The sequence below is a fragment of the Neoroseomonas lacus genome, assembly GCF_014644535.1.
Classification (GTDB): Bacteria; Pseudomonadota; Alphaproteobacteria; order Acetobacterales; family Acetobacteraceae; genus Neoroseomonas; species Neoroseomonas lacus.
This window is the reverse complement of the sequence record NZ_BMKW01000001.1, coordinates 553,011-609,856: the sequence shown is the minus strand read 5'-3', so window position 1 is coordinate 609,856 and position 56,846 is coordinate 553,011. Positions and strand designations below refer to the sequence as shown.

48 protein-coding genes (2 of these 48 cut by a window edge) are annotated in these 56,846 nt (G+C 68.6%); 24 read left to right on the top strand and 24 right to left on the bottom strand.

All coding sequences use genetic code 11. The annotated features are described in order from the left end of the window. On the bottom strand, positions 1–688 hold the 5' portion of the coding sequence (gene pdeM, locus IEY36_RS03015; RefSeq protein ID WP_188965412.1) for a ligase-associated DNA damage response endonuclease PdeM. It extends 32 nt beyond the left edge of the window; the window shows 688 of its 720 coding nt (coding positions 1–688); it begins with the start codon at positions 686–688; its stop codon lies off the left edge, out of view. Then, positions 688–3,228 (bottom strand): ligase-associated DNA damage response DEXH box helicase, encoded by a 2,541-nt coding sequence (locus IEY36_RS03010; protein ID WP_188965411.1) that lies wholly within the window; start codon positions 3,226–3,228, stop codon positions 688–690. The genes pdeM and IEY36_RS03010 overlap by 1 nt, the downstream gene beginning before the upstream one ends. 119 nt (positions 3,229–3,347) lie before the next feature. Here IEY36_RS03010 and IEY36_RS03005 point away from each other — a divergent pair, with 119 nt between their 5' ends. The 7 genes from IEY36_RS03005 (at position 3,348) to bfr (ending at position 9,228) form a co-directional block, all read left to right on the top strand. Continuing rightward, the gene (locus IEY36_RS03005; protein WP_188965410.1) at positions 3,348–3,767 is read left to right on the top strand and encodes a DoxX family protein; all 420 of its coding nucleotides are present in this window, start codon (positions 3,348–3,350) and stop codon (positions 3,765–3,767) included. A 42-nt stretch (positions 3,768–3,809) separates the two neighbouring features. Continuing rightward, entirely contained in the window at positions 3,810–4,853 is a 1,044-nt protein-coding gene (locus IEY36_RS03000) for a ligase-associated DNA damage response exonuclease (protein ID WP_188965409.1), read from the top strand. Continuing rightward, positions 4,850–6,445: a cisplatin damage response ATP-dependent DNA ligase gene (locus tag IEY36_RS02995; RefSeq protein ID WP_188965408.1), complete on the top strand. Its 1,596-nt coding sequence runs from the start codon at positions 4,850–4,852 to the stop codon at positions 6,443–6,445. The genes IEY36_RS03000 and IEY36_RS02995 overlap by 4 nt, the downstream gene beginning before the upstream one ends. Before the next feature lie 56 nt (positions 6,446–6,501). Beyond that, positions 6,502–7,287 carry an HpcH/HpaI aldolase family protein gene (locus IEY36_RS02990; RefSeq protein WP_188965407.1) on the top strand — a complete coding sequence of 262 codons (786 nt, stop codon included), beginning with the start codon at positions 6,502–6,504 and terminating at the stop codon, positions 7,285–7,287. Between the two features lie 54 nt (positions 7,288–7,341). Beyond that, positions 7,342–8,430 (top strand): extracellular solute-binding protein, encoded by a 1,089-nt coding sequence (locus tag IEY36_RS02985; protein WP_229681058.1) that lies wholly within the window; start codon positions 7,342–7,344, stop codon positions 8,428–8,430. Positions 8,431–8,443: 13 nt separating this feature from the next. Further along, the gene (locus IEY36_RS02980) at positions 8,444–8,623 is read left to right on the top strand and encodes a (2Fe-2S)-binding protein (protein WP_188965405.1); all 180 of its coding nucleotides are present in this window, start codon (positions 8,444–8,446) and stop codon (positions 8,621–8,623) included. A gap of 116 nt (positions 8,624–8,739) precedes the next feature. Continuing rightward, the gene (gene bfr, locus IEY36_RS02975; protein ID WP_188965404.1) at positions 8,740–9,228 is read left to right on the top strand and encodes a bacterioferritin; all 489 of its coding nucleotides are present in this window, start codon (positions 8,740–8,742) and stop codon (positions 9,226–9,228) included. 85 nt (positions 9,229–9,313) lie between these two features. Here bfr and IEY36_RS02970 read toward each other — a convergent pair whose 3' ends face one another. The 3 genes from IEY36_RS02970 to IEY36_RS02960 form a co-directional block, all read right to left on the bottom strand. After that, positions 9,314–10,750: a GH3 family domain-containing protein gene (locus IEY36_RS02970; RefSeq protein WP_229681057.1), complete on the bottom strand. Its 1,437-nt coding sequence runs from the start codon at positions 10,748–10,750 to the stop codon at positions 9,314–9,316. 148 nt (positions 10,751–10,898) lie between these two features. Continuing rightward, positions 10,899–12,566, bottom strand: a complete 1,668-nt coding sequence (locus tag IEY36_RS02965) for an ABC transporter permease (protein ID WP_188965402.1) — start codon at positions 12,564–12,566, stop codon at positions 10,899–10,901. Between the two features lie 46 nt (positions 12,567–12,612). After that, positions 12,613–13,431, bottom strand: coding sequence for a bestrophin-like domain (locus IEY36_RS02960; RefSeq protein ID WP_188965401.1), 819 nt, complete (start codon positions 13,429–13,431; stop codon positions 12,613–12,615). A gap of 104 nt (positions 13,432–13,535) precedes the next feature. Here IEY36_RS02960 and glcF point away from each other — a divergent pair, with 104 nt between their 5' ends. From glcF to IEY36_RS02940, 4 genes are all read left to right on the top strand, one after another. Then, entirely contained in the window at positions 13,536–14,852 is a 1,317-nt protein-coding gene (gene glcF / locus IEY36_RS02955) for a glycolate oxidase subunit GlcF (RefSeq protein ID WP_188965400.1), read from the top strand. A gap of 11 nt (positions 14,853–14,863) precedes the next feature. After that, positions 14,864–15,469 carry a tetratricopeptide repeat protein gene (locus tag IEY36_RS02950; RefSeq protein WP_188965399.1) on the top strand — a complete coding sequence of 202 codons (606 nt, stop codon included), beginning with the start codon at positions 14,864–14,866 and terminating at the stop codon, positions 15,467–15,469. A gap of 239 nt (positions 15,470–15,708) precedes the next feature. Next, positions 15,709–16,788, top strand: coding sequence for a bifunctional DNA-binding transcriptional regulator/O6-methylguanine-DNA methyltransferase Ada (ada, locus tag IEY36_RS02945; protein ID WP_188965398.1), 1,080 nt, complete (start codon positions 15,709–15,711; stop codon positions 16,786–16,788). Positions 16,789–16,945: 157 nt separating this feature from the next. Continuing rightward, positions 16,946–17,899, top strand: a complete 954-nt coding sequence (locus IEY36_RS02940) for a 2-hydroxyacid dehydrogenase (RefSeq protein WP_188965397.1) — start codon at positions 16,946–16,948, stop codon at positions 17,897–17,899. Between the two features lie 13 nt (positions 17,900–17,912). Here the strand turns inward: IEY36_RS02940 and IEY36_RS02935 are convergent, their stop codons facing one another. From IEY36_RS02935 to IEY36_RS02910, 6 genes are all read right to left on the bottom strand, one after another. After that, a complete protein-coding gene (locus tag IEY36_RS02935; RefSeq protein ID WP_188965396.1) occupies positions 17,913–18,479 on the bottom strand; it encodes a transposase in 567 nt (188 codons plus the stop codon). A 174-nt stretch (positions 18,480–18,653) separates the two neighbouring features. Continuing rightward, positions 18,654–21,164 (bottom strand): DEAD/DEAH box helicase, encoded by a 2,511-nt coding sequence (locus IEY36_RS02930; RefSeq protein WP_229681055.1) that lies wholly within the window; start codon positions 21,162–21,164, stop codon positions 18,654–18,656. A gap of 253 nt (positions 21,165–21,417) precedes the next feature. After that, entirely contained in the window at positions 21,418–22,779 is a 1,362-nt protein-coding gene (locus IEY36_RS02925; protein ID WP_188965395.1) for a L,D-transpeptidase scaffold domain-containing protein, read from the bottom strand. A 517-nt stretch (positions 22,780–23,296) separates the two neighbouring features. Next, positions 23,297–24,730, bottom strand: coding sequence for a pyruvate kinase (pyk, locus tag IEY36_RS02920; RefSeq protein WP_188965522.1), 1,434 nt, complete (start codon positions 24,728–24,730; stop codon positions 23,297–23,299). A gap of 286 nt (positions 24,731–25,016) precedes the next feature. Further along, positions 25,017–26,297: a glycerate kinase type-2 family protein gene (locus IEY36_RS02915; protein ID WP_188965394.1), complete on the bottom strand. Its 1,281-nt coding sequence runs from the start codon at positions 26,295–26,297 to the stop codon at positions 25,017–25,019. A gap of 90 nt (positions 26,298–26,387) precedes the next feature. Continuing rightward, the gene (locus tag IEY36_RS02910) at positions 26,388–26,771 is read right to left on the bottom strand and encodes a nuclear transport factor 2 family protein (protein WP_188965393.1); all 384 of its coding nucleotides are present in this window, start codon (positions 26,769–26,771) and stop codon (positions 26,388–26,390) included. A 154-nt stretch (positions 26,772–26,925) separates the two neighbouring features. Between IEY36_RS02910 and IEY36_RS02905 the strand changes: the two genes are divergently transcribed. The 3 genes from IEY36_RS02905 (at position 26,926) to IEY36_RS02895 (ending at position 27,934) form a co-directional block, all read left to right on the top strand. Further along, a complete protein-coding gene (locus tag IEY36_RS02905) occupies positions 26,926–27,237 on the top strand; it encodes a DUF1244 domain-containing protein (protein ID WP_188965521.1) in 312 nt (103 codons plus the stop codon). A 68-nt stretch (positions 27,238–27,305) separates the two neighbouring features. Continuing rightward, positions 27,306–27,575, top strand: coding sequence for a DUF2312 domain-containing protein (locus tag IEY36_RS02900; protein WP_188965392.1), 270 nt, complete (start codon positions 27,306–27,308; stop codon positions 27,573–27,575). Between the two features lie 11 nt (positions 27,576–27,586). Next, on the top strand, positions 27,587–27,934 hold the full coding sequence (locus IEY36_RS02895; RefSeq protein ID WP_188965391.1) for a DOPA 4,5-dioxygenase family protein: 348 nt from the start codon (positions 27,587–27,589) through the stop codon (positions 27,932–27,934). Between the two features lie 215 nt (positions 27,935–28,149). Here the strand turns inward: IEY36_RS02895 and IEY36_RS02890 are convergent, their stop codons facing one another. The 6 genes from IEY36_RS02890 to IEY36_RS02865 form a co-directional block, all read right to left on the bottom strand. Further along, on the bottom strand, positions 28,150–28,938 hold the full coding sequence (locus IEY36_RS02890) for a Crp/Fnr family transcriptional regulator (RefSeq protein WP_229681053.1): 789 nt from the start codon (positions 28,936–28,938) through the stop codon (positions 28,150–28,152). Between the two features lie 658 nt (positions 28,939–29,596). After that, positions 29,597–29,983 (bottom strand): hypothetical protein, encoded by a 387-nt coding sequence (locus IEY36_RS02885; protein WP_188965390.1) that lies wholly within the window; start codon positions 29,981–29,983, stop codon positions 29,597–29,599. A gap of 342 nt (positions 29,984–30,325) precedes the next feature. After that, positions 30,326–31,702, bottom strand: coding sequence for a CoA transferase (locus IEY36_RS02880; RefSeq protein WP_188965389.1), 1,377 nt, complete (start codon positions 31,700–31,702; stop codon positions 30,326–30,328). 111 nt (positions 31,703–31,813) lie between these two features. Continuing rightward, positions 31,814–32,590, bottom strand: coding sequence for a type I methionyl aminopeptidase (map, locus tag IEY36_RS02875; protein ID WP_188965388.1), 777 nt, complete (start codon positions 32,588–32,590; stop codon positions 31,814–31,816). Continuing rightward, the gene (locus IEY36_RS02870) at positions 32,587–32,799 is read right to left on the bottom strand and encodes a ParD-like family protein (protein WP_188965387.1); all 213 of its coding nucleotides are present in this window, start codon (positions 32,797–32,799) and stop codon (positions 32,587–32,589) included. The genes map and IEY36_RS02870 overlap by 4 nt, the downstream gene beginning before the upstream one ends. 159 nt (positions 32,800–32,958) lie before the next feature. After that, positions 32,959–34,683 (bottom strand): AMP-dependent synthetase/ligase, encoded by a 1,725-nt coding sequence (locus IEY36_RS02865; RefSeq protein ID WP_188965386.1) that lies wholly within the window; start codon positions 34,681–34,683, stop codon positions 32,959–32,961. A gap of 94 nt (positions 34,684–34,777) precedes the next feature. On the opposite strand from IEY36_RS02865, the gene IEY36_RS02860 reads away from it, so the two are divergent. Both IEY36_RS02860 and IEY36_RS02855 read left to right on the top strand, forming a co-directional pair. Beyond that, complete coding sequence (locus IEY36_RS02860) at positions 34,778–36,604, top strand: M3 family oligoendopeptidase (RefSeq protein ID WP_373290287.1); 1,827 nt, start codon at positions 34,778–34,780, stop codon at positions 36,602–36,604. Then, the gene (locus IEY36_RS02855; protein WP_188965384.1) at positions 36,597–37,982 is read left to right on the top strand and encodes an ABC1 kinase family protein; all 1,386 of its coding nucleotides are present in this window, start codon (positions 36,597–36,599) and stop codon (positions 37,980–37,982) included. Before IEY36_RS02860 ends, IEY36_RS02855 begins: the two co-directional genes overlap by 8 nt. Positions 37,983–38,243: 261 nt before the next feature. Here the strand turns inward: IEY36_RS02855 and IEY36_RS02850 are convergent, their stop codons facing one another. Beyond that, the gene (locus IEY36_RS02850; RefSeq protein ID WP_188965383.1) at positions 38,244–39,626 is read right to left on the bottom strand and encodes a hypothetical protein; all 1,383 of its coding nucleotides are present in this window, start codon (positions 39,624–39,626) and stop codon (positions 38,244–38,246) included. 117 nt (positions 39,627–39,743) lie between these two features. On the opposite strand from IEY36_RS02850, the gene IEY36_RS02845 reads away from it, so the two are divergent. From IEY36_RS02845 to IEY36_RS02830, 4 genes are all read left to right on the top strand, one after another. Further along, positions 39,744–40,895: an NAD(P) transhydrogenase subunit alpha gene (locus IEY36_RS02845; RefSeq protein WP_188965382.1), complete on the top strand. Its 1,152-nt coding sequence runs from the start codon at positions 39,744–39,746 to the stop codon at positions 40,893–40,895. Between the two features lie 11 nt (positions 40,896–40,906). Further along, on the top strand, positions 40,907–41,302 hold the full coding sequence (locus IEY36_RS02840; RefSeq protein ID WP_188965381.1) for a proton-translocating transhydrogenase family protein: 396 nt from the start codon (positions 40,907–40,909) through the stop codon (positions 41,300–41,302). Positions 41,303–41,306: 4 nt separating this feature from the next. Then, a complete protein-coding gene (locus IEY36_RS02835; protein ID WP_188965380.1) occupies positions 41,307–42,713 on the top strand; it encodes an NAD(P)(+) transhydrogenase (Re/Si-specific) subunit beta in 1,407 nt (468 codons plus the stop codon). A 63-nt stretch (positions 42,714–42,776) separates the two neighbouring features. Then, complete coding sequence (locus tag IEY36_RS02830; protein ID WP_308423109.1) at positions 42,777–43,601, top strand: sulfite exporter TauE/SafE family protein; 825 nt, start codon at positions 42,777–42,779, stop codon at positions 43,599–43,601. 84 nt (positions 43,602–43,685) lie between these two features. Here IEY36_RS02830 and IEY36_RS02825 read toward each other — a convergent pair whose 3' ends face one another. Next, on the bottom strand, positions 43,686–45,254 hold the full coding sequence (locus tag IEY36_RS02825; protein ID WP_308423105.1) for an ABC transporter substrate-binding protein: 1,569 nt from the start codon (positions 45,252–45,254) through the stop codon (positions 43,686–43,688). Positions 45,255–45,374: 120 nt separating this feature from the next. Between IEY36_RS02825 and IEY36_RS02820 the strand changes: the two genes are divergently transcribed. The 3 genes from IEY36_RS02820 (at position 45,375) to IEY36_RS02810 (ending at position 48,302) form a co-directional block, all read left to right on the top strand. After that, complete coding sequence (locus IEY36_RS02820) at positions 45,375–46,478, top strand: Kelch repeat-containing protein (RefSeq protein WP_188965378.1); 1,104 nt, start codon at positions 45,375–45,377, stop codon at positions 46,476–46,478. Positions 46,479–46,663: 185 nt separating this feature from the next. Next, positions 46,664–47,173 (top strand): DUF302 domain-containing protein, encoded by a 510-nt coding sequence (locus tag IEY36_RS02815; RefSeq protein WP_188965377.1) that lies wholly within the window; start codon positions 46,664–46,666, stop codon positions 47,171–47,173. Between the two features lies 1 nt (position 47,174). Beyond that, positions 47,175–48,302: a YeeE/YedE thiosulfate transporter family protein gene (locus tag IEY36_RS02810; protein ID WP_188965376.1), complete on the top strand. Its 1,128-nt coding sequence runs from the start codon at positions 47,175–47,177 to the stop codon at positions 48,300–48,302. Here the strand turns inward: IEY36_RS02810 and IEY36_RS02805 are convergent. Further along, complete coding sequence (locus IEY36_RS02805; RefSeq protein WP_188965375.1) at positions 48,263–49,060, bottom strand: DUF547 domain-containing protein; 798 nt, start codon at positions 49,058–49,060, stop codon at positions 48,263–48,265. The two genes, IEY36_RS02810 and IEY36_RS02805, sit on opposite strands and share 40 nt — an antisense overlap. Positions 49,061–49,196: 136 nt before the next feature. Here IEY36_RS02805 and IEY36_RS02800 point away from each other — a divergent pair, with 136 nt between their 5' ends. Then, positions 49,197–50,795: an ABC transporter substrate-binding protein gene (locus IEY36_RS02800; protein WP_188965374.1), complete on the top strand. Its 1,599-nt coding sequence runs from the start codon at positions 49,197–49,199 to the stop codon at positions 50,793–50,795. Positions 50,796–51,074: 279 nt separating this feature from the next. On the opposite strand, the gene chrA is transcribed toward IEY36_RS02800, so the two are convergent. From chrA to IEY36_RS02780, 4 genes are all read right to left on the bottom strand, one after another. Further along, on the bottom strand, positions 51,075–52,397 hold the full coding sequence (chrA, locus tag IEY36_RS02795) for a chromate efflux transporter (RefSeq protein WP_188965373.1): 1,323 nt from the start codon (positions 52,395–52,397) through the stop codon (positions 51,075–51,077). Beyond that, positions 52,394–53,212 (bottom strand): chromate resistance protein ChrB domain-containing protein, encoded by an 819-nt coding sequence (locus tag IEY36_RS02790; RefSeq protein WP_188965372.1) that lies wholly within the window; start codon positions 53,210–53,212, stop codon positions 52,394–52,396. Before IEY36_RS02790 ends, chrA begins: the two co-directional genes overlap by 4 nt. A gap of 132 nt (positions 53,213–53,344) precedes the next feature. Next, on the bottom strand, positions 53,345–55,309 hold the full coding sequence (locus IEY36_RS02785) for a methyl-accepting chemotaxis protein (protein ID WP_188965371.1): 1,965 nt from the start codon (positions 55,307–55,309) through the stop codon (positions 53,345–53,347). Positions 55,310–55,373: 64 nt separating this feature from the next. After that, on the bottom strand, positions 55,374–56,846 hold the 3' portion of the coding sequence (locus tag IEY36_RS02780; RefSeq protein WP_229681051.1) for an L-aspartate oxidase. It continues 255 nt past the right edge of the window; 1,473 of the gene's 1,728 nt are visible here — the last part of the coding sequence; its start codon lies beyond the right edge, outside the window — the gene reads right to left on this strand; the stop codon is at positions 55,374–55,376.

Sequence of the window (56,846 nt, the reverse complement as noted above, 5' to 3'; positions counted from 1 at the left end):
TCACGCTGCGCGCCGCCGTCCGGCGCGCAGCGAGCGGGAAGCTGTACAGCCGCTCCGGCCCGAGCAGGAAGGCGCGCGACCCGCGCGGGAACAGCCCGGCGATCGCCATGTCGCCGACATCGAGCCCCCCGGTGAAGGCGCCGAAGGCCGGCATCAGCACGCGCCGCGCATCGGTGACGAAACAGGCACGGGTGACGCCACCAGCCCGCGTCGGCGCCGTCGCCTTCGGATGCAGATGGCCCGCCACCTCGCCCATCGCGCCCGCCGTCGGCACATGGCGGAAGGTGAAGGGGCCGTCGCGCAATTCCGCCACCACCACGCCGGGCAATCCGGCCGGCGGGGAGGGGTCGTGATTGCCGGCGACCCAGACCACCTCGGCGCCCTCCAGCGCCTGCACCAGCGCCACCCGGTCCTGCGCCTGCAAGCGCGCGACACCGTCATCGTCGTGGAACGAATCGCCAAGGAACACCACGCGCCGAGGCCCGTAGCGGCGCAGCAGCGGCACGAAGCGCGCCAGCGTCTCCCGCGTGTCAAAGGGCGGCAGCAACTGCCCACGCGCGGCGAAGGCGCTGCCCTTTTCCAGATGCAGGTCGGCGACCACCAGCGTCCGCCGCGCCGGCCAGTGCAGCACGCCGGCCGGGTCGAGCATCAGCCTTTCGCCAGCGATGTGAATCGGAGCCGCGATCATCAGCCTGTCACCATCTTCGGAGCGCCGCGGATATAGCGCGACCGCCGCTTGTCGCGCGACCTCGCCCGCGCGACGGAGGTACCGCGCACCGGCAGGGGGTCGGTCACCTCGGCCAGCGTCTCGGCGAAATGCTCGGCGCCATCGGTCGCCTCCTCCACCAGTGCGGCGGCCTCGGCGAGCAGCGCATCCTCCGCCCCGCCGGCCACCCATTCGCGGCCTTCCTCGATCAGCGCGGGTACTGCCAGCGGCGAGACCTGCTCCAGCACCCGATGCCGGATGCGCCCCTTCACGCGTGCCAGCAGCGTCGCGATGCGCGCGACATCGGTCAGCCCCTGCGCCGCCTCAGCACGCGTCGCACGCAGCAGGATGTGGTCCGGCTGGTGCCGGCGCAGCACGTCGTAGATCAAATCCGAATTCATCGTCATCTGGCGGCCTGATTTCTCCTGGCCAGGGTGGTTCTTCTCGATCAGCCCGGCGATCGTCGCGATGTTGCGGAAGGTCCGCCGCAGCATGGAGGATTCGGCGAGCCACTCCTCCATCTCGTCGCCGAGAATGTCTTCGGTGAACAGGGCCTCGACGTTGGCCGGCTCGAAGGCGGACCAGATCGCCAGCACGTAGTCCGTGCCGACATAGCCGAGCGGCGCCATGCCGAGCTTTTCCATCCGCTTGGTCACCAGCATGCCGAGCGTCTGATGCGCCAGCTTGCCCTCGAAGGTATAGGCGACCAGGAACCATTTGCCGCCGCGCGGGAAGGTCTCGATGAGCAACCCGTCCCCGGGCGGCAATTCGGATTTCAATCGTTGCAGCCGCAGCCATTCCTTCACCGGTTCGGGCAGTTGCCGCCAGCGGCGCGGGTCGGACAGGATGGCGCGCACCCGGGCGGCGAGATAGGTCGTCAGCGGCATGCGGCTGCCGGCATAGACCGGCACGCGCGGTTCACCCTCCCCGCCGCGCCCGACAATGACCGCGCCGGGATCGAGCCGTTCATACCGCAGCACCTGCCCGCCAAACAGGAAGCAGTCGCCCGGCTCCAGCGTGGAGACGAACCACTCCTCCACCTCGCCCACCACGCCGCCGCCGCGCAACCGCACCTTGAGCATCGGCGTCTCGACGATGGTGCCGAGATTCATGCGGAACTGCCGCTCGACCTGCTTGCCGCGGACATGCAGCCGCCCTTCGGAATCCCGGAACAGCCGGCGGAAGCGGTCATAGGCGGCGAGCGCATAGCCGCCATCCTCGACAAAGCCCACCACATCGTCGAAGTCGCGCCGCGTCAGCGTGGCATAGGCGCCGGCGTGGATGACCTCGGCGTACAGCTCATCCGGGTGGAACGGCGCCGAGCACGCCACCGCCAGCACATGCTGGGCGAGCACATCGAGTCCGCCGGGCCGCGGTGCCTCGCCATCCAGATCGCCGGCCTCGACGGCCTCGGTCGCAGCGACGCATTCCACCACCTCGAAACGGTTGGCTGGTACCAGCACGGCGCGGGAGGGTTCATCCATCCGATGATTGGCCCGCCCGACCCGCTGCAACAGCCGCGACACGCCCTTGGGCGCGCCAACCTGGATCACCTGGTCGACATTTCCCCAGTCGATGCCGAGGTCGAGCGAGGCCGTCGCCACGACCGCGCGCAGCCGCCCTTCGGCCATCGCGGCCTCCACCTTGCGGCGCAGGCCGATCTCCAGGCTGCCATGATGCATGGCGATGGGCAGCGCCGCCTCGTTCAGCCGCCACAGCGCGGCGAAGATCAGCTCTGCCTGGGCACGCGTGTTGACGAAGACGATGGTCACCCGCGCGGCCTCGATGCGCCGATAGATTTCGGGCGCCGACGCCAGCCCCATATGCCCGCCCCAGGGCAGGCGGCCTTCGGGCAATTGCAGATCGAAGACAGGCAGCGCGCCGCCGCGCGTCTCCACCAGCCGGACATCCTCGGCTCGCGCGGTCGGGGACAGCCAGGCGCGCAACGCCTCGGGATGCGCCACGGTCGCCGAAAGCCCAACCCGGCGGGCCCCCGGCGCGAGCGCCGCCAGCCGGGAGATGCACAGAGCCAGCTGGTCCCCGCGCTTGGTCCCGGCCAGCGCATGCGCCTCATCCACCACGATCGCCGCCAGTCCGCCGAACAGCGCCGGCGCCTCAGGCAGCGAGAGCAGCAGCGTCAGGCTCTCCGGCGTGGTCAACAGCAGGTTGGGTGGGTTCTCCCGCTGCCTCGCGCGGCGATTGACCGGGGTGTCGCCGGTGCGGGTCTCGATGGTGATGGGCAGGCCCATCTCCTCGACCGGCGCGGTCAGGTTGCGCGCGATGTCCACCGCCAGGGCCTTGAGCGGCGAGATGTAGATGGTGTGCAGCCCGTCGCGCGGATTACCCGCCAGATCCACCAGGGAGGGCAGGAACCCCGCCAGCGTCTTGCCACCACCGGTCGGCGCGAGCAGCAGCACATGCTCGCCCTGCTTCGCGGCGTCCAACAGGGCCAATTGGTGCCTGCGCGGGGTCCAGCCGCGCGCGGCGAACCAGCCGGCGAATGGTTCTGGCAATGTTCTCATTCGCACTGACTATGACGGCCATTCACGGCCGGCGAAAGCCGTTTGCGCTGCAACAAATCCGTGCGCGCGGGGCGGGCCTACGCAGGCCCCACATCCATCGAGGATGGGAGATCCGTGTGATGCGCAAATCCGATTTCGACCTCTCCGACCCGTCCGTCGTGCTTCGCCTGATGTGCGGCCTGTTCTATGCCCCGCACATCCTGTTCAAGCTCGGCAACATGGCGGGTTCGGCCGCCTTCTTCGGGCGCGTGCTGCCCTATGGGGAGGTGATGCTCTACCTGGCCCTCGTCGCCGAGACCGCCTGCCTGGTCGGGCTGACCCTGAACATCCTGGTGAAGTGGCTGGGCCTGGTCTCGGCCGGCATCATGGGGATCGCGGTCTATGCGACCCTGATGACCAAGGGCATGGGCTGGCTGTGGAACCTCGGCGGCATCGAGTACCTGGTGTTCTGGGGCGTGAGCTCCGTGGCACTCGCCGCGCAGGCCTGGAAGCGGGAGTGGGCAGCCCATGGCCGCTTCTTCCTGCTCATGCCGGCCTGACCGGGGCTTGATCCGGGGCGGCGGAGGCGCACCTCTGCCGGGATGGCCGGCATCGCCCCACACCCCCAGGATTGGTTGCGCGTGACCCCCGCCGGGCTGCTCTGCGAGCCCGGCGGGTTCTTCATCGACCCCACCCGCGCCGTGGACCGTGCCGTCATCAGCCACGGCCACTCCGACCACGCCCGCCCTGGCCACCGGCACGTCCTGGCCACCCGCGATACGCTCGCCATCATGACCGCGCGGATGGGCGAGGGCCGGGCCGGCGCCACCCAGCAGGCGCTGCCATTCGGCGACCCGGTCACGATCAATGGCGTGCGCGTCTGGTTGCGCCCAGCCGGGCATGTGCTCGGTTCCGCGCAAATCTGCATGGAATGGCAAGGGTCGCGCGCCGTCGTCTCCGGGGACTACAAGCGCAGCCCCGACCCAACCGCCGCCGGCTTCGAGGTCGAGCCCTGCGACGTCTTCGTCACCGAGGCAACCTTCGCCCTGCCGGTGTTCCGCCACCCACCGGCCGAGGCCGAGATCGCCCGGCTGCTCCGCTCCGTCGCCCTGTTCCCCGAGCGCACCCATGTCGTCGGCTGCTATTCGCTCGGCAAATGCCAGCGGCTGATCGCCATGCTGCGCCAGGCCGGCTGGGACCGGCCGATCCATCTGCATGGCGCGCATGTCGCGCTGTGCCGGGTGTACGAGGAGCTCGGCATCAGGCTCGGCGAGCTGCGCACCGCGACCGTCGCGAAGAAGGAGGAGTTGCAGGGTGCCATCGTGCTCGCCCCACCCGCGGCGGTGGCGGATCGCTGGGCGCGGCGGCTCGCGGAACCCGTCGTCGCCGTCGCCTCGGGCTGGATGCGCGTGCGCCAGCGCGCCAGGCAGGGCGGGGTGGAATTGCCGCTGGTCATCTCCGACCACGCCGATTGGGACGAATTGCTCGCCACCGCCGAGCAGGTCGAGGCCCCCGAGATCTGGGTCACCCATGGCCGCGAGGACGCGCTGATCCATGCCTTGTCTCTGCGTGGCATCCGTGGCCGCGCCCTGCATCTGGTCGGCCGCGGCGAGGAAGACGAGGCCGAGGAGCCGGCCGCCACATGAGCCTACCCGCCTTCGCCGAACTCCTCGAACGCCTGGTCTTCACGCCCGGCCGCAACGCGAAGCTTGCCCTGCTGGGCCAATGGTTCGCGCAACAGCCGGACCCTGACCGCGGCATAGGCCTCGCCGCGCTGACCGGCGAGCTGACCTTCACCGCCGCCAAGCCCGCCATGATCCGCGAGTTGGTCGCCAGCCGCACCGATCCCGAATTGTGGCGCCTGTCCTACGACTACGTCGGTGACCTGGCCGAGACCGTCGCGCTGATCTGGCAGCCGCGTGCGGGTGTGAACGCCCCGCCACCGACGCTTGCCGAGGTGGTCGAGGCGCTGGAGACGACGCCCAAGGCCGAGATCCCCGCGCTGATCGCCGGCTGGCTCGACACGCTCGACGCCGGCGCGCGGTTGGCGCTCATCAAGCTGGTCACCGGCGGGCTGCGCGTCGGCGTCTCGGCGCGTCTGGCGCGGGTCGCACTGGCCGAATGGTCCAGCCAGGCAGTCGAGGAGATCGAGGAAGTCTGGCACGGTGTCGCCCAGCCCTACACCCCGCTGTTCCGCTGGCTGGAAGGGCAGGGCGCGCCCCCCGACCCGCGCGACGCACCCATCTTCCGCCCATTGATGCTCGCTCATCCGCTGGAGGAAGCCGACCTCGCCGCGCTGCGCCCCGGGGAATGGCGCGCCGAATGGAAATGGGACGGCATCCGCGTGCAACTGACCGCCGGGCCCGGCGGCAAGCGCCTCTTCTCCCGCGGCGGCGAGGACATCTCGGCGGCTTTCCCCGAGATCATCGCCGCGATGGATTTCCACGCCGTGCTCGACGGCGAATTGCTGGTGGCGCGCGACGGGGCCGTCGCCCCCTTCGCAGACCTTCAGCAGCGGCTGAACCGCAAGACCGTCACGGCGAAGATGCAGCGCGACCACCCCGCCGTCGTGCGCCTCTACGACCAGTTGTTCGAGGCCCAAGAGGACCTGCGCGCGCTGCCCTTCGACGCCCGCCGCGCGCGGCTGGAAGCCTGGCACGCCCGCACAGCGCCTCCGCGCATGGACCTCTCCGCCCTGGTGCCGTTCGACAGCATCGACACGCTCGCCGGCATCCGCGATGGCGCCCGCGCCGCCTCGATCGAGGGGCTGATGCTCAAGCGCGCCGACGCACCCTATGTCGCCGGCCGTGTGAAAGGCCTGTGGTGGAAGTGGAAGCGCGACCCGCTCACCGTCGATGCCGTGCTGATGTACGCCCAGCGCGGCCACGGCAAGCGGTCCAGCTTCTATTCCGACTACACCTTCGGCGTCTGGCGCGAGGACGGCGAGCTGGTGCCGATCGGCAAGGCCTATTCCGGCTATACCGATGAGGAACTCGGCTGGCTCGACCGCTGGATACGCAACAACACGATCAACCGCTTCGGCCCGGTGCGGGAAGTCGAGCGCGGCATCGTCTTCGAAGTCGCCTTCGACGCCGCGCAACTCTCATCGCGCCACAAATCCGGCGTCGCGCTGCGCTTCCCGCGCATCGCGCGCATCCGCCGCGATAAGCCGGTGGAAGAGGCGGACAACCTGGCCACCGTCATGGCCCTCGTCGAGAACCGCCCCGCCGCCGATTGACCACCCCCCGCGCGCGTGGTGCCGTGGCGCCAGTGCCACAAAGGGGAAACGCCACCATGCCGCTCGCACCCAACCTCGCCCGCCGCAGGCTTGAGAAGGGCGAACTCGCCCTCGGCTTCGGCGTGCATCACCTGCGCACGCCCGCTGTCGGCATGATCGCTGCCGCCGGCGGCTTCGACTGGCTGTTCATCGACATGGAACACGGCGCGATGAGCATCGATGATGCGACGAAGATGTGCATGGCCGCGCTTTCGCAGGGCGTCACCCCCATCGTGCGCTGCTGCAAGGACGCGTTGTTCGAAGGCACGCGCTGCCTCGACAACGGCGCGATGGGCGTCGTCGTCCCGCATGTCGACACGCCAGAGGAAGCCGCGACGGTCGTGCGCGCCTTCCGCTACCCGCCGATCGGCGAACGCTCCTGGGGCGGCCCGCCGGCGCAATACGGCTTCGTCGTCGCCGACACCGCCGCCGCGCAGGTCGAACTGAACAAAGAAATCCTAGTCTGCGTCATGATCGAGACGCCCGAGGCCGTGGCGAATGCCGACGCCATCGCCGCCGTGCCCGGCGTGGACAGCCTGATGATCGGCACCTCCGACCTCACCGCCTCGATGGGCATTGCCGGACAGATCGGCCACCCGGATGTGCGCGCCGCCTATGCCAAGGTCGCCGCTGCCTGCACGGCGCATGGCAAGTACATGGGCATGGGCGGCGTCTATGATGAGAAAGTCGCACCCGACTACATCGCTCTCGGCGCGCATTTCGTGCTGTCCGGCTCCGACCACGCCTTCCTGATGGCCGGCAGCGGGGCGCGAGCGAAGTTCCTGCGCGGCCTGAAGAAGTAGGGCAGGGCGGCCAGGCGGGGCGGTCCGGCCCCGTCAGGCGATCCATGCCGGCGCATGGCAACCACACTTGCGAACGCGTCGCATCTGCGATACGCCAGCGCCACCAGCCACGAGGTCTTCATGCTCCGTCGCCACCTGCTTGCCCTGGCCGTCATCGCCGCACCCGTCGCCGCTTCCGCCCAGACGCAGGAGGTGAATGTCTATTCGGCGCGCCACTACGACACCGACGCGCAGCTCTATGAGGCCTTCACCCGCGAGACCGGCATCCGCGTCCGCACCATCCAGGGCGATGCCGACCAGCTGATGGCGCGCATCCAGTCCGAGGGCGCGAACAGCCCGGCCGATGTGTTCATCACCGTCGATGCCACGCGCCTCGCCCGCGCCGCCCAGGCCGGCATCCTGCAGCCCTACGCGATCCCACATGTGGACGAGCGCGTTCCCGCCGGGTTGCGCGACCCGAACGGGCTGTGGTTCGCCATCACCAAGCGCGGCCGCGTCATCATGTATGACCGCCAAGCCGGCCCGCCGCCAGGCCTGACCCGCTACGAGGACCTGGCGGACCCGCGCTTCCGCGGCCAGATCTGCGTGCGCGCCTCCAACCACCCCTACAACATCGCCCTGGCGACCGACATGCTCGCCGCCGACGGTACCGAGGCGACCGAAGCCTGGGCGCGCGGCGTCGCCGCCAACCTGGCCCGCCCGCCGCAGGGCGGCGACCGGGACCAGTTCCGCGCCATCCCCTCCGGCCAGTGCCGCATCGCCATCGCCAACACCTACTATCTCGGCCATGTCGGCAAGTCGGAGAGCCCGGCGGACCGCGCGATCTTCGAACGCATCGGCGTGATCTTCCCCAACCAGGCCGCCGGCGACCGCGGCACCCACATCAACGTCTCCGGCGCGGGGCTGGTGAAGACGGCGCCGCATGCCGAAGCCGCGCGCCGCTTCCTCGACTTCCTGGTCTCCGACGAGGCACAGCGCATCGTGGCACTGGGCAACATGGAATACCCCGCCGTGCCCGGCGCGCCGACCGACCCAATCCTGACAGCCATGGGCAGCTTCCGCGCCGACTCCATCGCGGCGCTGCTCGACCCGGCCCGCGCGGCCGAGGCGTTGCAGATCATGCAGCGTTCCGGCTGGCGCTGAGGAGGCCGCGGCGATGGTCGTCTGCCAGTGCAATCGCCTGACCCATGCGCAGATCACGGCGGTGATCGCCGCCGGCGCCTCCCGCCCGGCAGAGGTCTATGCCGGCTGCGGCTGCGGCGCCCAATGCGGTTGCTGCTGCCGCACCATCCTCGACCTGCTGCGCGGCGGCGAAGGTGCCTGCCAGTCGAGCTGAATCGCTGGCGAGACGGCCAAGGAGCATGCTCGCGCTTTGCTTGACAGCCCGGCGCGCCAGTCTTCAAAGATGAGGACCGGCGCGCCAATGCGCGTCACGCAAATGCGAGGGCCACCATGCTGCGCGACCCCAAAGTCATCGAGCATCTGAACACCCAGCTCACCAACGAGCTGACCGCCATCAACCAGTACTTTCTGCATGCGCGGATGCTGCGTCACTGGGGCGTGACCAAGCTTGGCAAGCATGAGTACGAGGAATCGATCGAGGAAATGCGCCACGCCGATGCGCTGATCGAACGCATCCTGTTCCTCGGCGGCCATCCGAACGTGCAGCGTCTGAACCCGGTGCTGATCGGCGAGGGCGTGCGCGAGGTCCTCGAATGCGACCAGAAGCTCGAGGAGAAGGCTATCGCCGACCTGCGCGAGGCCATCGCCTATTGCGAATCCGTGCGCGACTACATCTCGCGCGACCTCTTCGCCTCCATCCTGAAGGATGAGGAACACCACGCCGATTTCGTCGATACCCAGTTCGACCTGATCGAACGCATCGGCATCGAGCGCTACACGTTGCTCAACTCGGATGCCGCCCCCGACCAGGGGCACTGAAGCGGTTTGCGTTCGGCTGCGGTCACGCAAGCCGCTCCAAACCTCTAGTTTGATCGAGCATTTGCACGCGCCTGACTGATCCCAGTCAGGCGCGATCTGCGCCAAGCGCGGCCGCCATCGCAGCGAATCGGTCCGGGTCGGCGATGACGCGCGGCACCTTGTGCTGGCCGCCGATCTTGCCTTCAGCCCGCATCCAGGCGGCGAAGGCGCCTTCGGAGACCACCACCACCTGCGGCGGGGCCAGTTGCGCCCCATCGCGATGCGCGGCGTAGTCGTCATTCGTTGCCCGCAAGGCGGCGTCCAGGGCGGCGGCCATGCGCCTGGCGGTGCCAGCCGGCGCGGCGCCGACGGGCTCGACGAACCAGCGATGCCGGCCCGCGCTGCCGATGAATTCCGGCCCCACGGCATATTCCGCAACGGCGATCCCGGCGCTGTCCGCGGCATCGCGCAGCCCCGTCTCGATCTCCTCGCCCGAGAGGTGTTCGCCGAAGGCCGACAGAGTCCATGACGTCCGCCCCGTCACCAGCAGCCGCGGTGGGGAACGGTCGATGAAGCGCACCGTGTCGCCGATCAGATAGCCGAACAGCCCGGCGCAGGACGACACCACCACCGCATAGTCGATGCCGGTTTCGATGGTCGCGACCCAGTGGCGCGTCGGATTGTCGGAGTCGAGTTCCGCAACGGGCACGAACTCGAAGAAGCAGCCATGGTCGAGGCTGAGCCGCATCCCCTCGCCATCGCCACGGTCGGCGATGGCGATGAAGCCCTCGCTCGCCGCGTACACCTCCCGGGTGCTGCACCCCGGCGGCAGGTAGCGCGCGATGCGGTCGCGATAGGGCGCCCAGGCAACGCCGCCATGGATCAGCAGTTCCAGCGTCGGCAGCGGCGGCGTGCCGGCGCGGGCGGCGAGGCGCTCGAGCAGCACCAGCAGCCAGGATGGCGTGCCCGACAACGTAGTGATGTCATCGACCGGCGTCCGCCGGGCCAGCGCGTCGAGCTTGGCATCCCAGTCCGGCATCAGCGCGAGGTCTTCCGGCGGCCAGGTCCAGGGACGCAGCAGGGCCGGCACCTCATGGGCCGCGATGCCCGACAGGTCGCCCTGCCGCACGCCGGGCGCCACCGTGTCGAGCGCCGTCGAACCGCCCAGCATGAAGGACATGCCCGCGAGCGGCCGGGCGGCCGGATTCGCCGCGACATGCCACGCCATCAGGTCAAGCGTCGCATCGCGGTTGGCGCGCAGCATTTCCCGCGTCACCGGTATCCGCTTGGTCCGCCCCGCCGTGGTGCCCGAGGACAGCGCCAGATAGGGCGTCCGCCCGGGCCACAGCACATTCTCCAGCACCGGCAGCTCGGCGGCGAGGTAGGCGTCGTGCAGCGCCTCATACCGCCGCAGCGGCACGGCGCGCTGGAAGGCGGCGACGGAGCGGATGGCGGCGAAGCGATGATCCCGCCCGAACTGCGTATCCGCCGCCCGCCGCAGCAGCGCCAACAGCAGACCTTCCTGCTCGGCGGCAGGGTCCATGCCGCGCAACCGCCAGAGCCGGTGTACGGCGAAGGCCCTCAGGAATGGTGTCGAGTCGAAGGGGACTGTCATGATGATGGGGGCATACTGGCGGCGCGCGCCCCTCCCGGCCACCCCGGGCGGGCCGATGGGTTTCGATCGGCCGCCTTCAGTCCTGCCGCCGCATCGCCCGCGTCAGCGCCGCCACCGGCAGCAGCCCGACCACAACGATCAGCAGCGCCGCGGTCGAAGCCTCCGCCAACCGCTCATCCGAGGCGAGGTTGTACAGCCGCACCGCCAGCGTGTCGAAATCGAAGGGCCGCACGATCAGCGTCGCCGGCAATTCCTTCATCGTGTCCACGAACACCAGCACGCCGGCAGTCAACAGCGCACCGCGCGCCAGCGGCAGCTCGACCTCCCGCACCGCCTGGCCGGGCGTGCGCCCCAGCACCCGCGCGGCGGCGAACAGCGATGGCCGCAGCCGCGCCAGCCCCGATTCCACCGCCGACAGTGCCACCGCCAGGAAGCGCACCAGATAGGCGAAGACCAGCGCGACGATCGTCCCCGACAGCAGCAGCCCGGTCGAGACCCCAAAACTCTGCCGCATCCAGGCATCGAGCACATTGTCGAACACCCCGAAGGGCACCAGCGTGCCGACCGCGATCACCGACCCCGGCAGCGCATATCCGAGCGCCGCGATGCGGTTGGCGACGTGGCGCAGTGGCGAGGGATGCATCCGCGCCGCCCAGGCCATCATCGCCGCCAGCATCACGGCGAGGACCGCGGTGATGCTCGACAGGACCAGTGAATTGATGGCGAAGGGCAGGAAGCGGCGCGGGTCGAGCGGGTCGCCCGCCGTCACCGCCAGCCAGGCCAGCGCCGCGGCCGGTACCACGAAGCCGAGCAACACCGGCATGGCGCAGGCGAGTATCGCCGCCGCCTGCTTCCAGCGATGCAACCGCACCGGCCGCAGCGGCGGGTGGCGCGTCGTGGTGGCATGGAAGCGCCGCCCGCCGCGCGAGATGTGCTCCAACCCAAGCGCCAGGAACACGCAGCCCAGCAGCGCGACCGAAAGCTGTGCCGCCGCGCCGCGATCGCCCATGCCGAACCAGGCCTCGTAGATGCCCGTGGTGAAGGTGCGCACGCCGAAATGCTGCACCGTGCCGAAATCCGCCAGCGTCTCCATCAGCGCGAGGCCGATGCCCGCGGCCAGCGCCGGACGCGCGAGCGGCAGCGCGACATGGATGAAGGTGCGCGGCAAGCCATGCCCCAGCGTCCGCGAGGCCTCCAGCAGGCAGACGCTCTGCTGCAGGAAGGCGGCGCGGCACAGCAGGTAGACATAGGGATAGAGCACCATCGCCAGCATCACAGCCGCTCCGGGCAGTGAACGGATCTCCGGCATCCAGTACTGGCCATACCGCAGACCGGTCAGGCTGCGGAAGGTCTCCTGCACCGGCCCCGCGACATCGAGCAGCCACGTATAGACGTAGCCGTTGAGGTAGGCCGGGATCGCCATGGGCAGCAGCAGCGCCACCTCCAGCACCCGGCGGCCGCGGAAGTCGCAGGTCGAGACGATCCAGGCCGAAACTGCCCCGGCCGACCCCGCCATCAGCCCGACCAGCAGTGCGAGCAGCACCGAATTGCGCAGCATCTCGGGCAGGGTGGTAGTGGCGATGTGCAAGAAGCTTGCGCCGGGCAGGGAGACGGCGGTCAACGCCACGGCGAGCATTGGCGCGGTGATCGCGCCGGCGACCAGCAGCGAGCCCCAGGCCCAGGCCGGGGCGCGCCGCCGTCGTGCCATGGGGGGCAGCCGCTCCAAGGTGATGTTGCGAGCCATTCTCAGGCCGCCGATAGCACAGACGCAGCCCGGGCGGGAGGGCCCGTCAGCGCCCGGGCGCCGGCGGGATGGTCACGCCGCCCTGGAAACCCTCGATCGTCCAGTCCAGCGCCTGGGTGCTGATGCGGACATTGCCGATCCGCGCCGAGCCCATGTCGAGGATCACGGTCATCGTCGCTGACCACATGCACAGCAACAGCAATGTCAGCAGCCGCAGCGGCTTCTGCCGCAGCCCCAGTTGGAAGCCCAGGGCCGCCATCGAGATCGCCCCCATGCCGATAAGCAGCCAGAACAGCTGTGGCGGCAGGGTGGTGGAAAACGCGAAGCGTTCCGCCGTGCCCATGTCGAAGGCGGTGTTCAGCGCGTTCATCAGCGACGACGCGACCGGGTCCGGCCTTTCCCGCACGATTGCCGTCACATGGCCCCAGATTTCCGATTGCAGCGCATTGGTGCGCTGCGTCGTCTCGGCCAGGACCGGGGATCCGTGGTCCGCCCGCACGAAGTCCCGCCGCTGGACCGTGTAGGTCTCCAGCAGCCGGGCGATCTCCGCCCCGCGCGGGTGGCCGATGGCCTGTGCCTGCAACCAGGCGGTGCCGATCGCATTGGCCTCGGCGAGGGTGCCCTCGCGCCGTTCCTGGAACCGCGCGCTGGAAAAGGACAGGGTCAGGGCGAGCACGAAGGCGAGCAGGCCGAGCATGCCGCCGACCACGACGCTGACGCCTTCCCCCGGATTTTCCCGCCGCTGGGCAAGGCGATGGCCGAAGAAGTAGCCGATCTCCTTCGACAGCATCTGCACCGCCACCAGCCCCGCGGCGAAATACAACACGCCCTGGCTCGCGATGACGAGGACGGTCTGGTTCAGCATGCCGCGAGACTCCGGGTGGCGCCGTGACGATAGGGCTCGGTGCATGGCGGCGTCCATCGGGCGGAACGCTGGCGGCCCGGCGCGCGCGCTCCTAGATTGACCGAATGCAGACCACCTTCTCACCCGCCCAACTGGCCGATCCCGATACGGCGGAGAGCAACCGCATCCTGCGCAGCTGCGTCCATTGCGGGATGTGCACGGCGACCTGCCCGACCTTCCTGCTGCTCGGCGACGAGCTGGATTCCCCACGCGGGCGCATCTACCTGATCAAGGAAATGCTCGAAGGCGGCCAGCCGGCGACCGAGCAGGTGGTCCGCCATGTCGACCGCTGCCTGTCCTGCCTGTCCTGCATGACGACCTGCCCCTCGGGCGTGAACTACATGCATCTGGTCGACCATGCGCGGGCCTATATCGACCGGACCTATACCCGCCCCTGGCCGGATCGCGCGCTGCGCCGCGTGCTGTCCTTCGTGCTGCCGCATCCGGGCCGCTTCCGCTTGGCGCTGGTCGGTGCCCGGCTGGCTCGGCCGATGGCCCGCCTGGTGCCGGGCCGCTCCGCCACCGCGCAGCGGCTGCGTGCGATGCTGCGGCTCGCTCCCGCCTCGGTGCCCGCGCCATCCGATTTCGAACGGCCCCGTGTACATCCGGCGATCGGCCCGCGTCGCGCACGCGTCGGTCTGCTGGCCGGCTGCGCGCAACAGGTGCTCGCACCCTCGATCAACGAGGCGACGATCCGCCTGCTGACCCGCATGGGCATCGAGGTGGTCGTCACCCGAGACCAGGGCTGCTGCGGGGCGCTCGACCACCACATGGGCCACCACGACCCGGCGATGCGCCTGGCCCGCGCCAACATCACCGCCTGGAGCCGCGAGATGGCCGGGGAGGGGCTCGATGCCATCGTCATCAACGCGTCCGGCTGCGGCACCACGGTCAAGGATTACGGCTTCATGTTCCGTGAGGAGCCGGAGCGCGAGGCCGCCGCGAAGGTCGCCGCCCTGGCCGCCGACATCTCCGAGGTTCTGACCCGCTTCGCCTATGCGCCGAGCCGGCCCGCACCAGGGCTGACAATCGCCTACCACGCCGCCTGCTCGCTGCAGCATGGCCAGAAGATCACCAACGAGCCGAAGGCGTTGCTGAAGGCCGCCGGCTTCACCGTGAAGGAACCGGCGGAGGGTCATATCTGCTGCGGTTCGGCCGGCACCTACAACCTGATGCAGCCGGAGATCGCCGGGCAGCTCAAGGCGCGCAAGCAGGCCAACATCGAGCGCACCGGGGCGGCGCTGATCGCCTCGGGCAATATCGGCTGCCTGACGCAGCTTGGCGACGGCACCATCCCGGCGGTGCACACCGTCGAACTGCTGGACTGGATGGCCGGCGGCCCGGAACCCGCCGCCATCGCCCGCGCTCGGGCGGCGGCGTGACGACGCGGCGCTTGCCCCGCCCACGCGCGATGGCCGAGCATGGCGCCATGCGCGCCGCCCTGATCGCCCTGCCGTTGCTGTTGCTGCCCGCCGTTGCCGATGCACAGCCGGCGCCGACCCGGCAGCAGCAAAGCCGGCAGGCGGAGTTGGACAGCCTGCTGGAAGCCCTCAAGACAGCTCCGGACGACGCGACGGCGCTGGTGATGGAAAGCCGCATCCGCACCCTGTGGATCGAGAGCGCCTCGCCGGCCGCCGTGCTGCTGCTGCGCCGCGGCGCGCGCAACCTCGCGGCCCACACCAATGACGAGGCCCTGGAGGATTTCGACGCCGCCATCATCCTCAGCCCGGACAGTGCCGAGGCTTGGCACCAGCGCGCCCAGGCCTATGCCGCGCTCGGCGATGCGCCGGCGGCCGCGCGCGACCTGCAGGAGGCGCTGCGGTTGGAGCCGCGGCATTTCGGCGCGCTGATCACGCTGTCGATCCTGCAGGAGCAGCGCGGAGACGCGGCCGGCGCCCTGCGCAGCATGCAGGCCGCGCTGGCGTTGAACCCGCGTCTGCGCGGCGGCGCGGAACGGGTGCGTGAATTGCGCCGCAAGGCGGAGGGCGACGCGACCTGATATCACGGCTGGATTCCTCGGCCGTTGATACTACCTGTGCCAGCAATGCGAGCGTGCATCGTCTGGTGACGTGCGCACCGTTGTACTGAACAGAAACGACAATCGCGGCGGGATTCCGCTCCCTGCGATCGACCTGCCCGAAGGCCGGATGTGGGTACGACAGCCGGGGGCGGGGTTCGGGCCGTGCCGAAGCAACGCGCGGATGGCCCGCTCGGTCCCGTCCATGGCACACGATAACCATGCCTGACGATCATGCCCCCGCTGATCCCGATGCCGCCCGCTGGGCCGCCGTGCTGGCCCGCGACCCGGCCCCCGCAACCGGCACGTTCCTGTATGCCGTCACGACGCAGGGCGTGTTCTGCAAGCCTGGCTGTCCTTCGCGCGCGCCGCTGCGGCGCAACACGCGCTTCTTCGCTGATGTCGCAGGAGCCGAGGCGGCCGGCTTCCGGGCCTGCAAGCGCTGCGACCCGAAGGGGGAGCGCGCCGCCATTCATGCCGCGGCCATCCGCGCCGCCTGCGACCTGATCGAGGGGAGCGAGACCATTCCATCGCTCGCCACGCTCGCCGACCGGGCGGGGTATGCGCGGCACCATTTCCTGCGGCTGTTCCGCGACATCACCGGGGTGACGCCCCGGTCCTTTGCCGAGAGCGTGCGGGCGCGGCGGTTGTCGGCGGCGCTGGCCGGCGGGTCGCGCGTGGCGGATGCGGTGGCGGAGGCGGGGTATGGCAGCGAGAGCCGGGTGTATGAGGAGCCCGGCCGGGTGCTGGGGATGACGCCAGGGGCAGCACGGCGGGGTGGCGCGGGGGAGGTGATCCGCGTCGCGCTGGCCGAGAGTGCGCTGGGGCTGTTGATGATCGGGGCGACGGAGGCGGGGATCTGCTTCCTGGGGTTCGGCGAGGATGAAGCCGGGCTGCGGGGGGATGTGATGCATCGGTTCCCGATGGCGCAGATCGTTGATGCACCGGAGGAACTGGCGGGGGCGATGCGGGAGGTGGTGGCGTTCATCGCCGAACCCAAGGCGGCGTTGGACCTGCCGCTGGACCTGCGCGGGACGGCGTTCCAGCGGCAGGTGTGGGAGGCGTTGCGGGGCATCCCGCTCGGGGAGACGCGGAGCTATGGCGGGCTCGCGGCGGAGATGGGGATGCCTCGGGCGACGCGGGCGGTGGCGCGGGCTTGTGCGCAGAACAAGGTGTCGCTCGCCGTGCCTTGCCACCGGGTGGTGGGGAAGGATGGCGACCTGACGGGGTATCGCTGGGGGGTGGAGCGCAAGCGGGCGCTGCTCGCAGGCGAGCGCGCCGCGCGGTCGGGGAAGGGTTGATCCGGGCGCCGGCGGTGGGTTGCGTGGGTCGATGGGCGGGCGGGGTGGCGGTGAGGGCCGTCGCCGCGGCAGGGGGTTGAGGGGTTGGCGGGGGCGTGCTGCGATGGGCCCCGGGGAATGAAACGTCGGCGCCGAACCGCAGCCGGAAGTGAAGCCCATGACCTCCCCTATTCTTCTTGCCATGCCTGTGACGCCTCGGCTGCGGTCGCGGCTTGATGCCTTGTACGAGGTGCATGGGCCGCTGACGCCCGTCACACCCGAGGCGGTGCCGGAGAGTGCGCGGGGGGCCAGGGCGCTGATCACCCTCGGGGGGCACCGGACCGATGGGGCGATGATGGATGCGCTGCCGGAGCTCGGGCTGATCGCCTGCTATGGCACGGGGTTCGAGGGGGTGGACCTGGAGGCCGCCGCCGCGCGGGGCATCATGGTGACGCATGCGAAGGATGCCAATGCGACGAGCGTGGCGGAGTTCGCGATGGGGCTGGTGATCGCGGCCTCGCGGGACATGGGCAAGGGCGAGCGGCTGGTGCGCGCGGGGGACTGGGCGAGCCGGCGGATCGACCGGATGCCGTTGGTGCCGGGGCTCGCGGGGCGGCGGATCGGCATCTATGGGCTGGGGGCGATCGGGATGAAGGTCGCGACGCGGGCGGCGGCCTTCGAGATGGAGGTTGGCTACCATGGGCGGGCGGCGCGGGAGGGGGTGGGGTTTGCCTATCATCCGACGCTGCTGGGGCTTGCCGCGTGGTGCGACGTGTTGGTGGTCGCGGTGCGGGCCAATGCGGAGACGCGGCATGCGGTGGGGCGCGAGGTGTTGGCGGCGCTCGGCAAGGATGGGGTGCTGGTGAATGTCGCGCGCGGGTTGGTGGTGGATGAGGCCGCGCTGATCGAGGCGTTGGAGGGCGGGGTGATTGCCGCCGCGGGCCTCGATGTGTTCGAGCATGAGCCGGAGGTGCCGGAGCGGTTGCGGGCGCTGCCGAATGCCGTGCTGACGCCGCATATGGCGGCCTTCACGCTGTCCGCGCAGCGGGCGCAGGCGCAGGTGATGCTGGATGCGCTGGCGGCGTTCTTCGCCGGGGAGCGGCCGGGGAATGTGGTGCCGGCGGTGGGGTGAGGCCGCGGGGCGTTCATGACCAGCCGAGGCGGAGGCGGCGGGGGATGTGCTTGATGCCTCCGGCCAGGCGGTGGAGGTAGCGGCGCGTCCTGATGAGGGCCAGGAAGGCCTTGGTTTCCTTTTTCGAGCGGGGGTTGGGCGGCAGGGGCAGGCGCTTCAGCTTTTCGGACAAATCGGGGTTGGGGAGTTTGCCCGGCGGGCCGTTCAGGGCCGAGAGGAAGCCGAGGCGGCGGGCGAGGGCGATGAATTTCAGCCCCCTGAGGCGGATGGCACGGCGGCAGGCGCGGCAGATGAGGGGGGCGATCTCTCGCAAGGGGCTGTTGGGAGGGGATTCCTTGATGGCCGTGAGGAGTTTTTCCCAGGTGCCGGCGTGGGTGAGGCGGCGGAAGTAGCGGGAGACGGTGTCGGGCTTGCCGTGTTCGGGCGGGAGGCAGCGCCAGGGGTCCGTGGTGCAGGCCAGGTGGAATATAGCGTTCAGGCGGGCGCGGAGGTCACCGATCTGACGGCCAGCGGGGGAGGCGGGGAGGATGTAGGGGAGGATGGCGAGGAATTGGGGGTGGGTGAGGGGGTGGGGGCGCATGGGGGGAGTATGCGCAATCGGCAGATAAAAAGCAATAAAATCCTATATTACGCCGCCGCTCGCAGATAGGCAAACTTGCTCCCCAGTTGCGGCCGTCAGGTCGCAACTGAGTCCTCTGAAGGCGAGATGGCTAAATCAGTCGCTGTTGCGATAGAAAGCCTCGAAGTTGAATCGTCATTTTGTCCACTGGGCAACACTGCATAAAGCAACGATCGAATTCGCCGACAAATTATGATGTTGTAGTTGAATTTCCACCTCTCTTTGTTCTTTAAATCGTCCAGAGGTTGCCAGCGATACAGAGTATGCGCGCACTGCATCTCGCAGTCGTTTGAGGCCAAGTCCGTTGATGATGCGCAAATCGGCGTGAGGCGAGGCGGCGTACTCAAAAACGGTCTTGGGATGAACCATTAATGGTGTGGCGGAGCATGAATTATCGTATTTTTCGGTAAACCAAATCATTGATCCGTTCAGTTGGTTGGTGTCAGCCTTCGAAATTTTGTCAGCTAGGACTGCTCCGCTCTTACACTCGATCACGAGGTACTTCAGGCCGCCGAGAGCCCAGAGGTTATCAGGTCCGCGGCCGACTTCGTCCTCAGGTCGTTGTGAACCAAAACCCAGGAACTTACCAAGTTCAGACACAGCGGCTTCGAAGCGCTTCGACCCTTCTTCGCCCCAATCCAAATCATCGAGAAGGCCATTTATCCATATTACTAGGTCATTTGCCTCAAGAAATCGTTCGTTAAACCGAACTGCTGCGGCTGCTTGGCCTACGGTGGGTGCGTTGAGTTTGTTGTAGGTGGCACCTGCAATTGGTTTCAAGAGGCGCGAATTTATGCCGAGCGCGGATAACTGCAATTCCTGAGCCATTGCAGGGTTCCTGAAATTAATGTACTCGGCCAATTGTTGTTTTAAATAGCCTTTTAGTTGCGGGTCTGCGGTTCCATTGACCGCATCTTGAGCCCGTTCGGCCGCTACGTCATATCTGTGTATGCGGGCGGCATCGAAGGCTTCTCGGAGCTTAACCTGAGATTTGTCGAGATTGGCGTCGGTAATGGGTGGCGCGTTTACGATTGCATTGCGACCTGCTTCAACCCATTCGTCGTTTTGCGTCAAACATAAATTCAAAATTGACTCTAACTCCTTAATAGATTTTCCTCTGACTTGTGAAGCCACGTCTTTGCCGAGTGCAATCTGAGCTCGGGTAGCTGACGAGAACATCGCATCCGCTTCCGGTTGATGCAGTCGCTGTGTCAATCTCGCGCCGAGGAGCAGTACCACGCAGTGATCATCGCTCGATCGAACGCCGCGACCCATACCTTGCTCTATTCTCTGTACTTGACGGACAAGCTGCCTCTTCGTCCCGTCCAGATAGATCATTTCCAATCTTTCCAGTAGGCCGTTTGTTTCTGGAAGACCGTCTATCACGAGCATTTCACAGGCAGCACCAGGTAAATCAACACCATCATATTTGTTGATTAATACGGTAAGCCCGACGTGCCCTGCTCTCAAAAAGCCAACACCTTCTTGAATATTATCTTTATCCAATATTTGAGAGGCCGCTGTTTTCCAAAAATCAGTGCGCTGTTTGGAGGGAACGATGACAACAACATTCAAAGACTTGGAAATTTCAGATATTAACTGTCTAATTTCTACATCTGTATAGTTTGGATTTATCTCTTGGGGCGCGAGAATCATTCGATCTCCAATGTCCCCGCCTCCCTTCGGGCGGATTGGTTTCTCAATTTCGGCGGCATTTGCCTGAAAATGACTTACAAGTATTGTATCGTCAGCCAGGGTTGCCGTCATATATATGCGCCGTTGCGCGCTCGAGAAGGCTGGAATGCGGTCGATAGGAACAAAGTGTGGGGCAATTTCCAGTCGACCACCTCCAAATACACAGGTGCATAGCGGAATTGACTCACTTAATAGCGGCCATGTCCATTCGAGCTCCTTGCTGTTTTTTTCACTATGCAATAACGCAATTACCTCGTCTTGATGTGCCTGCCAAGACCAGTACGGTACGGACATCACGCTCGACGGTTCGTCAGCCTTGAGATCGAGCAGGCCGGCCGGAGATTGGAATTTTAAGTCTTCTTCAAAAAATGATAGAAGACTTTCGTAAACTTTACTCCCAGATTTTGCTTTAATACAAAACTGTTCGTTAACTACATTTAAACAGGCATGGGCGTCGTCGATTACTATGGCGCCTATCGGAATCTTTTTCTCACCAACCCCGAAAACTGAGCGACCATTAATTAACTTGTGAACATTGGCGACAAAAATCGAGCGTCCAGACAAAAAATCAGGATCTTTTTCATTGTCCGTTGCGGCGATTCCGAGTGCTGATGCCTCTTCTATAACTTGAGCTACTAGGAAATTATCCGGCGTAATATATACCGCTGGTTTCAAATTTTCATTCAATGAACTTTGAAGGCAGAGAAGGCCAACGACCGTTTTTCCGCCTCCAGTATTCATTTTAATTGTAATATCTTTTGAATTTTTTCTTGCATACCAAGCATCTAGAACGTCGGATTGTTCATCTAAGGGTCGCTTAAATCGCGCATCGCGCTTCAGGGTTGTGAATATTTTGCGCGGATCTGTTTGTTTTGCTGTTGAACCTGCCCTTAGTTTGTCAAAATCTAAAGCCATCTTGCGCCTCGGTTGAATTATACGTTCAGATTGCACGTTATATGCTCATTTGCGTCAAGGAAAGAGGTTCCGTCTTCGGTCGGCGCGATTTCCATGTAGAGGGCAGGCCACCGCAATTGCGTAACGGCTTCGCTGTGCTCCATGGAGCAGGATGGGGCTGAATTTCCAGTCGGCGTGAAAGCCAATAGCCCGAAGGTGCAGGAAACTGAGTTTCCTGCCGGGGTGCAGGGGCAGAGCCTCTGCGTCTGACGCGCTTACCATCAGCGCGACGCCGCGCCGCGCGGCACCATCACCATAAGGGCCGCTCCTGCGCTGCCGCCCCCCGGCGCTGCATCCGCTGCCACACATCCTCGTCCCTTCCGTAGAAGTCCGGCCGGAATTCCACCTTGCCCGCGGTGTCCGCGAAGGCGGTCTGGTAGGTCACGAAGACCGGCACTGGGGTTGGCAGTTTGTGGTGGGTGGTGCCGCCGGCGGCGATGCCGTCGTGGATGGCGTCGACGGGTTGCTGCATCAGCAGGGCGGCGAGTTCGATGGGGTTCTGGACGCGGATGCAGCCGTGGCTGAGGCGGCGGTTGTCGCGGTTGAACAGTTGCCGGTCCGGTGTGTCGTGCAGGTAGACGTCGAAGCGGTTGGGCATGTCGAACATGATGAGGCCGAGGCCGGCGGTGGGGCCGGGGCGTTGTTCGACCTCGCCGTTGGGGCGCAGGACCATGTTGTTGCGGTCAAGGTAGGTCGGGTCCCGGTTGATGATGGGCAGGTATTCGGCGGTGACGATGTCGGCCGGGATGACCCAGGGCGGGTTGAAGAAGCTGGCCTGGATGAGGGTGCTGAATTCGGGGCTTTGGTTGATGGGGGCGGGGTCGCCGACGATGACGCGGGTGGTGAAGACGGGGTCGTCGGCGCGGAAGAGCGTCAGGCGCTGGTCGGCGACGTTCACCCAGACGCGGTTGGCGGGCAGGGGGCGGGGCAGCCAGCGCTGGCGTTCGAGGTTGACCTCGATGGTGCGGATGCGGGTGGCGGGGTTGATGCCGCGCGGGGCCGGGCGGGTGCGGGCCTGGCGCAGGGCCTGGCGGAGGGCGGTGTAGGAGGGGGTGGCCGGGGCGAGGGCTTCGAGGGCGGCGGCGGGGTCGGGGCTGGCGATGATGCGGTCGAGCGCGGCGGGGACGTCGATGTGGTCGGGGGTGAGGGTTTCGCCGTCCTTGCGGCGTTCGGGGGGGATGGCGCCGGTGGCGAGGGTGTCGGCGTAGGTGAGGAAGGCGTGGGAGAGGAGGAGTTCGCGGCGCAGGGCGGGGAAGGTGCTGCGGCGTTGGAGCAGGCTGGCGTGGAAGAGTTCGGGGTCGAGGCCGTGGGTGTTGGCGCGCAGGACGGTTTCCATCAGGGCGTCGGCCTCGGCGGGGCGGGTGGACCAGACCCAGTCGTAGTCGTGGCGTTCGTAGAAGCGGCGGAGGAGGTCGGCGTTGAGGGGTTCGCCGGCGACGGTGACGGTGGAGGCGTCGCGCAGGGCGCGCAGGCGGTTGTCGGCGGGTGGGGCGCGCAGGGTTGTGGATGGGCGCGGGGTGGCGCTGCAGGCGGAGAGCGCGCAGGCGGCGGCGAGGGCGATCGGGCCGGTGGTGAGGGCGGTGCGGCGGGAGATGGGGCGGTGGGTGGTCATTGATGGTTCGTCGGGATCAGTGTTGACCCTGTGGGTGGGTGCATGGGGGTGTTCGACGTCCTCACAAATTTGGCGGCCGGCGTGATTGGTCGTTTGACTTCGCATTGAGAATTACCGTTCAATTCAGTGTTGTCGATGCGTAAGTCAGTGATGGAGAAGCAGATGTCCGGCGTTTCCAAGTTGGTGGCTCTTGTGGTTCCCCTCGCGCTGCTCGCGGCCTGTGCGTCGCCGCCGCCGCCGCCGCCTCCGGCGCCTGCCTATGTCGCGCCGGCGCCGGCGCCGGTTCCGCCGGCCCGCGGGTAGGGCGGATGGCGCTCAGCCGCGATCGCGCGGGTTGAGCGGAGAGAGGCGGGCGCCTGGCTGAGTTTGGTCAGGCGCCGTTTGGCGTGGCGGCGGGATGGGCACCGCCGTGCGATCGGCACCGCAGCCCGAAGGTGCAGGACGCTGAGTTTCCTGCCGGGGCGCGGGGGTAGGGCGCCTGCGTGTTACGCGCTCGACATCGGCGCGACACGGTCCTTCACCTCACCACGGCCACCCGCAATGCGTTCGTCGTCCCTGGTGTGCCGAAGGGCACCCCGGCGGTGACCACCACTTCGTCGCCGGTCTGGGCGAAGCCTTCGTGTTGGGCGGCGCGGACGGCGCGGGCGACCATTTCCGTCATCGAGTGGATTTCGCTGACCTCGAGGGGGTGGACGCCCCACACGACCGCCATGCGGCGGGCGGCGGTGCCGCTCGCGGTCAGGCCGAGGATGGGGCAGTTGGGGCGTTCGCGGGCGACGCGCAGGGTGGTGGAGCCGGTGGAGGAGAAGGTGGCGATCACCTCGGCCTCGATGGTTTCGGCGACCTGGCGGGCGGCGGTGGCGATGGCGCCGGCGCTGGTGCGTTCGGGGGCGGGGCGGGAGGTGTCGGTGAGGCGGCGCCAGTCGGGGTCCTGTTCCACGCGGGCGACGATGCGGTCCATCATGTTGACGGCTTCGTAGGGGTATTGGCCGGCGGCGGTCTCGGCGGAGAGCATGACGGCGTCGGCGCCGTCGAAGACCGCGGTGCCGACGTCGGAGACTTCGGCGCGGGTCGGCGATGGGGCCGTGATCATGGATTCGAGCATTTGGGTTGCCACGACCACGGGTTTGCCGAGGGCGCGGGCGGCGCGGACGATGCGCTTCTGGACGAGGGGGACTTCCTCGGGGGGGAGTTCGACGCCGAGGTCGCCGCGGGCGACCATGACGCAGTCGGTCAGGGCGAGGATGCTGTCGAGGTTTTCGACGGCCTGGGGTTTTTCCATCTTGACCATGACCCAGGCGCGGCCGGCGGCGATGCGCTTGGTTTCGGCGACGTCCTCGGCGCGTTGGACGAAGGACAGGCCGATGTATTCGATGCCGAGGGGCAGGACGAAGTCGAGGTCGGCGCGGTCTTTTTCGGTCAGGGCGGGGATGGGGAGGGCGACGTCGGGGACGTTGACGCCCTTGCGGTCGGAGAGCGGGCCGCCGACGACGACTTCGGTTTCCAGGTGGTCGGGGCGGACGCGGGTGACGCGCAGGCGGAGCTTGCCGTCGTCGAGGAGGAGGGTGGTGCCGATCTGGGCAGCGGCGATGATCTCCTTGTGGGGGAGGTTGACGCGGCGGACGTCGCCCGGGGTGGGGTTGAGGTCGAGGCGGAAGGTCTGGCCGGTTTGCAGTTGGACGCGGCCGCCCTGGAACTGGCCGACGCGGAGTTTGGGGCCCTGGACGTCCACGAGGATGCCGATGGGGCGGCCGACGCGGCGTTCGACTTCGCGGATCATGAGGATGCGCTGTGCGTGGTCCTCGTGGGAGCCGTGGGAGAAGTTGAGGCGGAAGACGTCGGCGCCGGCGCGGTAGAGGCGTTCGATGACCTCGATGGTGGAGGAGGCGGGGCCGAGGGTCGCGATGATCTTGGTGCGGCGGCGGCGGCGCAGGACGGGGCGGGCGACCATGCGGACGTATCCTTCCGGCTTCGGGGCGGGCGGTTCGGTGAGGTCGGGGCGCAGGGTTTGGGTGGCGACGCCGAGGATGCGGGCGACGTCCGTGACGCGGTCGTCGGGGACGCGTTTCCATTGGGAGACGGCGGCGGTGGAGATGCCGAGCTCGGTGGCGATGCGGGTGATGGCGCCGCGGCGGGCGAAGAGGTCTTCGAGGGTTGGGTCGCGCATGGGCGTGTCTTACCCTGATTAAGCGACGGCTGCCGAGGTTTATTTTTACTTACAATAATTAAGTTGCACGTCAGGTGATGAGGATGGCGCGGAAGTCGTTGACGTTGGTCAGGGTGGGGCCGGTGGTCAGCAGGTCGCTGAGGGTGGCGAAGAGGGTATGGCTGTCGTGGGCGGCCAGCAGCGTGCGCGGGTCGAGGCCGGCGGTGTGGGCGCGGGCGAGGGTGGTGGGGGTGGCGATAGCGCCGGCGTTGTCTTCGGAGCCGTCGATGCCGTCGGTGTCGGCCATGAGGGCATAGACGCCGGGGGTGGCGGCCAAAGCGAGGGTGGCGCCGAGGAGGCATTCACCGTTGCGGCCGCCGCGGCCGGGCGGGGTGGTGCGGATGGTGACAGTGGTCTCGCCGCCCGAGAGGAGGACGCAGGGGGCGGGCAAGGGGTGGCCGTGGGTGTGGGCGGACAGCGCGATGCCGGCCAGCACCGTGCCGAGTTCGCGGGCCTCGCCTTCGAGGGCGTCGCCGAGGATGAGGGGGGTGAGGCCGAGGGGGCGGGCGGCCTCGGCGGCGGCTTGGAGCGCCATGAGAGGGGTGGCGATGAAGCGGAAGTCGGTCGTGGCGAGGCGCGGGTCGCCGGGTTTGGGGGATTCATCGGCCGCGGCGGCGAGGTGGGTGGTGACGGCGTCGGGGAGGGGCATGCGGTAGTGGGCGGCGAGGGCGCGGGCCTGGGCGAAGGTGGAGGGGTCGGGGACGGTGGGGCCGGAGGCGATGACGGTGGGGTCGTCGCCGGGGACGTCGGAGATGGCGAGGGTGACGACGCGGGCGGGGTGGGCGGCGGCGGCCAGGCGCCCGCCGGAGAAGGCGGAGAGGTGGCGGCGGATGCAGTTCATCTCGTTGATGGTGGCGCCGGAGGCGAGCAGGGCACGGTTGACTGCGATGAGGTCGGGCAGGGAGAGGCCGGGGGCGGGCAGCGTGGTGAGGGAGGAGCCGCCGCCGGAGACCAGGAAGAGGACCAGGTCGTCGGGACCGGCTTGCGTCGCGAGGTCGAGCATGCGTTGGGCGGCGCGGGCGCCGGCCTCATCGGGGACGGGGTGGGAGGCTTCGGCGACCTCGATGCGCGACGTCGGGTGGCCGTGGCCGTAGCGGGTGACGACCAGGCCGGAGAGGGGGATGTCGGGCCAGGCGGCCTCGACGGCGGCGGCCATCACCGCGGCGGATTTGCCCGCGCCGAGCACCAGGACGCGGCCGGGCGGCCTGTCGGGCAGGTGGCGCGCCAGCACGACGCGCGGATCAGCACTCGCAACCGCAGCGTCGAACAGGCGCCGCAGCACGGCGCGGGCCGATACGTCGTCCAGGGCCATGCGTTCCGTCCTCGATTCCGGCAGGCCACATCATCGCTTCTCCGGCCCGCGAGGCAATGCCGTGCGATGACGGCGCGACGGGCGGGCCCGTTACCCGCAGCTCGTCTCGTCCCAGGCCTGCACCGTCAGATGGCGGTGGATGCGCCCGTCATGCAGTTCGAGCGTCATGGCCGAGACCACATGGCAACCATCCGGATAGGCGCAGCGCTCGACGAAGGCGGCGCGGCGCGCATCACTAATCGCCTCCCCCACCGCGTGGGTCATTTCCCGGGCGCAGACGTCGCGCCAGAAGGCTTCGATCGCCGGCCGGCCGACCAGGCGCATCGGCGCGCTGGGTGGGCGGTTGCGGTCGATGATCTCCATCTCGGCGTCCTCGTCGTAGAACGAGACGATCGAGGCTGCGTCGCTGGTTTCGAGTGCGTGGGTCAGGGCCGCGAGATCGAAGGCGGCCGTGGCGCGTTGCGCGGTGGACATCCTGGCCTCTCCTGCCGGCGCGGCGGCCGTTCCGCCGCGCGCAGGAGGAGCCTACACCGCCCGCCCGGCGGCCGGGGCGGCAAATCCGTCGAAACCGGAGGTTGGCGCCGAGGGGCGTCTGCACCAGATTGACACCGGACGAGGAGACCATGTCATGCCCGTACCCGAAATGGACGACGCCACCCGCACTGAACTTGAGGCCGCGGCCTTCCGCCGGTTGGTGCAGCATCTGCGCGAACGGTCGGATGTGCAGAACATCGACATGATGAATTTGGCGGGATTCTGCCGGAATTGCCTGTCGCGCTGGTATCGCGAAGGTGCCGAGGCGAAGGGCATCGCGATCGCCGACGCCGATGCCCGGGAGATCGTCTACGGCATGCCGTACAAGGAATGGCAGGCGCTGCACCAGAAGGAGGCGACTGCGGAACAGAAGGCCAAGTTCGTCGCCGCGAATCCCGGCCACTAACAGGGGCAAGGTTGATGGCGAGGAAGCCGAGGTCTAAACCCGCCGCCCTTCAGACAGAGGCGCGCAACATGTCGCAGACGGCAGAGAAACAACAGGATACCGAGGTCGGCGGCATCGCGGCCGATCGGCTCCGTTCGATCATCGAGCGGGTCGAGCGGTTAGAGGAGGAAAAGAAGGCCCTCTCCTCCGACATCAAGGACATCATGGCCGAGGCGAAGTCGGCCGGCTTCGACGTGGCGGTGATCCGCGCCATCCTGCGCATCCGCAAGCAGGAACCGGCCGATGTCGAGGAGCAGGAAGCGCTGCTCGACCTGTATCGCCGCGCCCTCGGCATGTGAGGGGACAGCGCATGCTCGCCGCACCCGATACGATCAGTGGCTGGCATGCGCATGTCTATTTCGACCCCGCCTCGCGCCCGGCCGCCGAGCGGCTGCGCGAGGCGATCGGGCTGGCGTTTCCTGAGGCGGTGCTCGGGCGCTGGCACGATGTGCCGGTTGGGCCGCACGCGCGGGCGATGTACCAGGTGGCCTTCGCGCCGGGCCTGTTGGCCGGTTTGCTGCCCTTCATCGCGTTGAACCGCGAGGGGCTGACCGTGTTGGTGCATCCCGATACCGGGCACGCCAAGGCGGACCATCTGCACCACGCGCTGTGGATGGGGGCGGTATTGCCGCTGGATGCTTCCGTGCTGCCCGATTGAAGCAGGCCCGGGAAGACGGCACTGCCCCGTTCGGCATGTGAGGGCATGGGAGCAAAACCGACGGCATGAGGCTTTGACTTATGCCGGGGGCCGGATCAGCGACGACCGAAGCCTCGTTCCAAGTCGCGGGGCCTGGTCTCGACCTGGGCTGGACGCGCCGGGGGCGGGGTTGTCCAGGAACGGCAGGCAGCTTGCCGTGCGGCGTGCCACCACCGTCACAGGCCCGCTTCCGCTTCCAGTTCCGCCTCGACCGCATGGCGCAGCGCCTGCGGCTGGAGCAGCACGATCGCGCCACGCTCCTTGGCGATCAGGCCGCGGCGCGTGAGGTCGGCGAATTCGCGCGACACGGCTTCCCGTCGTGCGCCGATCCGCGCGGCGAGGATGTGCCGTCGCGGCGGCGGACTCACCACGCGTTCATCGGGGTTCGCCGCCGCGGCCTGGGTGAGGCGCGGGCGCGACAGGCGGAGGAGTTCCGCGTAGATGCGCAGGCGAACGGGCAGGGTCTCGCGCTCGATCAGGCGCTTCGATTGCCGTCGCAGGATCGCGGTGACCGTCCGCAGCAGCGCGAGGCAGGCCGCCGGCGTGCTGCACGCGGCGTCGAGGAAGGCGGCGGCGGGAACAGTGCAGAGCCGCGACTGCACCAGCGCGGTCGCACCCGCCGTCCGCGCGGCACCGTCGATCGCCGCGATTTCGCCGAACATGCCGCCGGCGCTGATATCGCTGAGGATCACCTCGCGCCCGGACGGGGTTCGGACCTGGATGCGGACCACGCCCTCCAGGACGAACCAGACATCGCCGGATGGGTCATCGAGATCGAGGATCATCCCGCCTGGGCCGTAGCTGCGCCAAGCCGCAGCGGCGGCAACGCGCCGCAGGGTTTCCTCGGATGCGTCGCGCAGGACGGGCATGCGGCGCAGCTGGTCGATGCGGGAGGTGTCGGCGCGGGGCGGGGTGCCTGGCGCGGTGGGGCCTGGGTTCCGGTGAGTGGCATCGTCTGAGGGCATCCCCGGCTCCCTTGCGCGGTTGCTGGTGTCCTGATTCTGACGTCCTGCGGACGTCGTTCTCAGGCCATCAGCCTTTGTATTCAGTGGCCTGCCTGTCCGATTTGTTCGTTGGAAACCCAACGAACTTAGTGGGCAGGACATGGGCGGGCATCCGCTTCCCGCCTGCGCGCGCGATCAGCATGCGTGGCAGCGCCAACCGGCGCGCGTCGGTGCGGTGCGGCGCCGACCGCATCAGGGAGGAGCAGCGGGCCATCTCCGCGACGGCGATCGCCGTCGGGCGCCGTTGGTCGAGGCGTGGGATCCATGGGCCTCGACCCGATGTCGCAGCAATGGCCATCACAGCAGCGATCCCCACATGGTCGCCGGCCCGGCGTGACGATCATGCGCCACGCTCGCCGGTATCATGGCGATCGTGAAACGAAGATGCCAGGCTTTTGAGGACGGGCTGGATTACCAGGGTCGGCCAGGCGCATGCCGCGAGCGAAATGCTTCGTGTAGAGGTGCTGCGACAGGTGCTCGCCCGTGGGTCGATCGTGGGGGATGAAAAGGCCGCGGTGCGGTGCCTCCACGCGCATCACAGGCCCGACCGCGTGGGCGGCCGGGCCTGATTGGGCGATGCTCCATGCCGGGCGCCATGCCCGCCCCCGAGGCTACGGGCCTAGTCGACCGGAACCTCGGTGTAGACGACCTCGGCGCTTTCGCCCGAGCCAACATAGGTCGCGATGCGCCGCGTCTGCTGCTGGCCGCTGAGCGGCATCACGCCGAACGCCGATGGCGTCACGTTCGTCCGCGCCGAGGTCGCCTCGAAGTAGGCCACCCCACCGCTCTCGCCCTGGCCTTCCCAGGTCGCGATCAGCGGCGCCTTGAGGTCAGCCACGTTGCCGGTGGCGCTGCGTGCCCGCGGATCGCCCGGGGCGACATACATGACCTCGGCGCCTTCGCCGCTGCCGACGAAGACCGCGACACGATCCTGTGCCAGGACCGGCTGACCGAGAAGCGCGCTCGCGAGAATGGCGGAGCGCATCGTGTTGTTGGTGAGCGTCATTGCCTGTCTCCTTGCTCGCCCGACGACCCTTCGCCGAAGCGGTAAGGGGAGAATGCGAGGGGAGCGCCGGCAATTCGATGCGAACGCGCACAGAAATGCGGCGATCACAGGCGGTACGTCGCCGTGTGTGCGCAAGGCCACGATTCCAAGGCTTCGAGGCCTTGGCGGCGCCGGTTGCGCCCGCGCATTCAGGGCCGCGCGGGCGTGCGCTTCATGGTCACTGCCGAACGGCGCGGCGGGCGTGGCCATGCGTTCGGCGTGAAGGAAGGATGAGCCCGGGGCTGCTCATTTTGCGGTTCCTCGGCGGGGGAGCCAGTGAGGCGGGGCTGCGTTCCCGCCCCATCAGGCCCAGGCAGGCGCGTGACTGCCCAGGGGCACCGAGGGCAGCGACCAATGGGCCGGCGTCGCGCTCAGGATCGCACTGTGGCGCAGCGCGGTCATGCGGCCGTAGCCGCTGTCGTGCTGCTCCAGCCAGGGCGTCACATCGGCGATGCCGGGGGCCGACAGGCCAGCCTCGACCCGGCCCAGGCGCTTGATCCATTCGCCGGTGCCCGCCAGGGATACCCGCACCAGCCAGGAGCCGCCTTCCTCGGCGCGTCGCAGCAGGGCCGCCATCGCGCCGAAGGCGAGCAGGTAGCCGGAGGCATGGTCCAGGGCCTGGCAGGGCAGGGGGCGCGGCTTGTCCTCGCCGGCGGCGATGCGTTCCTCGTCATTCATGCCATTGGCGTTCTGCGTCAGGGAATCGAAGCCGCGACGGGTGGACCAGGGGCCGGCATGGCCGAACGCCGAGAGCGAGACGCAGACGATGCCGGGATGGAGCGCCGCCAGGGCCTCCGGCGCGAAGCCGTGGGCGCCGATCGCGCCGGGTCGGTAGCCTTGCAGGAATACGTCCGCCCCGGCAGCCAGGGCACGCAGCGTCCCGCGCTGCGCCGGATCGCGCAGGTCGAGCGAAGTGCAGCGCTTGCCGCGGCCGGTGTCCATCGACAGTGCCGGCAAGGTCGGCAGGTGGGGTGCGGTCACATGCAGGACATCGGCGCCATGGGCCGCGAGCGTGCGGCCGGCCACCGGGCCGGCGATGACCTTGGTCAGGTCGAGCACGCGGATGCCTTCGAGCGGGCGGGCGGCGAGTGGCGGCAAGGGCGTTGGCGGGGCGTCGCCGATGCGTTCGATCAGCACGGGTGGCAGGGCCGCCACGGCGATGCCCTGCGGGTGCGCCTGCCATTCCGCCAGGGAGCGCGTCATGGTGGCGACGCCGCCGGCGGCGTAGATGGCGGTTTCGGCGGCTTCGGCATTCCAGGATTGCAGGGCGGCGGCGACCGCCTCGCGCGCATAGGCGCAGCCGAGGACACGGAGCACGACATCGCGATGGTGTTCGTGGTTGGTGTGGAGACGGATCCAACGGCCGCCGCCGCAGCGATACAGGCCGGCGATCGGGTCCCATTCATGCGATTCGAAGCCGGGGACATGCATGTGGCGTTCGGAATGGAACTCGGACAGCGCATGCGGCATGTCGACCGAGACGGTTTGCGCCGGGCCACCGCGGGCGCGATGGATGGCGGCGGCGGCCAAGGCGGCGGCGGCGATCGAAGCCGAGGCGGCGGTGCCGACGGCATAGGTCGAGGGCATCAGCGGGTCGGCGCCGGTCAGGGTGGCTTCGGCGGTGGGGAGGCCGGCGAGGGTGAGGAGGTCGGCGAGGGCGGTTTGTGGGGTCGTGGTCATGGGGCGAGCGTCGCGCCAACGGCAGCGGCCGTCCAGGCTCTGGACCCATTGATCAGCACCGGAAGATGACGGTGGCGGCGCTGCCTCACCTGGCCGTTGCGCCACCGGTCGTCACTCCGGCGGTCCGAGGCCCAGTTCGTCAGGACGCAGCGTCAGCACCGATACGCCGGAAGCCGTCACGGCAACGGTGTGCTCGAACTGCGCGGAAAGCGACCCGTCGCTCGTCACGACAGTCCAGCCGTCAGCTTCGGTTCTTACGCGGCGTCGGCCTCGATTGAGCATCGGCTCGATGGTGAACACCATGCCCTCGCGGAGGGCGAGGCCGGTTCCCGGCATTCCGAAGTGCAGGACCTGCGGCTGCTCATGCATCTCTCTGCCGATGCCGTGGCCGCAGTATTCGCGCACCACGGAGTAGCCGTGTCGCTTGGCATGGCGTTCGATCGCCCAGCCGATGTCTCCGAGCCGCGCGCCCGGACGAACCGCCCGGATGCCCCTCCACAGGGCTTCGTGGGTGGTCTGGACCAGCCTTCTGGCGGCAGGTTCTACATCGCCGACGAGATAGGTTTTGCTTGAGTCGGCAATGTAGCCATTCTTCTCGAGCGTGATGTCGAAGTTGACGATATCGCCGTCCCGCAGCACGTCCGATGGCGATGGAACGCCGTGGCAGACCACATTGTTCAACGAGGCATTCAATACGAAGCCATAGCCATACTGGCCCTTGCTCGCGGGCCGGGCCTGGAGGTCGTGGACGATGAAATGATCGACCATGTCATTGATCTGAAGGGTCGACAGCCCGCCGAGCGAGGTTCGGTCCAGCAACCGGAACACGGAGGCCAGTAGCCGACCGGATTCGGCCAGCAATGCCAGTTCCTGGGGCCGCTTCGTCATGCGTCGATGACGGCCAGTGGTTGCACCGAAACGCCGGCGGCACTGAGCTCGCGCGCCATGATCCCGGTGAAGCTGAGCGTCGGATTGGTCTCGCAGAGCATGCCTACCTTGATCCAGTAGGCGGCCTGCGCATTGATCGAACGAAGCGATACCTTGCTCGCCCTGCGCAGCAGATCGTGCAGATCGTCATCAATGTTCACGATGCCCATTGGGGCCTCCGCGTATGATTCATATTTAAACTATATATGAATCATATGTGGAGGCCAAGGTCGGCGCCGGACCGCCCTTTCGTCGTGCCGCGCCGGGTCCTGCCCGGTGCCACATTTCCGTCCTGGCAGAACTGTGTGGCCCTGCGCCGATTCAAGCTTTCAGCGATACATCCCCTCCACCTCCGCGCCGCGCGCCTCGATCACCGCGCGGCGCTTCACCTTCATCGTCGGGGTCAGCAGGCCGTTCTCGATGGTGAAGGCTTCGGTGGCGCTGAAGTGGCGGATGCGTTCGATGGTGGGCAGTTTGGCGTTCACCCGGCGCACGGCGTCGGCCACTTTATCCGCCATGCCTTCGGCCGGGACGAGCAGGGCGACCAGGGCGGGCTTGCCTTCGCCGGCGACGAGCGCCTGGTGGATCTCGGGTTCGGCCATCAACAGGCATTCGACCTTGGCGGGGCTGACCATGTCGCCGCCGAGGGTCTTGATGAAGTCCCGCTTGCGGTCGGTGATGCGCAGGTAACCGTCCTCGATGACGCCGACATCGCCGGTGTGCAGCCAGGGCGTGTCCTCGCCGGGCAGGGTCTGCAGGGCGGCGGCGGTGGCCTCGGGGTTGTTCCAGTAGCCGGTCATGACGAGGTCGCCGCGCACCAGGACTTCGCCGTCCTCGGCGATGCGGCATTCGACGCCACGTAGGGCCGGGCCGACGGTGTGGCGGCGGTTGGCCCAGGGCAGGTTGACGCTGATCACGGGGCCGGCCTCGGTCTGGCCGTAGCCCTGGATGACGGGCAGGCCGAGGGCGATGAAGAAGCCGGACAGGTCGGGGTCGAGGCGGGCGCCGCCGGAGACCATGGCGCGCAGCTTGCCGCCGAACCGGTCGCGCATCTTCTGCCGCACGAGGCGGTCGAGCACGCGGTCCTGCAGTTTCTGGAACAGGTTGAGCGGCGGGCCGTCCATCCGGCGCAGGCCGAGGGCCAGCGCGCGGTCGAAGAGCCGCCGCTTGAAGGGGCTCTCCTTCTCCAGCCCGGCGAGGATGCGCGCGCGCAGCAGCTCGAACAGGCGGGGGACGGCGGTGAGGATGGCGGGCGTGATCTCGGCGAGTTCGTGGGAGAGGCGGTCAGCGCCGCGCGAATAGACCACCTCCAGTCCGGCCGAGGGCAGCAGGAAGCCACCCACCGTGTGCTCATAGGCGTGGGAGAGCGGCAGGAAGGAGAGGTAGGGCTGGTTCTCGATGCCGAGCCGCTTGACCAGCGGCACCACGCCGGCGCGGTTCGCCAGCAGCGCGCGGTGCGGCAGCATGACGCCCTTGGGCAGGCCGCCGGTGCCGGAGGTGTAGATCAGGCAGGCTAGGCTGTCGGTGGGCGCCGAGGCGCATTCGGCGGCCAGCATGGCGACGTCGCCGGGGGTGGCAATGGCTTCCTCCCAGCGGTGGCCAGTGAGGCCGGCGGCGGTGGGCGGTTCCTCGATGCAGATGAGCAGGTCGAGGCCCTCGGCCAGGGCGGCGCCTTCGAGAACCTTTTCGGCCAGTTTGCGGGTGGAGACCACCGCGGCCCGCGCGCCCGAATCGCGCAGGATATGCGCGTGGTCGCCCGGCAGGTTGGTGGTGTAGGTCGGCACGGTGATGGCGCCGATCGCCATGATGGCGGTGTCGGCGATCGGGAATTCCGGGCGGTTCTCGCTGACCAGCAGGACGCGGTCTCCCGGGCCGATGCCGCGGGCGCGCAGGAAGGCGGCCACCGAGGCGGTCTGCAGGGCGAAGTCGCCCCAGCTCAGGCTGCGCCACGCGCCGCCGTGCCAATGGCGGAACAGCGGCCGGTCGGCCCATTGCGCGGCGCGCGCCAGCATCATCGCCGGCAGCGTCGGCCAATTCTCGGGCGCGTGTGACATGTGGCGTCCGGTTCCCCCCGTGTTGCACCCTGGGGACGATGTAAGGTGCGGCGCGGCGCTTGGCCATCACTCCGATTGGCCTATATGGACGGACGTGACCCACCGCACCGCTCCCTCCCTCGCCCGTTCCCCCCTTGATGCCGCAGCCGGCGATGCCGCGCTGCCGGTTTGGGATTTGTCGGACCTCTATGCCGGGGTGGATGACCCGCGGCTGGCGGCTGACCTTGACCGCGCGGAGGCCGATGCCCGCGCCTTCGAGAAGCGGCTGTCCGGCCGGCTCGCGGCGCTGGCCGGCGATGCGCTGGCGCAGGCGATCGGCGAGTATGAGGCGCTGTGGGAGCGGCTGGGGCGCGTGACGTCCTTCGCCGGGCTCGTGTTCAGCGGCGATGCGCAGGACGCGGCGAATGGCCGCTTCTACCAGACCATGCAGGAGCGGGTGACGACGATCTCCTCGCATCTGTTGTTCTTCACGCTGGAGATCAACCGGCTGGAAGAGCCGGCGCTGGAGAAGAAGATCGGCGGGTCGGCCGCACTTGGCCATTGGCGGCCCTGGCTGCGCGACCTGCGCGTGTTCCGCCCGCACCAGCTTTCCGACGAGATGGAGAAGCTGCTGCATGAGAAGGAGGTTGCCGGCGCCTCGGCCTGGAACCGACTGTTCGACGAGACCATCGCCAATATGAAGGTAAAGGTCGGCGAGGAGGAGGTGACGGTCTCCGCCGCGCTGAACGGGTTGTCGGACCGGGACAGGGCGAAGCGGGCGGCCTCGGCCAAGGGCGTTTCGGCGGCATTCGCCGAGCGGGTGCGGCTGTTCACGCTGATCACCAACACGCTCGCGAAGGACAAGGAGATCGAGGACAAGTGGCGCCACTATCCGCGCCCGGGGTCCTATCGAAACCGGTCCAACATGGTCGAGGACGAGGTGGTGGACGCGCTGGTGAGCGCGGTCACGGCATCCTATCCGCGGCTGTCGCATCGCTATTATGCGATGAAGGCGAAATGGCTGGGGATGGAGAAGCTCCAGCATTGGGACCGCAACGCGCCGCTGCCGGATGAGGATGACCGTCTGGTGCCGTGGTCCGAGGCGGTGGAGCGGGTGCTGAATTCCTATGCGGCGTTCAGCCCGGAGCTGTCGCAGATCGGCCGGCGGTTCTTCGACAAGCCATGGATCGACGCGGCGTTGCGGCCGGGCAAGGCGTCGGGCGCCTTCGCGCATCCGACGGTGCCCTCGGCGCATCCGTACCTGCTGCTGAATTATCACGGCAAGGCGCGCGACGTGATGACGCTGGCGCATGAGCTGGGGCATGGGGTGCATCAGATCCTGGCCGGGGCGCAGGGGTATCTGTTGTCGTCCACGCCGCTGACGCTGGCGGAGACGGCCTCCGTGTTCGGCGAGATGCTGACCTTCCGCGCCGTGCTCGATGCCGAGACCGACCCCAGGCGGCGTCGTGCGATGCTGGCCGGCAAGGTCGAGGACATGCTGAACACGGTGGTCCGGCAGATCGCCTTCTACCGTTTCGAGACGCTGCTGCATGACGAGCGGCGGAAGGGGGAGATTTCCTCCGAGCGGATCGCCGAGCTGTGGATGCAGGTGCAGGTGGAGAGCCTGGGGCCGGCCTTCGAGTTCACGCCGGATTACGGGGTGTACTGGGCGTATATCCCGCACTTCATCCACTCGCCCTTCTATGTCTATGCCTATGCCTTCGGGGATTGCCTGGTGAATGCGCTGTATGGCGTCTATCGCGACGGCACCGTGAAGGATTTCCAGGGCAAGTACCTGGACATGCTGCGCGCGGGCGGGACCAAGCGGCATACGGAGCTGCTCGCGCCCTTCGGGCTGAATGCGGCGGAGCCGTCCTTCTGGATGAAGGGGCTGGACGTCATTTCCGGCTTTATCGACGAGCTCGAGAAGACGGATGGCTGATCGCGAGGGCAGCACCATTTTCGGGGAGGCGCGGCGGATGCTGCGCACCTCGGGGGCGGTGGGCGGCATTGCCGCGCGGTATGCGGGGCAGCGCTTCCTTGGGATGAAATCCGACAAGGCGGCGCATGCGGAGGATCTGAAGGCCATACTCGGCGGGCTGAAGGGCCCGATGATGAAGGTGGCGCAGTTCCTGTCCACCGTGCCGGATGCGCTGCCGGCGGAATACGCCAAGGAACTGGCCACGCTTCAGGCCAATGCGCCGCCGATGGGCTGGCCCTTCGTGCGCCGGCGGATGGCGAGCGAGTTGGGGCCGGACTGGGAAATCAAATTCGCCAGTTTCGAGCGGGAGGCGGCGGCGGCGGCCTCGCTGGGCCAGGTGCATCGCGCGGTGCTGCATGACGGCACGCGCGTTGCCTGCAAGCTGCAATATCCGGACATGGCGAGCGTGGTGGAGGCGGATCTTCGCCAGTTGAAGATCGCCATGGCGCTGTACCGGCGCATGGATTCGACGCTGGAAAATGAGGACGCCTTCGGCGAGTTACAGGACCGGCTGCGCGAGGAGCTGGATTACCTGCGCGAGGCGGCACAGCAGCGCCTGTATGGGCTGATGCTGAAGGACGTGCCGGGCGTGCATGTGCCGAGCCCGATCGAGACGCATTCCACCCGCCGGCTGCTGACCATGACCTGGCTCGATGGCCGCGCCATCCAGGCCCGCATCGACGAGAACCCGCCGGCGGAGGAGCGCAACGCCTATGCCCGCGCGCTGTTCCGCGCCTGGTATGTGCCGCTGTACGGCTATGGCGTGATCCATGGCGACCCGCATCTGGGCAATTACCAGGTGCGCGGCGATTGCCCGGAGAATGACGGCTTCGGCATCAACCTGCTCGATTTCGGCGTGGTGCGAGTGTTCCCGCCCAGCTTCATCGGCGGCGTCATCATGCTGTACGAGGCGATGCGCGACGACGACATGGACAAGGCCGCCGAAGCGTATCGGATCTGGGGCTTCAAGAATCTCAGCCGCGAGACGATGGACGTGCTGAACATGTGGGCGCGGTTCCTGTACGAGCCGCTGCTGGATGACCGGGTGCGGCCGATCCAGCCGAATGACGACCCGATGTTCGGCCGCAGGATCGCCGAGGAAGTCCATGCGGGCCTCAAGCGCACCGGGGGTGTGCGGGTGCCGCGCGAATTCCCGCTGATGGACCGGGCGGCGATCGGGCTTGGTTCGGTTTTCGTGCGGCTCGACGCGAAGCAGAACTGGCACAATCTGTTCCATGAGCTGATCGAGGGGTTCGACGAGGCGAAGCTCGCCGAGCGACAGGCGGCGGCGCTGGCCGAGGCGCGCGTGCCGGCGGTGCGGACGGATCAACCCTCCTAGTTGCGGCTTGCGTGCGACGGCGCTCTGGCAGACCGTTCCGATGCCAGGGGCCGAATGCTTGGACCGCTGGTATGAACCTTCTCAAGCCCCCAGACGCCGGGCGCAAATCTCCGCTTTGCCTAGCGTCGTGCCGAAGGCCCGCCTCCGGCGGGCCGCAGTGGCGGCCTCGGCAGGAATCATGGCATCATGCCGCTGGCATAAGTCCCCGTTTGATCCAGCATCTTCACGCGCCCGGCTGATCCCAGTGAGGCGCGATCTGCTCTAGCCAGGGCGGTAGTAGGCCCTGAATACCGGCCAGACCCGGCCGCCACACGCAACGTTGCGGTTGGCGAGGGCGACGAAGGCGTCGTTCCTCTGGTCGTTCGTCATGGCCGAGGTGTCGAGACGCGTCACGGGAGTGCAATCCGAAGCGGACAGGGCGAGGCTCGGCTCGGCGAGGCGCGCGCGCAGTTCAGCCACCCGGAGGCGGTGGATCTGGAATGCTTGGCCGAAGACGAGCGAGACGGCGATGGCGGCGGCCGTGAGGCTGAGCAGTGGCGACAGCCTCGACCAGATCTTCGCCGCCTCGGCCCAGAGCCAGACCACGCCGACGGCGAACAGCGCGACGGAACCTACCCATTGGCGGGGCAGGATCCAGTAGTTGGCGCGGTAGGAGATCCAGCTGAGCAGCAGCGAAATGCCGATGGACAGCAACATCAACAGGATGGGTGCACATAGGGCCCCCACCGCTCCACGCAGCCTTATGGGCAACAGCAGGGCGCCGGCGACGGCGATGAGCGTGAAGGCGGCAGCCTTCAGATACCTCCCATCCAGGAACTGTGTGTGGCTGTAGTCGGTGAAATGCGTGAGCGGGCCGACCGCCCAGAGCCATTGGAACGGGTCGTAACTGAACACTGGATGACCGCGTAGCCAGGTGATCGCAGCGAGGAGCAGGTAGAGGCCCGCACCCAGGGCAACCAGCCAGGGCCTGGAGAAGAGGATCAGCCCGCGCAGGCTGACGGCTTCTTCGGTGGTCGCGACACGATGGACATAGGCGACGAGACAGACCGCCGGCCAGTAGACGGCGAAATAGGGATGGATGGTCGCGCCCAGCACCGCCGAGACAATGCCGAGCAGCAGCACCGCGCGGCTTGCGGGATGCATCGGGTAGGCGACGTAGAACAGCAGCAACCCCATCGAGGCGGCGGCGATGGGTACATAGGCGCGCGCCTCGCCCATGAAATACAGCAGCATGTGCTGGCCGCTTAGGGCTAGTACGAGGATAACCTGCCATAAAACAGAGAAACCCAGGGTCCGAAACAGAAGGATTGCCGCCGACAACAAAAATAATCCTGAAAATATCGAGGGTAGGCGCAATAGCAAAGTCTCAAGTCCAAGATAGTTCAATGTCCAGTAGTTCAGCATGATGTAGATGCCGGTATGGCCATGCTGGATTGTATCCGCGATCGACAGGAACAGGGACCATGCTTCGGCAGTGCTGGGTTCGGCCCCAAAGACGAACTGGGTGACCTCGTCGATCCAGAGCGGGCGTCGATACGAAGCATTAAGAAGCACGGCACTGAAGCCGAGCAGAAATGGCAGGGCGCAAGCCAGGAATCGTAGTGCGCGAATTAATGCCATGGTGTGCATATATTCGGTCCCCATGGGCTCGCGCCACTGAAAAGCGCCTTGCAGCCGGTGGCACCAGGCAGTGCGCTGGACACCCCGCCGCGCCCCCTGTAGGTGCGTTGCTTCATATCTCGGCGCAGGGAGATCTCCCGCATGAAGCTTGCGGTTCTGACGGAACGGCGGAACGGGGAGACCCGGGTCGCGGCAACGCCCGAGACGGTGAAGAAATACATCGGCATGGGGCTCGAGGTCGCGGTCGAGACCGGGGCGGGTGTCGCCTCCGGCTTCACCGATGCGGCCTATGCCGAGGCGGGCGCCACGATGGCCGCTGATGCCGCCACCGCGCTGGCCGGCGCCGCGATCGTGCTGAAGGTGCGCGCACCGCTCGGCACCGGGGAAGGCGCGGTGGATGAGCTGTCGCTGATCCCGCGCGGGGCGCTGCTGATCGGCACGCTCGGCGCCGATGCGGCGGGTGCCGCGACCTACGCCAATCTCGGCATCGAGGCCTGTTCGATGGAGCTGGCGCCGCGCATCACCCGCGCGCAGTCGATGGACGTGCTGTCGTCCCAGGCGAACCTCGCCGGGTATCGCGCGGTGATCGAGGGTGCGGGCGCCTATGACAAGGGTTTCCCGATGATGATGACGGCCGCCGGCACGGTGCCCGCGGCCAATGCATTCATCATGGGGGCCGGCGTTGCCGGGTTGCAGGCGATCGCCACCGCGCGGCGGCTTGGCGGGCGGGTATCCGCGACCGATGTGCGGCCGGCGGCGAAGGAGGAGATCAAGTCCCTCGGCGCCAGCTTCGTCGGCTACGAGGATGAGGAGAGCAAGGCGGCGCAGACCGCGGGCGGCTACGCCAAGCAGCTCTCGGCCGAGTTCTACGCCAAGCAGGCGGAAGTGGTGGCGACGCATATCGCCAAGCAGGATGTCGTGGTCTGCACGGCGCTGGTACAGGGACGGCGCGCGCCGATCCTGGTCACCGCCGCGATGGTCGCCTCGATGAAGCCGGGCTCGGTGATCGTGGACATCGCCTCGGATGCCGGCGGCAATTGCGCACTGACCAAGCCGGGCGAGCTGTTCGTCACCGACAATGGCGTGAAGGTGCTCGGCTACACCAATTGGGCGGGGCGGCTGCCGGCGGCGGCCTCGGCACTGTATGCGCGCAACCTGCTGACCTTCCTGTCGACCTTCTGGGACAAGGAAGCCAAGGCGCCGAAGCTGCCGGAGGATGATGACATCGTGAAGGGCGTCACACTCACCCGCGGGGGTGCGGTCGTGCACCCCGCGATGAAGCCGGCGGCATAGGGGCACGGACGATGAACGCAACGGAACTCGCCAACCAGGCGCAGGCGACCGCGCAGCGCGCGCTGGAACTGGCCGCGCAGGCGCGCGCCGCCGCCGAGGCCGTGGCCCCGGTCGCCGCGGCTGCCGAGCCCTTTCTCTATCTGCTGACGATCTTCCTCCTGGCCTGCTTCGTCGGCTACCACGTGGTGTGGAACGTCACGCCGGCGCTGCATTCGCCGCTAATGGGCGTGACCAACGCGATCTCCTCGGTGATCGTGGTGGGTGCGATCCTCGCGGCAGGGACGGCGGATGGGGCGGCGGCGCGGATCTTCGGCTTCATTGCCGTCACACTCGCCTCGGTGAACATCTTCGGCGGCTTCATGGTGACGCGACGGATGCTGGCGATGTTCAAGAAGAAGGGGAGCTGACGCCATGGGTGCCACGCTCTCGACACTGTCGTATCTGGTCGCGTCCGTCCTGTTCATCCTGGCGCTGCGCGGGCTGAGCCATCCGGAGACCAGCCGCCGCGGCAATACCTTCGGCATGATCGGGATGGGCATCGCCATCCTGGCCACGCTGTTCCATCACGGCATGGATCTCGGCGGCATCGTGCTGGTCATCGCCGGGTTGGCGATCGGCGGCACGGTCGGCACCGTCGTCGCCCGGCGCATCCAGATGACGGCGCTGCCGCAACTGGTGGCGGCCTTCCATTCGCTGGTCGGCATGGCGGCGGTGTTCGTCGCCGCGGCCGCGTTCTACGCGCCGGAGAGCTTCGGCATCGGCACGCATGGGCATATCCATGGCCAGTCACTCGTGGAGATGTCACTCGGCCTGGCGATCGGTGCGATCACCTTCTCGGGCTCGGTCATCGCCTTCGCCAAGCTGGCGGGGCGCATGTCGGGGGCGCCGATCACCTTCGGCGGGCAGCATTGGCTCAATCTCGGCCTCGGGTTGCTGCTGCTGGTGCTGATCATCAGCTTCGTCGCGACCGGCAATGCGGCGCTGTTCTGGATGATCGCGCTGCTGTCCTTCGCGCTCGGCTTCCTGCTGATCATCCCGATCGGCGGGGCGGACATGCCGGTCGTCGTGTCCATGCTGAACAGCTACTCGGGCTGGGCGGCGGCGGGCATCGGCTTCACCATCGGCAACCTGCTGCTGATCATCACGGGCGCGCTGGTCGGCGCTTCGGGTGCCATCCTGTCCTACATCATGTGCAAGGGCATGAACCGCAGCATCATCAACGTGCTGCTGGGCGGCTTTGGGTCTGAATCCGGCGCGGCCGCGGCGGGCGGCGGCGATGCCGACCGGCCGCCGGTCAAGGCCGGGTCGCCGGAAGATGCCGCCTTCATGATGAAGAACGCGCAGAAGATCATCGTCGTGCCAGGCTACGGCATGGCGGTCGCGCAGGCGCAGCAGGTGCTGCGCGAAATGGGCGACCTGCTCAAGAAGGAAGGCGTCGACATCAAGTACGCTATCCACCCCGTCGCGGGCCGCATGCCCGGCCACATGAACGTGCTGCTGGCCGAGGCGAACGTGCCCTATGACGAGGTGTTTGAGCTGGAGGAGATCAATCCGGAATTCGCCGACGCGGATGTGGCCTTCGTCATTGGCGCCAATGACGTGACCAACCCGGCGGCGAAGACGGACAAGTCCTCGGCGATTTACGGCATGCCGATCCTCGATGTGGAGCGCGCCAAGACGGTGTTCTTCATTAAGCGCGGCATGGCGAGCGGGTATGCTGGCGTGGAGAACGAGCTGTTCTTCCGGCCCAACACCATGATGCTGTTCGGCGACGCCAAGAAGGTGACTCAGGAGATCGTCCAGGCGCTGCAGCGGTAACGCCGCGTCGCTGCAGCTTCGCGCTGCAGCGACACCGCTTGCTACGGGCAGGCGTGATACGGGATACTACCTCCAGGGGAAGAGGCGTCGCCGGATACGCGGCGATGGCACCGCGGTTCCGTTTCAGCGGAGGCGCATCTGTCCCAGGATGTCTTATTTTACGCCGTCGTCGGTTTTCTCGCCCAGTTCGTCGATGGGGCGATCGGCATGGCCTATGGGCTCACCGCCAGCTCGGTCATGTTGGCGCAGGGCGTGCATCCGGCCATGGCTTCGGCCGGGGTCCATGCGGCGGAGGTCGTCACTACCGCCTTGTCGGGGGCTGCTCATTGGCGGCTTGGCCATGTCATCCCGCGTCTGGTGCTGCGGCTGGCGGTGCCCGGGGTGGTCGGCGGCGTGTTCGGTGCCCTGGTGGCCAGCGAGTTGCCGATGCATCTGCTGAAGCCGGCGGTCAGCTTCTATCTCGTCATCATGGGGCTCATCGTGCTGCGCCGCGCCGTCATGGGGCGTCGGCCTGACCCATCGCTGGCCACGCGCGACGCGGCGCCGATCGGCTTCGGCGGGGGCTTCCTCGATGCGGTGGGTGGCGGCGGCTGGGGGCCGCTGGTCACCTCCACGCTGATCGGGCGCGGTCTGGACCCGAAGATTGCGATCGGGTCGTCCAACGCGGCGGAGTTCTTCGTCACCGTTGCGGTCTCGGCGGCCTTCATGACCAGCATCGGCATTGGGGTCTGGCCGATCGTGATCGGGCTGGTGATCGGCGGCGCGATTGCCGCGCCCTTCGCCGCGTTGGCGACGCGCCACATGCCGACGCGCCCCCTGATGGGTGTGGTGGGCGTGGTCATCGTCGCGCTCTCGGCCACCAGCCTGATCCGCAGCTTCACAACATGATGGGCGCCCCCACCGCGCCGGGCGCGGCTTGGTGACAGACAAAAAAAGGGAGGGGGTGCGGGGGAAGTTCTCCTCCCCCGCCCTTCACGGCGCCGCCCGCGCCGCCATCGCCCGGGTGCTCTCATCCATCCGCGCCTCGTAGGTAATGCCGCGTCGTGTCGCCCAGGTGTTCACCAGGTGAAACAGCGGGATGACCGCCATGTCGTCCATCGCGACCTTGATCACGTCCTGCAGCACGCGCTCGCGCTCGCCGTCGTCGAGGATGGTGGTGGCGCGATCGACCAGCGCGTCCATCGTCGGGTTGGAGTAGCGGCCGGCATTCGAGGCGCCGCGCCGCTGCTCGCGGTTGTAGGTGCCGATGATGTTGATGGCGGCATAGGAGGCCTCGCCGGTCGAGGAGCCCCAGCCGGCGAGGCGCATGGCGAATTCCTGCCGTGATGCGCGGGCGGAGAAGGATGACCAGGGCAGCGCCTGGATTTCGGTGCGGATGCCGATGCGCGTCCACATCTGGGCGACGGCCTGGGCGGTGCGGGCGTCGTTGGGGTAGCGGTCGTTGGGCGAGGTCAGCGTCACGCGGAAGCCCTGCGGGAAGCCGGCCTCGGCGAGCAGGCGCCTTGCGCCGTCCGGGTCGAAAGCGGGTGGCGGGACAGCGGGGTTGTAGGAGTAGACGCCGGGCGGCAGCCATTGGCCGGAGGGTTCGGCGGTGCCTTCCATCACGCGTTCGGTGAGCGCCGGGCGGTTGATGCCGATCGAGAGGGCACGGCGCACGCGGACGTCGCGGAAGGGGTTGGTGGCGATGGGCTGGCCGGCGTTGTCGGTGATGCCGGGCAGGTTGCCGTCGCGGGAGAAGTCGGCCTGCAGGTAGATCATGCGCAGGCCCTGGATCTGGTGCAGGGCGACGCGGCTTTCGCGGCGCAGGCGTTCGAGGTCGGAGGAGGGCACCTGGTCGATCAGGTCCACATCGCCGGCGAGCAGGGCGGCGGTGCGGGCGGAATCATTGGCGATGACGCGCCAGGTGGCGCGCGCCCAGGGTTCGCGCGGGCCCCAATAGGTGTCGTTGCGTTCGAACTCCACGCGTTCGCCCGCCATGTTGGCGCGCAGGCGATAGGGGCCGGTGCCGATGGCGGCGCGGCCACTGTTGTAGTCGTCGGTCGTCGCCCCCTGGCCGATGTGGCGGGAGACGATGAAGATGTAGGAGAGGTCAACGGGCAGCAGCGGGTGTGGTGCCTTGGTGTGGATGCGCAGGGTGAGCGGGTCCACCACCTCGACCCGTTCGACCATGCGCAGGAAGCCGCCGAAGCCGCCGGGGCTGTTTGGCACGTTGGGCGCGCGTTCGAAGGTGAAGACGACGTCGTCGGCGGTGAAGTCCCGCCCGTCATGCCATTTCACGCCGGGGCGCAGCTTGAATTCCCAGACGGTGTCGGAGACGGCGCGCCAGGATTGCGCGAGGCCGGGCTGCGGGCGGACCTGCGCGTCGCGTTCGACCAGGCGGGAGAAGAGGTGGGAGGCGACCGAGGCATTCGGCGCTGCGTTGAAGAAATGCGGATCGAGCGAGGTGGAGGGCGCGCCGGCGCCCATCGTCAGGGTCTGTGCTGCCGCCGGCAGGGCCGAGGCGGCGGCGAGGAGAAGAGCGAGGCTTGTCGGGCGCATCATGCTTGTCCTGTCCGGCTTGGCGGCAGGATGGCATGGCGACGGCCCATCGCAATATCGGAGCCTTGATCGGGCGCGATCATGCGCCAAGATCGAGATCAACCGGGCGAGGAGGGGTCAGCAATGCACCGCAGGGCGTTGGTCGGGGCTGGGGCAGCGTTGCTGGCCGGCGTCGGCGCCGCGAGGGCGCAGCACCATGGCGGCAATATCCCGGCTGACCAGATGACCGCCCTGCGCGGCCCCAACCCGCAGGGGCTCACGCCGGAGCAACTCGCCCAGCGCGTGCTGGACAGCCCGGCGCCGGCCGGCCCGCCCGGACGCTGGGTGTCGCGCGCGCCGCTTCCGTTGCCGCGCAGCGAAATGGCATGGGCGACGTCGTGGAACGACCGGCTGCACGTCATCGGCGGCTATGCGACCGGCGAGGTCAACAAGCCGTACCACCATGTCTATGACCCCGCGACGGATCGCTGGCAGGAAGTCGCGCCGTTGCCGCGTGGCGCCAACCATGTCGGCGTGGTCGCCGATGCGGGGCGCATCTACGCGCTGGGCGGCTTCCAGGAGCAGAACCGCGCCTCCGATGCACTTGCCTTCGTCTATGTCGTGGCCGAGGACAAATGGGAGACCGTCGCGCCCATGCCGCGCCCGCGCGGGGCCGGTGGCGTCGTCGCCGTGGGCGGGAAGATCTATCATGTGGGCGGTGCCTCGGACCCGGCGCCCGAACGCGCCTCCGTCGGCTGGACCGAGGTCTATGATCCGCAGGCGGACCGCTGGAGCATCCTGCGCGCCATGCCCGCTGCGCGCGACCATGTCGGCATCGCGGTGTGGGAGGGGCGCATCCACATCATCGGCGGCCGCTTCAACACCTTCGAGAACAACACCAACCTGCACCATGTCTATGACCCGGCGGCCGATACCTGGCGGCTGCGCGCGCCCATCCCGACGCCGCGGTCGGGCCACGGCATGGTGCTGCTGAACGGGCGGATGTGGTGCTTCGGCGGCGAGGAACGGTTGTATGACGCACAGAACCGGCCCATCGACCGTGTCATCGGCACGCTGGAATCCTACGACCCCGCGAGCGACAGCTGGATGAGCCACGCGCCGATGCCCACGCCGCGCCACGGCCTTGGCGCGGCGCTGCTGGGCGGGAGCATCCATGTGGCGGGCGGCGGGCCGATCGTCGGCGGCGGGATCCAGACCTCGGTGCATGAGGCGTTCACGCCGGGCTGAGGGGGAGGACCGACGGTCGATGTCCCGGCCCGGGGGCGACGGCTTGTTGATGCCGGCAGGTGGCGGGCTCGACCGCGCGCTCTGCCGGACCTCTCGCCCGGTACAGTGAACCCCTCCGTAACGTCGGGGCGATGCGCGACGAAGTCCCGGATGGCCCAGATGGGTTGCCAGGGGAGAATGCCGCCATGACGCCATCCATCGACGAGACGCTGCGCGCGGGCCTGGATCGCCGGCAGTTGGGCGTGGCCGCCGCCGCCGTGCTGATCGTGGCGAGCCACCCCGCCGCGGCGCAGGAGGTCGGCCTGGTGACGCACCCGAGCGCGCATCCCGTGCGGGTGACGCTGGACCGCTTTGCCGCCGCGGTGCGGGAGGCGAATTGGGTGGTCTTCACCGAGATCGACCACGCCGCCGCCGCCGAAGCGGTCGGCATGACGCTGCGGCCGCGCATCGTGGTGTTCTTCGGCAATCCGCGCGCGGGCACCGGGGCGATGGCGTCGAATCCGACCTTGGCGCTCGACCTGCCGATGCGCGTGCTGGTGTGGCAGGACGATGCCGGCCAGACGCAGGTCACCCGCAGCACGGGCGAGGATATCGCCACGCGCGTCTTCGCCCGCCACGGCATCGCTATGCCGCCGGAGGCGCGGCAGGCGACCGATGCCTTCCTCGATACGCTGGTGCGCAAGGCGGCCGGCTAGCGTGGCGATCCATCGCCCGGGCCTGGTGCTCGCCGTCGCCGGGACCGTCGCGGTGCTGGCCGGGATCCGCGGCCTGCCGGATCCCGCCCTGGTGCCGCTGCTGGCCGTGACGATCGCGCTCGGCGCCGCCTTCGTGCTGCTGGATTTTGGCTTCAGTGGCGGCTTCCGCAGCTTCCTTGCCGAGGGCGACGGTCGCGGGCTCGGCGCCGGCTTCATCGCGCCGGCGGTGGCGGCGCTGGTGGTGCTGCCGGTCGGCGCGCTGTCGGAGAATTATGGGCGCTTCGTGATGCCGGTTGGGCCGTCGCTGCTGGTCGGTGCGGCGGTCTTCGGCATTGGCATGATGCTGGCGAATGGTTGTGGCTCGGGTGCGCTGTCAGCGGCGGGGCAGGGGTCGCGGCGCATGTGGGTGGCGCTGCCCTTCTTCTGCCTCGGTGGGGTGTTGGGCAGCCTGATGGTGCCGGCGGCGATGCGGCTGCCCGGGGTGTCGGTGGATTTCGCCGCGCTGTTCGGCCCCTGGGGTGGCTTGCTGGCGACCGAGGCGTTGTTGCTGGTGATGGCCCTGGTGGTGTTGCGCGGGGCGGTGCCGAGTGCTGCCGCGCTGCGCGGGGGCGCGGTGATCGGCGCGCTGGCGGTGGTGGTGTTCCTCGTCACCGGCGACCCTTGGGGCATCACCATGGGGCTGACGCTGTGGGGGGCGCAGGCGATCGAGGGCGTGGTGCCGGTGCTGGCGGGGACGGAATTCTGGTCCGACCCGGGGATGGCGCGGATCCTGAGCGAGCCGCTGCTGGCCATGCATGGCTCGCTTGGCGATGTCGGTCTGGTGCTGGGCGCGCTGGGGGCAGCCTCGGCGACCGGGCGGCTGCGCCACGGGGTGGCGATCGGCGCGCGCGGGACGGCGGGGGCGGCGCTGGGCGGGGTGTTGCTGGGGATCGGCGCCCGGCTTTCCTTCGGATGCAATATCGGCGCGTTCCTCGGTGGGGTTTCCTCAGGTAGCCTGCATGGGTTCGTGTGGTTCGTCGCGGTGCTGCCGGGGTGTTGGCTGGGCATCCGGCTACGGCCGTTGTTTGGCCTGTCGGGGCCGGCGGCGGTTCAGCGCCGGCCGGCGACGTCGTTGAGAGTCCAGTCGTAGTCATGCCCGGCGATGCGCGCGCCGTGCAGGCGCGCGGCCAGCGCCGGGGCGGCGTAGCGGGCCAGATGGGCGAGCACGCCGGCCTCGCTGTCGCCGAAATCCTCGCGGAACCAGTGATAGATCGAGGAGACGCGCAGCCTTCCATCGGACAGCACGCCGACGCCGCGCGGGTGGTTGATGTAGGCGCGGGCGGCCTCGTCGAGATCGGCCTCGAGCGTGGCGGCGCGCCAGGCGCGCGGGCGCAGGTTGGGGCAGCCGAGCGAGGCGCAGTTCACCGCGTAGTGCAGGCGCGGGTCGCGGTAGGTGGGGCGCATCGTGCCGTGCTCGATGTCGTCGAGCGACATCCGCCGCCCCTCCACGGTGACGAGGCGCGTGCGCCAGGGGCCGAAGAATTGCCGCGGGTCGAAGGGCACGCCGGTTGAATGGATGTCGCGGATCGAGCCGACCGGGTAGCGGTCGAGTACCACGCTCAGCGTCAGTGCGTTGTACAGGTTGGTCCAGAAGGCGAAGGCCTCGGCACGGGGCATGGCCGAGGGCTGGGACGTGGCGGCGCCGGCGATCCAGGCATGCAGCGAGGCGAGGGCGTTTCTGTCGCCCTTCCAGGCGGCGTAGTCGACGCGGGCGATGCCATCGGGCGGCAGGCTGAGATGGCGGGCGAGCAGGGCGTCGAGCGTCGGTTCCACCGCCGTGGCGCGGTGCGGCAGCAGGGCCGGCAGGGCGAGGGCGAACAGGCTGCGCCGTGCGGCTGTCGCGATCATGCCTTGGCAATTCCACCGTCCATGGCCGGGCTTCGCCACGGTGCGGGAGGCGGTTACGCTGCCGTTGTCTTGAATTCTGTAGCGATCGGTCCATAAAACACGCGCGCCATGCTCGGCGCGACCGGGAGAGCCTCGCATGATCATCCGCACCGCCCGCGCCCTGCTGGTGGCCGCCGCCGCGTTCGTCGCGGCGCCGCTGGCCGCGCAAACCGTGCTGCCGGACCGGGTCCTGCGCATGGTGCCCAATGCCGACCTGCAGACGCTCGACCCGATCAACACCACGGCCGGGGTCGTGCAGTCGCACGCGCACATGATCTATGACCAGCTGTTCGGGCGCGACGCGAACCAGCGGCCGCAGCCGCAGATGGTCGGTGCCTGGACGGTCTCGGAGGACGCGCTCACCTGGCGCTTCACGCTGCGCGACGGGCTGGCCTTCCATGACGGCGCGCCGGTCACCGCGACGGATGTGGTGGCCTCGCTGCGCCGCTGGGGCGCGCGCGACCCGCATGGCCGGCAGATCATGGCGATCACCGAGGCGCTGGAGCCGGAGGGCGATGGCAAGGCCTTCGTCTGGCGGCTGCGGCGGCCCTATGGGCTGATGCTCGATGCGCTGTCGAAGCCGGCGGGCAACATGCCGGCGATCATGCCGGCGCGCATCGCCGCCACCGACCCCTTCACGGCGATCACCGAGACCATTGGTTCCGGCCCGTTTATCTTCGTGCGGGATGAATGGGTGCCAGGGTCGCGCGTGGTGTATCGGCGCAATCCGAACTACGTGCCGCGCGGGGAGCCCGCCTCGGGGACGGCGGGAGGCAAGGTCGCGCATGTCGATCGCGTCGAGTGGCTGAACATCGCCAATGCGCAGACCGCGGTGCTGGCGCTAATCCAGGGCGAACTCGACTACATCGAGAGCCCTGGCGTGGATTTTCTGCCGATGCTGCAGCGGCGCGGCATGCAGATCATTCGCACGAATACGCTGGGGGCGCCGGGGATGATCCGGCCGAACCATGTGCAGCCGCCCTTCAATGACGCCCGCGCGCGCGAGGCGCTGATGCTGCTGGTGGACCAGGAGGAGATGCTGCAGGCGATGTTCCCCGACCCGGCGCTGTACCAGGTCTGCCACGCCTTCTTCATCTGCGGGTCGGCGCAGGAGACGCAGGCCGGCGTGCCGGCGGGGCTCGGCTCGCCAGCGGCGCGGGAGCGGGCGCGCGCCCTGCTGCGCGAGAGCGGGTATGATGGCACGCCTGTCGTCATCATGGACCCGACCGACAATCCCTTCGTCCATGCGGCGACGCTGGTGTTGGCGCAGCAGATGCAATCCGTCGGCTTCCGCACCGATGTGCAGGCGATGGATTTCGCCTCCATGGCGGGGCGGCGCGCCAATCGGCGGCCGCCATCCGAGGGCGGGTGGAATATCGGGCTGACCTATTGGAACGGGCTTGGCGCCTCGGACCCGGTGGGCAACGTGCCGATGCAGGCATCCTGCGACCGCGCCTGGCCGGGCTGGCCGTGTGACGCGCCGCATCAGGCGCTGATCGATGCCTTCCCCTATGCGGCGAGCCCGGCGGAGCGGCAGCGGATTCTCGATGAGTTGCAGACCAGCGCGTATCGCCTGGTGCCCTATGTGCCGTTCGGGCAGTGGTATTTGCCCTCGGCGGTCAGCCCGCGCGTCTCGGGCGTACTGGCGATGCCGGGGACGATCATTGCGTGGAATATCCGCAAGGCGGCGCGGTGAGGAATTGAGGGGCTTTGCCCCGTGGACATGAAGGTTGGAGGGGCATTGCCTCTCCAATCCACCCCACCGCAGGCCAGCGGGCCTTTGGTTCGCGCCGGGCATCATGGCGGGGATCGGCGCCAAGACCCGTTCCCCTGCCTGACGCGCCGTTCGTTCCCGGAGACAAAGTCCCTGGCCCAGCGCCAAGTATTGGTTTCCAAAGGCCCTTAGGCCTTTGGTGGGGGAGGTCCGGAGGGGGCAAAGCCCTCTCCGGCGCGTCCTCCGCCGCGCCTACGGCCATCACCCCGCCAGGAACGACACCCCCAGACCCGCCAGGGCACTGACGCCGAGCACCCGCGCCAGCCCCCATTTCAGCCCGAACAGCAAGAGGGCGGCGAGCAGCGCGAGGCCGAGCGCGGCGGGTTGCAACGTTGCCAGCACCGGTACATCGATCGTCACCGGGCCGAACGTGATGCGCCGCACTTCGGTGAAGACCACGCGCAGCCCGAACCAGAAGGCGAGGTTGGCGATGACGCCGACCACCGCGGCCGTCACCCCCGCCAGCGCGCCCTTCAGCCGTGGTGCCTCGTGCAGCTTCTCGACGTAGGGGGCGCCGAGAAAGATCCAGGCGAAGCAGGGCGCGAAGGTGACCAACAGCGTCAGCAGGCTGGCGCCGACGCCGCCCATCACGCCGCCCTCGCGATAGCCGGCCAGGAAGCCGACGAATTGCAGCACGAGGATGAGCGGGCCGGGGGTGGTCTCGGCGAGGCCGAGCCCGGCCAGCATCTCGGGCGCGGTGAGCCAATGGTAGTGGTCGACCGCTTCCTGCGCGACATAGGCGAGCACCGCATAGGCGCCGCCGAAGGTGGCCACCGCCATCTTCGAGAAGAACCAGGCGATGTCGCCCCAGACCGGCGTGCCGAAGAGCAGCACGACGGGCCAAAGCCACAGCGCGAGGGCGATGAGGCCGGCGCGGCGGGCGGCCGGCGCCATGCGGGGGATGCGGTCGGGCTCGGCGGCGATGGCGGCGTCGAGCAGCGCGGGTGGGCCTTCCTTGGCGCGGCCATGCCCACCGGCGGCGAAGGCGGTGGGCAGGGCGTAGCCGATGGCGAGCGCCGCCAGCACTACCAGCGGGAAGGGCACGGCGAAGACGGCCAGCGCCAGGAAGGCCGCCGCCGCCAGCGCCCAGGGCAGGGCGCCACGCAGGGCGCGTTTGGCGACGCGCAGCAGCGCTTCGACCACCAGCACGAGCACGGCGCATTTGAGGCCGAAGAATAGCGCCGCGACCACCGGCACGGCGCCGAGCGTGGCGTAGATGATCGAAAGCGCCAGCATCACCGCCGCGCCCGGCAGGATAAACAGCAGCCCCGCCGCGAGGCCGCCGCGCACGCCATGCATCAGCCAGCCGAGATAGGTGGCGAGCTGCTGCGCCTCCGGCCCCGGCAGCAACATGCAGAAGTTCAGCGCATGCAGGAACCGTGCGTCGGAGACCCAGCGGCGGTCATCCACCACCTCTCGGTGCATGACCGCGATCTGCGCTGCCGGCCCGCCGAAGGACAGCAGACCGACGCGCAGCCAGACGCGTAGCGCCTCGGCGAAACTCGGGAAGGCGGGGGTGGTCATGCGGGCTTTCCCGGGCTCGGCCAGTTGTGGGTTTCATCCGTCGCGTCGCGCGCCCAGCGGTAGAAGGCGTCGTACAGCGCGACGCCGGCTTCGAGCTGCGTCAGGTCGTCGCGATGCATGCGCGACAGGCCGAGCGAGGCGGCTAGGAGCCCGGCCGCCTCGGGGGCCAAGTCGGGCCGCGCCGTATCCGCGCCGCGCACGATGAGGGCGAGGCGGTCCAGCGCCTCGGAATGCAGGGCAAATTCGTCGAGCATCACGTCGAATGTGCAGTGGTCGCCGCGATGGGACCAGAACACGCCCTCGATGTCGAAGGGGGTGGCGCCGAAGCGTTCGGCGACGGCGGCGACCTCGGAAGGTGCGACGAAGAGGAAGACCGCGGCGGGGTCGATGAAGCGGCGGATCAGCCAGGGGCAGGCGATGCGGTCGATCTTGGGCCGTGCGCGCGTCACCCACAGCGTGCGCCCGGCGCTGTCGCGCGGCGGCAGGGGGGCGGGCGGGATCAGGGACTGGCCGGCCTCGCGCCAGGCCTCGAAGCCGCCGTCGAGGGATTCCGCATTGGCGCCGGCGTGGCGCAGCCAGGCGGCCGTGCCCTGGCTCAGCTTCAGGCCTTTCTGGCACAGCACGACCACCTCACGGCCGGCAAATCCTGGCGCCCAATCGGCGACGTCGGCATGAGAGCGACGGACCGTGCCCGGCAGCAGGCGAGGGTCTGCCGTGGCATCTTCCGCGGTGCGCACATCGATCAGCACGGGTGCATCGGGCAGACCGATGCGCCGGGCAAGCTGTTGGACAGTGATGATGGTGGGAGCCGGCATTGTGGCGTCCTCTCCGAACGGGAGCATGGGACGCGATGCTTCGGCCGGAGCCTCACGGGGTGATCGCGGACATCCCCTTGGCGCAGACGATGGGAAGTCGGCGGCGCCAAGTCAAGGAGGACGTCCGTGATGTCAGGCGGCGCGCAGGCCGCCGATCAGCCGCGCCACCGCATCCCGCAGGCCGTCGCCCTGGCGCCGCACCTCGGCAGCGCCGTCGGAGACGCCGCGGATGGAGGTGACGGTGTCGCCCATTTCCTCCGCCACGCGGCCGGCCGAGGTGGAGGCGCCGGAGGTGCCCTCGGCGGCCTGCTGCACGGCGCGGGCGATCTCGCGCGTCGCCGCGCCCTGTTCCTCGATGGCGGCGGCGATGGCGGTCGCCACGCTGTCCATGCGCTGGATTGTCTCGCCGATGGCGCGCACGGCGACGACCGAGGCATTGGTCGCCGCCTGCATGGCGGTGATCTGGCCGGCGATCTCCTCGGTCGCGCGGGCGGTCTGGCCGGCCAGGTTCTTCACCTCGGAGGCGACCACCGCGAAGCCCTTGCCGGCCTCGCCCGCGCGCGCCGCCTCGATGGTGGCGTTGAGCGCCAGAAGGTTGGTCTGGCCCGCGATGTCGTTGATGAGGCGGACCACGTCGCCGATCCGCGCCGCGGCCTCGGCCAGGGACTGCACCGTGCTGTCGGTGGTGCGCGACTGCTGGGCCGCTTCCGAGGCGACCGAGGCTGCTTCGGTGATCTGGCGGCTGATCTCGGCGGTGGAGGCGGCGAGTTCCTCGGTCGCCGCCGCCACGGTCTGCACGCTGTCGGAGGCGCGGGAGACGCCGCCGGCGGTCTCCTCCGCCGCTGCGCCCGAGCGTTCTGCGGCGGTGGTCAGGCGCGCGCCGGCCTCGGCCAGGCCGCCCGCCGCGATGGCGAGGCCCGAGGCGATGCCCGAGAGGGAGCGCTCGACTTCCTCGGCGAGGGCGTGGGTCGCCTCGCGCCGCGCGGTCTCGGCCTTCGCCTGGGCCTGGGCCTGTTCGGCGCGCAGGCGTTCGGCCTCGGCGAGGCCCTGCTGGAAGACCTCGACGGTGCGGGCCATGGCGCCGATCTCGTCGGCGCGGTCGCGGCCGGGGACGCCGGCGGTGAGGTCGCCGGTCGCGAGGGTCTGCATCCGGGCGGTCAGCGCCGTGACCGGCCGGGCGATGGAGCGCGCCACCAGCAGGCCGAGCAGGATGGCGATGACGAGCAGCACGGCGGCGGTGATCAGCACGAAGCGCAGCACCTCGGCGCGGGCGGCGCCGGCGGCGCGGCCGTCGATGGCGAGTTCGACCACGCCGATCGCCTGGCCGGCGACGTCATGCAGCGGGAAGGTCAGCACGGCGTATTGTTGGCCATTGGCCTCGGCCGTACTGCGCATGCGCTGGCCGCGCATGGCGGCCGCGCGTGCCTCGGCCGTACCCAGGCCGTTGGCGGCGGCGGAAAGCGTGCTGCCGATCGGCTCGAAGCCCTGCTCGGTGGCGCGGAGCACGGCGACGTTGGTGTCGATCGCGTTGCGGATGCGCTGCAGCACCGCGGGGGTGAGGTTGAGGGCGACGTCGACGACGCCGATCACGCCATTGGCGCCGCGGATCGGCGCCACGCCGAAGATGCTGATGTCGCGCAGGCCACGTTCGAGGCCGACCTGCGTCTGGCCGGTGCGGACGGCGTCGACCACGGTGCGGCGGCGGGCCGAGATGTCGTCGCCATTCTGCTCGGGCCGCCAGACGCGCAGGAAGTTCACCGCCGGGGCGGCATGGACGTTGAGCCGCGCGCCGCCGGCCTCCACCGCGGCCTGGCTGTCGCGCAGCAGGGCCAGCATCACGGCGCGGTCCCGGCGAGCCAGCGCGTCGGTGACGGGCGGCATGGCGGCGAGGGTGGCCGCGACGGAGGCGAGTTCGCGCGCTTCGGCGGCAAGGGCGGCGTCGAAGCCTGACCGGGCCTGTTCCAGTGTCTCTTCGGTGCGCGCCGTGCTGGCGGCATCGCTGCGCAGTACGACGATGGTGCCGAAGCCGACGCAGGCGAGCAAAGCGATGGCCGTTGCCGCGGCCGCGATGCGGGAGCCGATGGAGGTCAGTTTCATGTCACGTCCGGGTTCTGGAGTGGCCGGAGCGTGCATGATGAAGGTGAAGAAAGCCCCTACGCGGTCATTCGGCGGCCAGCAGGCTCTCGCCCGGGCGCAAGCGGGTGAAGGCGACCGGTTGCCAGCCGAGGGTGACGGCGCCGGCCTCCAGCGTGACGCGGGTGGCGGCGAGGCCCTGAGCGTCGGGGGTGGTGCGGGGGAAGTCCTCGCGCCAATGGGCGCCGCGGGATTCCTCGCGCGCCTGGGCGGCGGCGACGATGGCGCGGCTGACCAGGAATTGCGACTTCAGGTTCAGCCAGTCATGCCAGGTGAGGTTGAAGGCGCGGTCGCTTCCATCGACGCCGGCGGCGTCCGTCTCGGCTTCCAGCGCGTCGAGACCGGTGGCGGCTTCGGCCAAGCCGGCGGCGTCGCGCAGGATGCCGCCCTTGTCCCACATGAGGTCGAGCAGCGCGTCGCGGATGGGCGAGAGGTTGCGCGCGGGGCGGGCGAAGGGGGCTTCGATGAAGGCGCGCGCTTCGTCGAGGGCGGTGGGGTCGGGGTCCTCGAAGGCGCCCTCGCGCGGGACCCAGCGTCCCATGGTGTCGCCGGCGATGCCGCCGAAGACGGTGGAGTTCGCCACGCCATTGCCGCCGAGGCGGTTCGCGCCATGCACGCCGCCGGTGTCCTCGCCGGCGGCGAAGAGGCCGGGCAGGTCGGTGGAGCCGTCGGCGTGGAAAACCACGCCACCCATCATGTAGTGCGCGGTGGGCACGACGGGGACGCGGCCGCCGGCGAGATCGAAGCCGTTGTCGGCGCAGCGTTCGACCATGCCCTTGAACTCGCGGGCGACGCGCTCGGGGCCGAGATGGGCCATGGCGATCCACAGGCCGCCTTCGGCGTTCACATTGCCGGCGAGGATTTCGCGTTGCATGGAACGGCTGACGATGTCGCGCGTCGCGCGCTCGTTGCGCGGGTCGTATTTGTGCATGAAGCGCTCGCCATCGCCGCCGAGCAAGTAGCCGCCGGCGCCGCGCAGGCCTTCCTCGATGATGGTGCCGGTCATGCGCGTGCCAGGGCCGGCGAGCACGCCGGTCGGGTGGAACTGCACCATCTCCATGTCGCGCAGCGGCAGGCCGGCGCGCAGGGCCATCGCCATGCCGTCGCACGCCTTGTCGCCCGATGGCGTGTGGTATTTGTACATGGTCGGGCCGCCGCCGGTGCCGAGCAGCACCGCCTTGGCCTGCATGAAGACCAGCGCGCCCGTGCGCATGTCGATCAGCAGCACGCCGGACAGGCGCGCGCCGTCCTTCGAGCGGATGAAGGCGACGGCGCGGTGTTCCTCAAGGCGGTTGATGCCGCGCGCCCAGACCTGTTCGGCCAGGCGATTGACGATCTCGATGCCGGTGAGGTCGCCCTTGTGGACGGTGCGGTCGAAGGTCTGGCCGGCGAAGGCTTTTTGGTGGATCGAGCCATCGGCGTTGCGGTCGAAGAAGCAGCCCCAGCGGTTCTCCAGTTCGCGGATGCGTTGTTGCGCGCCGACGACGAGCGTCCAGGCCAG

Coding starts and splice junctions, on each gene's coding strand:
- IEY36_RS02865 (WP_188965386.1), bottom strand. CDS start 34,683: ATGTCACACGCGCCCGAGAATTGGCCGACGCTGCCGGCGATGATGCTG.
- IEY36_RS02845 (WP_188965382.1), top strand. CDS start 39,744: ATGAAGCTTGCGGTTCTGACGGAACGGCGGAACGGGGAGACCCGGGTC.
- IEY36_RS02890 (WP_229681053.1), bottom strand. CDS start 28,938: ATGCCCTCAGACGATGCCACTCACCGGAACCCAGGCCCCACCGCGCCA.
- IEY36_RS02985 (WP_229681058.1), top strand. CDS start 7,342: ATGGCAACCACACTTGCGAACGCGTCGCATCTGCGATACGCCAGCGCC.
- IEY36_RS02940 (WP_188965397.1), top strand. CDS start 16,946: ATGACCTCCCCTATTCTTCTTGCCATGCCTGTGACGCCTCGGCTGCGG.
- IEY36_RS02790 (WP_188965372.1), bottom strand. CDS start 53,212: ATGCCGGCTCCCACCATCATCACTGTCCAACAGCTTGCCCGGCGCATC.
- glcF (WP_188965400.1), top strand. CDS start 13,536: ATGCAGACCACCTTCTCACCCGCCCAACTGGCCGATCCCGATACGGCG.
- IEY36_RS02800 (WP_188965374.1), top strand. CDS start 49,197: ATGATCATCCGCACCGCCCGCGCCCTGCTGGTGGCCGCCGCCGCGTTC.
- IEY36_RS02885 (WP_188965390.1), bottom strand. CDS start 29,983: ATGACGCTCACCAACAACACGATGCGCTCCGCCATTCTCGCGAGCGCG.
- IEY36_RS03005 (WP_188965410.1), top strand. CDS start 3,348: ATGCGCAAATCCGATTTCGACCTCTCCGACCCGTCCGTCGTGCTTCGC.
- IEY36_RS02910 (WP_188965393.1), bottom strand. CDS start 26,771: ATGTCCACCGCGCAACGCGCCACGGCCGCCTTCGATCTCGCGGCCCTG.
- bfr (WP_188965404.1), top strand. CDS start 8,740: ATGCTGCGCGACCCCAAAGTCATCGAGCATCTGAACACCCAGCTCACC.
- IEY36_RS02895 (WP_188965391.1), top strand. CDS start 27,587: ATGCTCGCCGCACCCGATACGATCAGTGGCTGGCATGCGCATGTCTAT.
- IEY36_RS02905 (WP_188965521.1), top strand. CDS start 26,926: ATGCCCGTACCCGAAATGGACGACGCCACCCGCACTGAACTTGAGGCC.
- IEY36_RS02835 (WP_188965380.1), top strand. CDS start 41,307: ATGGGTGCCACGCTCTCGACACTGTCGTATCTGGTCGCGTCCGTCCTG.
- IEY36_RS02785 (WP_188965371.1), bottom strand. CDS start 55,309: ATGAAACTGACCTCCATCGGCTCCCGCATCGCGGCCGCGGCAACGGCC.
- IEY36_RS02925 (WP_188965395.1), bottom strand. CDS start 22,779: ATGACCACCCACCGCCCCATCTCCCGCCGCACCGCCCTCACCACCGGC.
- IEY36_RS02880 (WP_188965389.1), bottom strand. CDS start 31,702: ATGACCACGACCCCACAAACCGCCCTCGCCGACCTCCTCACCCTCGCC.
- IEY36_RS02805 (WP_188965375.1), bottom strand. CDS start 49,060: ATGATCGCGACAGCCGCACGGCGCAGCCTGTTCGCCCTCGCCCTGCCG.
- IEY36_RS02855 (WP_188965384.1), top strand. CDS start 36,597: ATGGCTGATCGCGAGGGCAGCACCATTTTCGGGGAGGCGCGGCGGATG.
- IEY36_RS02820 (WP_188965378.1), top strand. CDS start 45,375: ATGCACCGCAGGGCGTTGGTCGGGGCTGGGGCAGCGTTGCTGGCCGGC.
- IEY36_RS03010 (WP_188965411.1), bottom strand. CDS start 3,228: ATGAGAACATTGCCAGAACCATTCGCCGGCTGGTTCGCCGCGCGCGGC.
- pyk (WP_188965522.1), bottom strand. CDS start 24,730: ATGGTCGCCCGCCCCGTCCTGCGCCGCCGCCGCCGCACCAAGATCATC.
- IEY36_RS02970 (WP_229681057.1), bottom strand. CDS start 10,750: ATGGACCCTGCCGCCGAGCAGGAAGGTCTGCTGTTGGCGCTGCTGCGG.
- IEY36_RS02990 (WP_188965407.1), top strand. CDS start 6,502: ATGCCGCTCGCACCCAACCTCGCCCGCCGCAGGCTTGAGAAGGGCGAA.
- IEY36_RS02995 (WP_188965408.1), top strand. CDS start 4,850: ATGAGCCTACCCGCCTTCGCCGAACTCCTCGAACGCCTGGTCTTCACG.
- IEY36_RS02850 (WP_188965383.1), bottom strand. CDS start 39,626: ATGGGGACCGAATATATGCACACCATGGCATTAATTCGCGCACTACGA.
- chrA (WP_188965373.1), bottom strand. CDS start 52,397: ATGACCACCCCCGCCTTCCCGAGTTTCGCCGAGGCGCTACGCGTCTGG.
- IEY36_RS02915 (WP_188965394.1), bottom strand. CDS start 26,297: ATGGCCCTGGACGACGTATCGGCCCGCGCCGTGCTGCGGCGCCTGTTC.
- IEY36_RS02870 (WP_188965387.1), bottom strand. CDS start 32,799: ATGGGCATCGTGAACATTGATGACGATCTGCACGATCTGCTGCGCAGG.
- IEY36_RS02980 (WP_188965405.1), top strand. CDS start 8,444: ATGGTCGTCTGCCAGTGCAATCGCCTGACCCATGCGCAGATCACGGCG.
- IEY36_RS02965 (WP_188965402.1), bottom strand. CDS start 12,566: ATGGCTCGCAACATCACCTTGGAGCGGCTGCCCCCCATGGCACGACGG.
- IEY36_RS02825 (WP_308423105.1), bottom strand. CDS start 45,254: ATGATGCGCCCGACAAGCCTCGCTCTTCTCCTCGCCGCCGCCTCGGCC.
- IEY36_RS02900 (WP_188965392.1), top strand. CDS start 27,306: ATGTCGCAGACGGCAGAGAAACAACAGGATACCGAGGTCGGCGGCATC.
- IEY36_RS02935 (WP_188965396.1), bottom strand. CDS start 18,479: ATGCGCCCCCACCCCCTCACCCACCCCCAATTCCTCGCCATCCTCCCC.
- map (WP_188965388.1), bottom strand. CDS start 32,590: ATGACGAAGCGGCCCCAGGAACTGGCATTGCTGGCCGAATCCGGTCGG.
- IEY36_RS03000 (WP_188965409.1), top strand. CDS start 3,810: ATGGCCGGCATCGCCCCACACCCCCAGGATTGGTTGCGCGTGACCCCC.
- IEY36_RS02840 (WP_188965381.1), top strand. CDS start 40,907: ATGAACGCAACGGAACTCGCCAACCAGGCGCAGGCGACCGCGCAGCGC.
- IEY36_RS02815 (WP_188965377.1), top strand. CDS start 46,664: ATGACGCCATCCATCGACGAGACGCTGCGCGCGGGCCTGGATCGCCGG.
- IEY36_RS02960 (WP_188965401.1), bottom strand. CDS start 13,431: ATGCTGAACCAGACCGTCCTCGTCATCGCGAGCCAGGGCGTGTTGTAT.
- ada (WP_188965398.1), top strand. CDS start 15,709: ATGCCTGACGATCATGCCCCCGCTGATCCCGATGCCGCCCGCTGGGCC.